This is a genomic window from Brevibacillus choshinensis (genome assembly GCF_016811915.1).
GTDB classification, from domain to species: domain Bacteria; phylum Bacillota; class Bacilli; order Brevibacillales; family Brevibacillaceae; genus Brevibacillus; species Brevibacillus choshinensis_A.
On record NZ_CP069127.1, the window covers coordinates 4707501 to 4765171 of the forward strand.

Sequence of the window (57671 nt, forward strand, 5' to 3'; positions counted from 1 at the left end):
CGCGTTGCCAATGAAGATTGGCTACACAGCGAGGGTGTGCAGTCATCAAACACAATCGAGATCAGCACGTTGGAGACGATGCTGAATTGTGTTCGCGCAGGAATTGGCCACGCGCTTCTGACGAAATCTGCAGTTGCTGTAGATGATGACAGGGTGCGTGCACATCCGGTTCCTGAACGGTACCGTTTTTTGACAACGAGGCTGGTTTCCCGGAAAGAGCAGTTCCACAACAAAGCGTTCACTGCCTTCGCAGACTGTGTCAGAGCAGCTGGAATTTGATCAAACATTGAATACCCAGATCATGCTAGGAATGAATTTTTAATATAGTTCTAGACTGATCCCGAATCATTGAAACAGCGGCGACCTAAGACCTCAAAAAAAGTCTTAGACTCGCCGCTGTTTATTACCCTAACGAACTCGGTTCGTTCAAAAAATTAACATCATGCTTCTTAATAGACAGTCTTGAATGAAACACAACGTTTGTTTTGTTAAACATCGTCACACACACTTGGATTCAGAATTGGTATATTTAGGATAACCCCCTATTTTTAAAGGAGCATTTCCTGTGAAGCGAGATTTGTTGTTATTACTCGTTTATCTGGTACCGTTTGTTTACTTTGAGCTTCTTTGGGAATCTAGTGGTTATTCTTTTGAGTTGCTTCTTTTAATCGTCCTTTTTGCTATCCTTGCCTTCCTTCACAACTCCGTTTTCTTTTTATTGATTGGCCAGCTATGTGAATGAACACGCAGTTTGGCCCCAAGTCATTTGATAAATGTTTCTGCTTCAAATTCCGTATGGTAACACTTGTATGTCAAATCCATGAATGGTGATGATTCATGACTCTGAGAAAATGGCATGTAGCTATTACGAGCCTCTTCATTTTGCTGGGAGTTTTTATTTTTGCTCATCGTCCCCACATGTTCTATCCCAATTTGCCCTTCAGCTCTGTTCCTAAAGAAACTGTGGTTTCCCTATTAAAAGAAAAACCATCCGATACCATCATACAATTGGCTTTTGAGGACGGATATGTGTGGTATGGTGCGAATGCAGACCACGGCCTAGAGATTGAAAAACTCAAATCGGATATGGATGCAAATGGTTGGAAGTTTATGAAACAAGATGGCTCAGGCTACTTCTTTACAAAAGGAAGCGAAAAGATCGTTATTACCTCAAGCATGTGGTCCAGTGAGGTTGTTTTATTCAAAGCCCCTGTCATTGTCCATCCGTTAAAACGATCAGATTCGCATTAACGGCGTTCATTTTACATGCTTTCCACACTTAGATGACGGTATCTTTAAGACTTTACAACAAACACTGGCGTTCTTATCGCCTTGCCTCCGCTTTCAAATCTTCGAGCACTTCCTTCGCTGCCCGCTCACCCGTCTCGACCGCTCCGTTCAGATAACCCTGGAAATCGAGCGAGGTGTGCTCACCGGCAAAATAGCAATTGCCTTCCCGCTCTCTTTCTATTCCGCAAAACTTCGTATATTGCCCCACCCGGTAGTAGGAATAGGAACCCTTCGTCCATCTGTAACCCGGCCAAAAATCGAGGGTTACCTTACCGTTCCATTTCTCCGAGATCCCCGGTAATACCGGTTCTACTTGGGATAAAAAGCGCTTTGCCAGTTCCCGATTGCTCCCTTCATCAAAGGCTGCTCCATAGTTCCCGCCGGTGTAATTGACCAGGATACCCGAATCACCCGGCTGAGCCCGCGTTACATCCCACGTTTGCTGGTATCCAGTCTCAGAGAAGGTCTCTCCGTTGCAGCCAAACGACTCCCAGTGCCGTTCCGTAAATTGGAGATGGAGCTTGGAGTTTGTCCCCATGCCGTACTCCTCGATCGCGGTTTCCTTCAGGGAACGGAACCCCGCCCTTCGGAAATCAACCGAGGAACGAAGAATCGAGAAGGGAATCGTGATGACTACCTTGTCAGCAGACACCTCTTTGCTGCCGGAATCGCTGTCAAAAGTCAGGGTATAGGTGCCGTCACTCTTCCGCTTGATGGCCACCAGCTCGTGATTGGTGAGAATCTGATCGCCCAGCTTTCTTTTAAGCTTGGACGGAATCTGATCGTTGCCGCCCCTTACGTGGAATTTCTCGTTGGATGGACCAAACATGCGAAAATTTCCCTGCCCTCGATATCCGAGCAGATACAGCAGATTCAGGGCACTCTGATCGCTTGCTTCTCCACCGTACATGGTTGTGTAGGCCACGTCCAGCAGCTTGCCCAATTTGGAATCCATGCCGCCCCGCACGGTTTCCTCGATCCAGTCGATGATCGACATGCTATCAAGCTCCCTGCCCCGATCTGTATAGCTATGGTAAAGCGTCGGGAAGCCGGCAGCAGTCACATCCCAGTGAATCTTTTGCCAGATCCGCTTGATGTCATTAGTTGCTTCCTCATATGTGTACGCTTCACCATCAAAGTAGTAGAAAACTTCTGATCCGTTCTTCTCTGCCCGGTGCAGGTTGTCCAGCTTGAGGCCTAGTTCCTGGGCGAGTTGCTTGATCTGTATATGGCTGTTGTCGATCAGTTCTCCGCCATGCTCCGCGATCTGATCGTCTGCGAAGTCTCCTCGGCGTGTCCAGCAGCGCCCGCCGACGCGATCCGAAGCTTCGTACACATCCGCGATAATACCCGCCTGCTTCAACCGGTAAGCACAGGTAAGTCCGGCCAGCCCTGCTCCAACAACGACTACCTTGGTAGAAGCTTCAGCACGGGCAAGATTTCCGCCCCAATCCCACAAGATTGTAGGAACAGCTACCGCAGCGGCAATCGTGGCCGTATGTTTCAAAAACTCCCTTCGGCTGATGGCCTTCTCCGCCCGCTCTTCAATCACCTGTTTGACAGGTATATTTCGTTCGTGCGCCTCCTGTGCAACAGATGCAGCCTCTTGCAAATCGCAAATCAGCGGTGTTTTGGACATACTTACCTCCTTGGTTTCGTAAAGAGTAAAAACTCCTATCCGCCTCGCCTCGCTCACCGTTTGATCGCATGCATCGTTCTCCATGTACGAGCCCTCATGTTTCGGCGGATGTCCTTATCTTTACTAGAGGGTTCTTCGCATTCCATTTATTACCTTTTGTTGAAATGCACAAATCTCGATAAATCGATCTAAATATTCTGTATTCTCCAAAATATCAGCAGCCGTATATCAGCTTCGTAAAGTAAGCGAAGTATTTGGCCTACTATTGGCCATCCTTTGTGCGAGTGCCCAGCTAAGGATTTAACTTTTTTCTCCCAGCATGTGCCCATAAATGAAAAAAGCGGCGGTCGAAGACATAAAGTCTTAGACTTGCCGCTAAACGAACGTGTGCAATATTATTTGTTCGCATCAAAATGATAGATTAATTGTACAACGCCCGAGGAGAACGTTCTGGTTGTAGCCATTTTTAAATTCAACCTCTGTTTTATATCCACAAACAGCGGTTTCCCTTCTCCCAAAACAACGGGGTGAACAGATAATCTAAATTCGTCAACAAGCCCTAAATTGATAAAAGTTGTAATCAGACTTGCTCCACCATATAGCCAGATGTCTTTACCAGGCTTATTCTTTATTTTATTTACTTCTTCGAGAATACGATCATTTATGAATACGGCTTTATGATCAGTCCCCTTTTGCGTCCTGGAAAACACATATTTCTCTTTACTATGAACCAAATCCCAAAATTCTTTTTCAGAATCGGTAGGTTCGATATCCGGAGTATATTGTCCCCATAAATCATAGCTCTTTCTTCCATAGAAAATGGCATCAATTTGATTTAAAAAATGATGAAACTCCATCTCAGAGTCCATAATGCACCAATCAACTTCACCATTTTTCCCTTCAATAAAACCATCTAAAGTAACCGCTAAATCTAAAATAACTCTTCGTTTCATGATTTATTACTCCTTTCGGTAATCTCCCCCCATTGTAGACCTCAAATACGTCACCTTATGTCATATTAATCAAAGAGAGGATATCTTTTTTACAATGCTGTTCGTCAAAGCGATTCCCGACTTCCCACATATGAATCCCCATTTACGGCCACAAAGGCAAGGGAAGCATGCAGCCATTTCTGAAAGCTGCCCCAACTGATGCGGCTTTTTTGTTTGAAGGATACAAATTCTTGTCGTAACTCAATGTGTGGGCTGCGCTATTTGGGCTGCTCTTTTTTACATTGCTGTTTCCACTTTGTCACATCTTCGGACCCCTTCCTGTCTTGTTTAATAACAAATCCGTACCCCTGCTTCATTCGCGCTGTTCGTAGATTCGGCTCAATGGGGGATGCACGGGAATTTCGCCATGTACTTCGCGACGGCTGTCTTCTCGGAAAAAATCGGACTCGCGCAGCGGCACACCCCGTCATCTCGCTAGGCTTGTCCTTGAACTCGATGTTGATTATGAGGGAAATGACGAAAACGAAAGAAAAGATCAGCGGAGACAGCGTTTGAAATGAAGTAAACCATGCTCTTTGTCTTAAGAGTAAAGGGACTCGAAATTCGCCGCATGTAAAAAGGGAGAGCATTTCCTCTCCCTCAAAGCCATGGGGTTCTATTCCTTTTAAAAAGTCCTAATCCTTGCAATTCACGATACGTTTTAAAAAGATCTTTAGCGATTTGCACATTATTTATCACTGTGCCCAAATCTATGTCGGTTATGCTTGGAATCATCTGAAGCAATGAGGGTCTCCTCACCCTGTTTCTTCTCATCGTTTTCATCCATTCCTGATGATACTGATCCAATGCTGCCGGCTCTCTTTTCAGTTGACGTCTGGTGATGTTGTTCTGTTTGAGCCATTGCATGAATTCTGGCGTGAGACGATCCTGACTCGCGATAGGCTGCTGTCTTCTCAAGGGCGTTCCTCCTTTCCCTGTTCATCCAAAGGAGCAGAAGGAACCAAGTTCCTCCTAAAACGCAGATACTGAATACCATATGTTATTCGGATTACATTTGCTTGTACTCTTGCCTATCGACGCAAACCCTTGAACAGAAAACCGTGCGAAAGATTTGGCTATCCGATAACCGAAGAACTACTATTTTAGACCGGAACCCTAATGGTACAAGGGAAATACTAAAGTTTGAGACTGCTCCATTGAACTATCGAACCTGTCGTATTATGAGACCCATATTCGGACATAGAGACTAACATACATTGTTCTAGCCTCCTATCCTAGCAGAAATCGGATTCGTTCACTTCTTTGTGGTTGTCTAATTTTTACAACTTTTTCAAAGCAATTACCCTGTAACGGGTAAGAGGATTTCAACCTCAATTTTTCTTAGACAATACTTTTAGCCCATTTGTGGTTCCGATGATCACAGTGTCGGCCATGGATATAAAAAGACCGGTATCAACAACACCGGGTAAAAGCTTAATTGTTCGATCAAGTTTAGCTGGATTTTCAATATATCCAAAAGAACAGTCCAAAATATAGTTACCATTGTCAGAAACGTATGGGCAACCATTCACCCTACGTAATGTCGGGACGCAGTTTAACCCCTCTATCCGTTTGGCTGTAACTTCCCATGCAAAGGGAACGACTTCAATAGGTAACGGGAATTTTCCGATTTTCTCGACAGACTTAGATTCATTTGCCACTATAATGAGACGATTAGAAGCAGCTGCGACTAACTTCTCGCGTACGAGTGCTCCCCCTCCACCTTTAATCAGATCCAATGATGAATTAAACTCATCAGCACCATCAATTGTCAAATCTACTTCTGTCGATTGTGCAAAAGTTTCTAGTGGAATACCTAATTCATTAGCTAAATCACTTGTTTGTTGGGAGGTAGGGATGGCACGAATTTGTAATTCTTTCTGTTTTACTAATTCCCCCAATTTACGTATGGTCCAATACACTGTAGATCCGGTGCCTAGCCCAATTGTCATTCCGTCTCTAACATATTCCACCGCTTTCTCGCCTGCTAGTTTTTTTACATTCATATGAGTCCTCCACCAAAAAATTATCGTTAGAGTCAAACAATGTAAAGGAAAACCACAGTAACGACTGTGGTTTTCCAACAATGCATAGAGATCATTTTTTATTGCATTCCTTTTTTGACCCATTCAGCCACCGTAACCACACGCTTGGCTTGATGTTTAACGGCCTTTTGATAAGCTTCCTTATCTCCAACAATTTGATTGTTTTGATCGACAGATACACTTGTACCATACGGATTCCCTCCGGCAGCAAACAAGGAAGCATCCGTATATCCCGGAGCAACCACGATTGCCCCCCAGTGATACATGGAGGTGTATAAGTTAAGGATCGTCGCTTCTTGACCACCGTGAGCGTTTTGAGCAGAAGTCATTGCACTTACCACTTTATTAACCGTTTTTCCATGGAACCAGATTCCACCTGTTGTATCTAAAAATTGTTTCATTTGAGCGGCCATGTTTCCGAACCGTGTAGGCGTACTGAAAATAATGGCATCAGCCTCAACGATGTCATCCGGTGTAATAACCGGAATATCTTTAGTGGCTTCCACATGGGCTTTCCAAGCGGGATTTCTATCAATCACTTCTTGCGTTGCCAATTCTTGAACCTTAAAGATTTTCACTTCCGCGCCGGCTTCCTTTGCCCCTTCCGCACCCCATTGAGCTAATTGATAGTTAGTTCCGGTGGAGCTGTAATACACAATAGCAAGTTTGACACTCATGCAAAAAACCTCCTTAAATGGTTCGTTATATCACACACTCTACGTTATCCATTTCGTTCAAGTGGTAAACCTGAATCGACATAAACAATAAATCAGTCCTCTTGGCAAGTTAGTCTAATTCTCTTATTTGAAACAGCGGTAGCCATTGGACCAGAAAATGTCCTAGACTTCCGCTGTTATTGAACGATCGAACCCCATAATACGTGCTCTAATTTCAGCAAATCAAAGCGCATATTATGGAAGTTCATGATAATTATTATGCTTGCTACTTAAACTAACGCACTCCGAAAGTAGAACATGGTAATCTACGTACCCTCACATAATACCTATTCCATATACTTCTTATAGTTTTGTTTTAATAAACCTTTAAAATCTAGTTCAGCAATTAGAACACTTACTAATAAGAGTACTGCCCCTAAATAACCTCTAGATGTGAGAGTTTCACCCGTGAAAAAGTAAGCAAATACGGAGGAAAAAACAGGTTCCAATGTAAAAATAAGACCTGCATGGGTTGGGCTGGTATGTTGCTGGGCAATGATTTGAACAATGAATGCGATTCCTGTACAAAATATACTTAGTGCCAAGATTGCAAACCATGACTCATAATTGTCGGGAAGCCTTGGTTTTTCCATAAAAATAGAGAAAATAATACTAAACAGTCCAACAAAGCCAAGTTGTAAAACTCCAAGGGAAATGGAATTTACATGCTTAGCCACTGCTCCTGTAACCATGATATGCATGGCATAGAATAAAGCACAAAGAATACAAAACAGATCACCAAAACCTATCTTAAATTGGTTATGCAAAGTTAATAGACCTATTCCTACTATTGATAAAGCAATCCCGAAAACAACTTTTTTTTCAGGCGTTTGTTTTAAGAATATAGAAGATAATAATGGTATAAATATGACTGTGAGACTAAATAAAAAACCTGCATTCGAGACGGATGTATACTTCGTACCGAAAGTCGCAAACACATAAACAATAAACAAAATAAACGATAATATAAAAGCATATTTTACTGTTTTAAAATCAGTCTTAATTAAGTGCTTGTAAAATACTATTCCCGATAAAAGAAATGCAAGAGTGAAACGTAATGAAATTAAATTATATTCTTGCAGATGGTCGAGACCAATTTTTGTAAGTAAAATCGATCTTCCCCAAAAAAATGTAATCATTAGCAGCATTAAATCAGCTCTAAGTTGTAAACTCATCTATATTCCCTCGTTATATCTTGAGCTAAATGTCTGGTTTGGTTCAAACTTATATCTCAAAATAGCATCATTTTAATTTAGATATATTCGATATACTTCTTCAATAATCCTGCCCTTTAACTGATTAAAGACCATAGCGTTCTTAAAAGGGTGGGCTCGACATCCCTCAGAGCAAGTCAAATAAAGCCTCCAGACATTCGAGATCTGGAGGCTAACTTATTTGAATCTTTGTCTCAAGTCCTTACTCCAAATAAGTGATCGCCGCCAGAATCATCCCTGCAATCACCTTCTCCCCTTGCTCCACTTCGACCCCATTCGCATATCCCGTAACGGGTGAAAGAATGTCCACCGTCCTGCCGCTGCCGACGAGCGTAAAAATGACTTCCCCTTCCTCGACTCTGTCCCCTGCCTGGAACCGGATTCGTTCAATCGTGCCAGCAAAGGGCGATATGACATCATACTTTAAACCCAATCTGCTCACCCCGACTTATTTTCTCTTGGATTTCCTGATACTTTCGGCTGATGGTGGACTGGCTCACGCCCAGCATCTTGGCGGCCAAGGAAGTCGTCTTGTACTCATCCATCGCCATTTTGATGAGCTGCTCCTCCATTGCTCTGGTCGCTTCCTTCAGTGGCATTATTTTGGTCAAGCGCTGCTTCAGAAACTGCTTCTTCCCTTTTTTCAGCAGGGGCGTAATGTGGTGTGCCTCGATCAAATCTTCATCCGCGGTGACGACCAACCTCTCGATGATGTTTTGCAGCTCACGGACATTGCCTGGCCAGGAATACGATTCCAGCAGGTCGAGAGCATCCTGGGAAAGCTGTGTGGTTCGTTCATACTTTTCATTGAAGGTCTGCAGAAAGTGAAGTCCGATCAGCGGAATATCCTCAGGGCGATCCCGCAGCGGAGGAATCACGACCGGTATGACGTTGAGGCGATAGAAGAGGTCCTCTCGAAACGTGCCGTCCTCCACCATTTTTTCCAGGTTTTTGTTGGTAGCGGCGATGATCTGCACATCCACCTCCACGACCTCTGATCCGCCTATCGGGATGATTTCGCGCTCCTGCAGTACCCGAAGGAGCTTTACCTGGAGATTGAGCGGCATCTCGCCGATCTCGTCCAAAAAGAGGACACCCTTGTGCGCCATCCGAAAATAGCCGGGCTTTCCGTTTGAGTTGGCCCCTGTGAAGGCTCCTTTTTCATAGCCGAACAATTCGCTTTCCAAAAGAGTTTCGGGAATGGCTCCGCAGTTTACTTTTACAAACGGCTTGCTGCTGCGCGGCCCCAGCTCGTAGATCGTCCGGGCGAATACCTCCTTGCCCACACCCGATTCTCCTGTCAATAAGACGGTCGACGACGTGTTTGCGATTTTCTGGATGTATTTCATCACCTTTTCGATTTTGTCGCTGGCATAAATGAGCTGGCGGTTTTTTCCGTACTGCTTTTGGTCGCGCAAATGCTCCAGTTCCTTTTTGTACTTCTCGGACATCTTTTTGGCGTGCAGCAGCTCTTCCTTCAGCTGGACGGTCTCGGTTATGTCGCGCAGGGCGATGACGATCCGCTCCAGCTTTCCCTTCTCATCAAAGATCGGGTTGCCGACAGCCAGAACGTTTTTTCCCGATTGGCTTTCCTGCGTCACCGATACTTTCCGTTTTCGTTCGATGACCATTTTCACGATGGCGGAGAAAAATGTCCCTTCGTGCTCCAGCTCCATCAGATTCAGGCCGATCAGCTGCTCCTTGTCGATTTCCCAAAAGTCCTTGATCAGGTTGCCGCTGTAGCGCAGCAAGACGCCGTTTTCATCCAGAACCAGGATCTCGTCGTAAATGGAAGAAAGGATTCCCTGGAGATCCGTGTTGAGATTTTTGACATACTCCATCTCCATCGCCATCTTTTCAATGAAAGGCAAGTCCTGCAGCACGATGATGGCTCCCGTCACGTTGCCGTGCTGATTCCGGATCGGGCCGAAATCGGCAAGCACCCCGATGCGGTCATTGACGATGATGTGATTCAGGATGGTTTCTCCGTTTTCCACTACTTTGAGGAAAATATCCGGATCGAGCACTTCTCCCACGCGCTGCTGCCGAAGCTCCTCCGGTGTGAGGCGCACCATCCGCAGCACCTCTGAGCTGAAGTTCTCGATCCGACCGTGCACGTCTGCGATGACGATGCCCATCGGGATGGAATTGAGCAGCGAGCGAATCCAGTCTGTGTGGGCGGATTGGCTGGTCAACAGGTAGTACAGGATGTCCTCCCGGTGCAAATACCCTTCCGTCCCACCGTCCCGATTCTGGATGACGACGACTTCTTCCCCGAACACTTTGAACAAATCCAGCATGTCTGCTTCCTCTTGGAAAAACGCCACGTTGGTGTGGAACGGAAGCTGGCCCACCTGCCGCTTCATCCATTCCGGATCCTCCAAGGAAGGCATGATATCGGTATTTCGTATATAAGCAACAATGTTTCCCTCTTGCTCGGAATCTGTGATAAACACATAGCGCTCGTTGAATCTTGACATGATGTTCCACAAGTCATTGGCGGAAGATTCAAACGATACGGTGCATGCTTTTCTGACAAACCATTTCGAAGCCATAGGTCCTCCCGAAGTTGCTTAAATTGTCTCTACTATTATACGCGGGCTCCAATGGGTGGGAAAGCGGAAAAGAAGACCGGGTGGACAGTCTTCTTCTCCTTTCAATCAGCTTATATCTTGACTTGCGGCAGTACGTTTTTGAACGTTTCGATCACTTTGTCCGCTTCCTCGTACGTAATCGTGAGCGGCGGTTCGATCCGAATCGTTTTGGCGTTGATCAGTGTGCCAGCTACGAGCACACCGTTGTCAAACAGCCCTTTCGATACCTCATAGCCGATCTCATCGTTATGGAACTCGATGCCGATCAAGAGACCTTTTCCGCGCACCTCCTGCACTTTGTCGGAGTGGGCAGCCGCCGCCTCGCGCAGCCCTTTGAGCAGATAATCTCCCATTTCCACGCAGCGATCCAGCAGGTTTTCCTCGATCAATACATTGAAGGTCGCGATCGCTGCGGCGCACGCAAGCGGGTTTCCGCCAAAGGTTGTCGTCTGGACGAACGGATTTGGGAAGAAGCTTTTGAACACTTCCTCGGTAGCCACGACCGCACCAGCAGGCATGATGCCCCCGCCGAATGCTTTCGCCAGGCAGAGAATGTCCGGAACGACATCATAGTGCTCGCAGCAGAACATTTTCCCTGTTCGGCCCATACCGGTCTGCACTTCGTCGAGGATCAGCAGGGCGCCATATTGGTCGCACAGCTCGCGAACCTGCTTCAAGTAGTTTTCCGGCGGCAGATTCACGCCGCCCTCTCCTTGGATCGGCTCCAAAATCACTCCGGCGATCTCTTCGCCGACGAGAGCGCACGCTTCAAATGTCTTGCGCATCATCTCGATGTCTCCGAAATGCACATGACGGAAGCCGGGAATCATCGGGAGGAACGGTTTGCGGAATACACCTTTTGCCGTAGCGGACAATGCCCCCAGACTCTTCCCGTGAAATGCTTTGGTCGTCGCGATAAAGGTCGTACGTCCAGTGTGCATTTTCGCGAGCTTGATTGCGGCTTCCACTGTCTCGGTTCCGCTGTTGGCAAAGTAGGCGTACTTCAGGTTGCCGGGTGTAACATCCGCCAAGATTTTGGCCAGCATGGCGCGCAGCGGGTCGAGCAAATCCTGGCTGTGCAGCGGCTGACGATTGAGCTGGTTGATGACCGCCTCCACCACTTTCGGATGCCGATGGCCCACGTTGTAGATCCCGAACCCACCGAGGCAGTCGATGTAGACTTTGCCGTTTACGTCCATGAAGGAGTTGGGACCCGCGTCCTTCCATTCCACTGCGGCAAATTGACCATCCTTGGTCACGGATTTGCGGTAGCCGAGGAAGCCTGGATTGACGTGGTCGCGGAAATTCTCCACCGTCTGGCGAGTTACCCATGCGGCTTCGTCCTTGGTGATTTCGTCTTTGGCGATCAGGTCGAGCACCTGCTGCGTATAGGCATAAACATCTGCATATTGTTCATTCACTTTTGCATTCTCCACTGCTTTACTCATGTTGTTGTCCTCCTGATTTCTTTTCGTCATTAGTTCTCAAACCATCCGGTGGGCTGGACGGCCATATTGATATTGATTTGCTTCACTTCGGTGTATTCGTCAAAGCCGAACGTACCGAGACCGCGGCCGATTCCGCTTTGCTTGTAACCGCCCCAAGGCGCTTCGTTGTACGTTGGGTGGTAGCAGTTGATCCAGGTAATGCCTGCGCGCAGCTTCTTGATCACGCGCATGGCCTTGGCGCCATCCTGCGTAAATACACCGCCAGCCAGGCCGTACACCGTATCGTTGGCAATGCGAATGGCATCCGCTTCATCCTTGAATCGCTGGATCGCCAGCACCGGCCCGAAAATTTCCTCCTGGACGATCCTCATGGAAGGCGTCGTGTCGGTGAAAATGGTCGGCTCGACGAAGTAGCCGCTTGCGAGATTGCCCTCCGTGATGCGGTTTCCTCCGCACAAGAGGCGCGCTCCCTCTGATTTGCCCAGTTCGATGTAATGCAGCACCTTTTCCATGTGGGCTTCGCTGACCAGCGGCCCCATCTCTGTGGATGGATCGTCGCCGGCACCGACGCGGATTTTTTTCGCGCGCTCCACCAGCCGCTCCACGAAGCGGTCATGGATGCTGTCTTCCAGCAAGAGGCGGGAACCTGCGGAGCAAACCTGTCCCTGATTGGCGAAAATACCAAACAGCGCATAATCCACCGCGGTTTCAAAATCGGCATCCGCGAAGACGATATTCGGCGATTTGCCTCCCAGCTCCAAGGATATTTTCTTGATGTTGCCTGTAGCGGCTCTCATGATGCTTCGTCCTGTTGCGGTGCCTCCGGTAAACGAGATTTTATCCACGAGGTGGCTTTCTGCCAGCTCGTTGCCCACGGTAGCGCCAGCTCCCAGCACCATGTTGGCAACGCCTTTGGGAATGCCTACTTCCTCGATGATCTCAAACAGCTTGATGGCGGTGACCGGTGTTACTTCGGACGGCTTGAAGACAATCGTATTGCCGGCAGCGAGTGCAGGGGCGATCTTCCATACCCCCATCAGCAGCGGGTAGTTCCACGGTACGATCAAGGCACACACCCCGACCGGTTCGCGCACGACCATCGCTTGGACAGGATCGGCGACATGGTACGTCTGGCCATCCGGCTTGGTAACCATTCCTGCATAGTACCGGAAGCAGGCTGCTGCATCCGCTACGTCGAAAGCTGTTTCCCGAAGCGGTTTGCCATTATCGAGAGTCTCCAGTCGTCCGATTTCGTCTGCCCGCTGCTCCAGCTTGTCAGCGATGGCAAACAGGTAACGCGCTCGCTCTGCTGCAGGCAAATCGGACCATACGCCACTATCGAATGCTTCCCGAGCTACCGAAATGGCATGACGGGCATCCGCCACGTCTCCTTCCGCAGCCAGTGCGATTCCTTCTCCATTAGCGGGATTCACAATCTCACGAGTCTTTTTGCTTTGTGCATCGACCCATTCCCCGTTGATGTACATCTTCAGGTTCATCATGCAATGAATCCTCTCCCTTCTGCTGTTCCGTTCTCAGCAATCTATATGAGCAAATCTCGTGCCAACGTGAAAAAGCTCTGATACCTGCTCTTTTGCTTGGATTTTGCAAGGGTGCATTATGCAAAAAATCATAGATTATGCAGAAATGAATAAATCATAGTGGGTTGAATGTGGCTGCAGTGGGAGAAGCCCATTTCCATTCTCCGCTCCGGGCTGAACCCACCGAACCCAAGGGTGCTTAGACTGTCCGCTCCGCAACGCCCCCCGGGGAAGCGCTAAACGGCGCGCAGCTTGCTTGTAAAAACCATGGATTGGCATGATAGAAATTGATTGCAAGCTTCAACTGCTAGATACCTAAATCAAAACAAATATAGCTCTCCTGCTAAGCGAAGAGACGCTAAGCAAGAGAGCTATCTACTATTCTGTCAGGCTCAATTTTTCATTTTTACTGCTTACCCGCAGCCACTTTCGAAAACTAGGCTTTCATCTTCAACGCCACCAACGCGGCAAAATCATGGATCAGCGTCGCGGCGAGCAAGGATGTGATTTGCGTCGGATCGTACGGAGGGAGCACCTCCACGAGATCGAAGCCGATGTAGTTCAGATCCGTGAGCGAGCGGACCAGCTGCAGTGCTTCGTGGCTGGTGAAGCCTCCGACCTCCAATGTTCCTGTACCGGGAGCGAAGGCGGGATCGACAAAATCAATGTCAAAAGTCAAAAAGCAAGGCGTGTCGCCGATCGCCGCTTTGATCTGACCCACGACGTCATCGAATCCCCGGCTGCGCAGTTCACTGGTCGTGATCACGTTGTACCCGAGCTCGTAGCTGGCTTCCAGATCGCCGGGATGGTTCAGAGTGCCGCGGATGCCGACCTGGAACACTTTGTCCGGCAATAGCAAGTCTTCTTCATAAGCCCGGATAAACGGAGATCCATGCCAGTACTTCTCATCGTAATAGGTATCCCACGTGTCCGTGTGGGAATCGAACTGGATCAAAGCGACCTTGCCATATATTTTCTTGGCCGCTCGCAGGGCAGCCAGCGTAATCGAATGGTCCCCTCCCAACCCGATGGGAACGATGCCCTTTTTCATCAAATCGAGCATGGCCGCTTCCATCAGCTCATAGCTGCGGTGAATATTGTGCGGAATGACGGGAACATCGCCGATATCGATCGCTTGGGTATCTTCAAACGGATAGACCTTGTGCGTCGGATGATAAGGGAATAGCGTCATGGATGCCTGGCGAATCGCTTGGGGTGCAAAACGGGCACCTACGCGAAACGAAGCGGCCGTATCAAATGGCTGGCCCAGAATCGCCACCTTGGCATCTTCTCTATGAGAGGGCAGGCGCATGAACGTGCCTGTCGTGCAAAATTCTGGCTTCACATCGGGTGTCAGTGGATATTGCATGGGTGGGTTTCCTCCGGTTTCCTTTTTAATTGCGGTTGAACACCACCAATTTCATCTCGGTCATTTCTTCAACCGCGTATTTGAGCCCTTCCCGCCCTGTTCCGCTTTCCTTCACACCGCCGTAGGGCATGTGATCGACGCGGAACGTCGGGATATCATTGATCATGACGCCGCCTACATGCAGCTTTTCCGCTGCCATGAGCGCCGTGTGAATATTTTCCGTGTAGATTCCCGCCTGCAGTCCGTAGCGCGAGTCATTGACCAGCGCAATGCCTTCCTCGACTGATGCGATCTTGTTGATCAGTACGATCGGCGCGAAAACCTCCTGGCAGGATACCTTGAGGGCAGGATCTGCCTCGAGCAATACGGTCGGCAGCAGTGCATGGCCCTCCGCTTTGCCTCCGGTAATGACCCGCGCTCCCCTCTGCTTCGCTTCTTCAATCCAGGCCAGGGTGCGATCCACATCCGCCGGGGAGATCAGGGCAGACACATCCGTTTTCGGATCGAGCGGATCGCCCACTACCAGACGATTTGTCGCCCCCATGAATGCTTTTGCAAATTCCTCATACAGATCCTCGTGCACATATACGCGCTGGAGGGAAATGCAGACCTGCCCCTGGAAGGCAAAAGCGCCTTGCACACAGCGGGCGATGATTTTGGAGATATCGACTCCCTTGTCGATGATGACAGCGGCGTTGGAGCCCAGTTCCAGCGTGACCCGCTTCAGCCCTGCCTTGTTGCGGATGCCGATTCCTACTCCAGGGCTTCCCGTAAAGGTCACCATCTGTACGCGTTCATCCGTGACGATCAGGTCACCGACGACGCGGCCGCTTCCCGTCACGACGTTCAGTGCTCCTGCTGGCAGTCCTGCCTCCTGCAGCAGCTCCGCCAAAAAATACGCAGAGAGAGGCGTCTGGGCAGCCGGCTTCAAGACGACGGTATTGCCGGACGCGATAGCCGGACCTACCTTGTGTGCGACCAGATTCATCGGGAAGTTGAACGGCGTGATGGCCCCGATGACGCCGAGAGGTTCCCGAACGGTGTACGCCACGCGATTTTCCCCTCCTGGCGCTGCGTCGAGCGGCAGCGTCTCCCCGTGAATCCGCTTTGCCTCTTCGGCTGCGAACTTGTAGGTTTGGATCGTCCGGGCCACTTCTCCCTTTGCCGTTGTAATCGGCTTCGCTGCCTCCAGCGCGATGATACGCGCAGCTTCTTCGGCACGCGCTTCCATCAGCGACGCGAGCTTTTCCAAAATCGCCGCACGCGCATGCGCCGGGAGCGATCTCATCTTGTCTCTCGCCTGATAGGCTGCTTCGATCGCCGCGTCCACTTCCTCTTTTGTTGCCGCCGGGATTTGCGCGATGGCTTCCCCGCTGTAAGGAGAGGTCAGTGTCACGTACTCAGTTGCTTCCACCCATTCACCGTTGATAAACAAACTCTTTTTATTCATCATGATCACCTTGTTTTTTTGAATGTAGGATTCTCGTCCCAAGCTCAACCTTTGCAAAAAGAGTGCCTCACGCCGAATGGGCGCTGCATCGGCACCAGGATCATGGAGAGCAGGACGGCGATTAAAAACAGCTTGTTTTGCATGCTCCCTTGCCCCTTCCTATTGGCAGGCATTCCCGCCCCTGTTTATTCATTATTGCAAAAGTTATGCCAATATTAAATGCAGAAGTTATTCGGAAACAAGGGACGTATTTATTATGCATTTTTTCATTGTTTATTCATTTTTGCATAATCAGCCCACTAGAAAACTTGGCTTGGCCAATCTTTGGGCGTAGCTTAGTTGCACTTGTACTGGATAAGAATCTAATTCATTCTTATCTGTAAAAGAACAGGAGCAGCCAATGTGGCAGCCCCTGTTTCTCTTCCTTTTCCGGTTACGCCAATTCTGCGAAGACTTCTTCGATAATGTCCAACGCTTCTGCCAGCTGTGCATCGGTGATGACGAGCGGCGAGAGGATGCGAATCACGTTTTTGAAAATGCCGGCGCTGAGTGTGACCACGCCGCGGCGATTGCACTCTGCCACAATCTTGGCGGTCAGCTCGTCAGCGGGTGCCTTGCTTTCCCGATCCAGCACGAGCTCGACCGCGACCATCGCTCCCAATCCGCGTACATCGCCGATGACCGCATGTTTTTGTTGCATCGCCTGAAACCGGGAGATGACAGTCTCACCGATCTGGTTTGCCTTTTGCAGCAGGTTTTCCTCTTCCATCATTTCAATCACTTTCAATGCAGCCACGCATCCGAGGGGGCTACCTCCGTACGTTCCCCCGATCTGGCCTGGCTCAGGGGCATCCATGACCTCAGCGCGTCCCGTCACGGCACTGATTGGCAGCCCGGCCGCGATCGATTTGGACATGGTCATCAGATCAGGTACCACGTCAAAATGCTCCATGGCAAACAACTTGCCCGTACGTCCAAAGCCTGTCTGAATCTCGTCTGCGATGAACAGGATGCCATGCTTTTCGCAAATGGCTTTTACGCCCTGTACGAACGTTTTGGAAGGGACGACGAATCCACCCTCGCCTTGCACTGGTTCCATGATGATCGCCGCCACCTCTTCCGCTGCGACTTCTACGAGGAAGAACTCCTCCAGCTTCTTCAGGAGCTCCTGATCGAGCACCTCTGGCGTCATCCCTTGCGGAGCACGGTAGTAGTACGGATACTGCATTTTGTACACATCTGGAGCAAATGGGCCAAAGCCGTATTTGTACGGCTTCACCTTGCTGGTCAGCGACATCCCGAGGAGTGTGCGCCCATGGAATCCGCGCTCAAAGGAAATGACCGCCTTGCGTCCCGTGTATTTGCGGGCGATCTTGATCGCATTTTCGACCGCCTCTGCCCCGCTGTTCAGGAAAAAGGTCTTCTTGGCGTGCGTACCCGGCGTGATTTGATTCAGCTTTTCTGCCAGTTCCACGTACGGCTCATACATCATGACGTGGAAGCAAGGGTGGATGTATTTGTCCAGCTGTTCTTTCAGCGCCTCTACCACTTTCGGTGGGCAATGCCCTGCATTCAGCGTGCCGATGGCCCCTGCGAAATCGATGAACGTATTTCCGTCCACGTCCGTCAAGAGCGCTCCTTCACCCTTCACAGCAAACGTGGGTACGGTCGTAAACGGACCGCGGGGGACATGCTGCTCTTTTTTGTCCAGCAAGCCCTTTGCTTTTGGCCCAGGGATTGGTGTTTGGATGTTTACATAGCTTCTGGTCGTGCTGCTCACTTGAATCTCCTCCTCATCCTTCGTTCCGCTTCTTCCTATCTGCAAAAAGCATGCCACCTCAGAGCCGTCAATTCACCCAGCCCCGCACGCGCGACGCCTCAGCGAGCCGCTTCACTGCCACCAGATAGACTGCCTTGCGCATGTCTACCTGATAGTGGACCATGGTATCGTACGCCTTTCGGAAGCTTGCCTCCATTTTTTCCCGCAGCAATTTGTCCACGGTCTCCTCATCCCAGTAAAAGCCCTGATTGTTCTGCACCCATTCAAAGTACGAGACTATGACCCCTCCCGAGTTGGCCAGGATGTCGGGAACCACGGTGATGTCCCGCTTCTGCAGGATGGCCTCTGCCTCGGCTGTGGTCGGTCCGTTTGCGGCCTCGATCACGATTTTGCACTGCAGCCGTTCGGCATTTTCAGCGGTGATGACGCCACCGAGAGCGGCGGGAATCAGGATGTCGCAAGGCTGCTCGAGCAATTCCCGGTTGGTGATTGTCTTCTCGAACAGATGGGAAACCGTGCCGAACGAATCGCGGCGCTCCATCATGTGCGGGATGTCCAAGCCGTTCTCGTCGAAGATCGCTCCGTTTGCGTCGCCGATTCCCACGATCTTGGCTCCTTGGGCGTGCAGGAAATGGGCCAGATAGCTGCCCACATTGCCGAAGCCTTGTATGATCACACGCGCTTGCCCGACTTCGATTCCCTTCATGCGGCTGATCAGATTGAAGATATGGTAAAGCCCTTTGGATGTGGCTGTCTCTCTTCCGACCGACCCTCCCAGCGCAAGCGGTTTGCCCGTGATGAAGCCCGGCGATTCAAACTCGCGGATCTCGCTGTATTCATCCATCATCCAGGCCATGATTTGCGGATTGGTGAATACATCGGGAGCGGGAATATCCTTGGTTGGCCCCACAATCTGGCTGACCGCCCGCACGTATCCCCGGCTCAAGCGCTCCAATTCATTCATGCTCATTTGACGCGGATCGCAAATGACGCCGCCTTTTCCTCCTCCGTAGGGGAGCTCGGCGATTCCGCACTTGAGACTCATCCAGCCAGCCAGCGCTTTCACTTCGTCTGCTGTCACCTCCGGATGGAACCGGATGCCTCCCTTGGTCGGGCCCACCGCATCGTTGTGCTGCGCACGGAAGCCTGTGAACACCTCCGTTTTCCCATTGTCCATCCGAACGGGTATCCGCACGGTGAAAAAGCGAAGCGGCTCCGCGAGCAGCTCATAGACCGACTCTGAGTAATGCAGCAGCTCGCATGCTTCCCGCAAATGCAGCTGAAACTCCTTCAGCGGATGATTTTCTTCTGTCTGTATGATTTCTTTGGCTTGCACCGACATGTTAACACCTCATGATTCATTATTTTGATGCCTCGCCTTAGCCCTCATAGCAAGTCATATGCCAAACCGTTCGCTCTGGCCGATTCTTTCGTCCGGATGACGGCTGCTTATTCATTGCTGGGTAAGCTATGCTTTTTTGCATAAAGACTGGTCCCTATGTGCGCTACTCTACTGTCTCGAAAACTCGCAGACAGTGTTCGGGAACGTTTGGCACATCTTTTGCTAGACGAGGAGGCTGCAGCATATTTCAGCAAAGGAGGCTTGTACCCCATGATGGTCTGCTTTACACTTATTGAAACTCGCAGCCGTGCAGCTGGAGGAATGGCTCGATTGCGACTCTACTCCCTCTATAAATGACTGAATTTTTTTTATTGAAAGTCTTCGAATACGCTTACAATCTATCATGCGAAGGGGTTTGATCATGTACAGATCCGCGGAACCAGAGAAAATGCCTACATTAAAAAGAAGCTTGAAGCTGTGGCACGTCATCGTGCTCGGCTTGGGATATTTGACGCCTCTCACCGTTTTTGATACGTATGGGATCGTCACGCAGGAAACGAGCGGCCATGTTCCGACCGCTTATTTGCTCGCACTCGCTGCCATGCTGTTTACGGCTGCCAGCTACGGAAGCATGGTCAAGGAATTTCCGGTAGCGGGCTCCGCCTACTCCTACGCCCGCCAAACGCTCAACCCTCACTTTGGTTTTCTCGTCGGCTGGGTGTCGCTCCTGGATTACGTCTTTTTGCCCATCATCAATGTGCTGCTGGGGACAATCTACCTTTCCGCCGCCTTTCCAAACGTCCCTTCCTGGATCCTCGGCCTGCTGCTCGCCGCGGTCACCACAGGCGTCAATCTGCGCGGCATCAAATCGACGGCCAATTTCAATACGCTGCTCGTCATTTTTCAAGTATTGGTTGTCGGGATCTTCACGGTGTTGGCCATTCAGCATCTGACCGGGACAACCCCAAGCGGCAACGCCTTTCCGGTCACACCGTTTTACGGAGAAGGAATGACTTTCCCTACGCTCATGGCAGGCGCTGCGATTCTGTGTTTCTCGTTTCTGGGCTTTGATGCCGTCACGACCTACACGGAAGAAGCGATAAATCCGATGAAGACCATTCCCCGTGGCATTTTTCTCGTCGCCCTGATCGGCGGCGTCATCTTCATCATTGCTTCTTATTTCACCCAACTGGCTTTTCCGTCCGTTGCGCAGTTCCAAAATCAGGACTCCCCTTCACCGGAGATGTCCATGATCCTTGGCGGGGACTTGTTCCATTCCATATTCGTCGCTGGAAGCATCACGGCCGCGCTCGCTTCGGGGATTGCCTCCCACGCGAGTGCATCCCGCTTGCTGTTCGCCATGGGACGGGAAAACGTGCTGCCCAAAAAGCTGTTCGGCAATCTGCATCCCGTCAAAGGCATTCCCGTCGGCAATGTCCTCTTCATCGGGGCCGTCTCTTTGTCTTCCCTCTTTCTGGATCTGGAGACAGCGCTCGCGTTCATTAATTTTGGCGCGTTGACCGCATTTACTGCCGTCAATCTGTCGGTCTTTGCCCATTACTACATCCGCAAAAAACAGCGTTCGGCCAAAGACACCTTCAAATATTTGATTTCTCCGTTGATTGGGGCCAGCTTCGTCGCCTTCCTCTGGATAAATCTCGACAGCCACGCCCTGACACTCGGGATTGTCTGGACCTTGATCGGCATCGGCTATTTGCTGTTCACCACCAAAGCATTCCGCAAAAGCCCTCCGGTGATCGACTTTGAGGAATCCATCTGATCCATAGGTAAAAAGAGCACTCAACAGCCTGCCTCGGGCCATCGAGTGCTCTTTTTGATTCCAGTGCTATGCAAAAACCGTTCGTTTATTCATTTTTGCATACGCCGGGACGTCTCCCTAGCGAAGAAACTGCCGGTTCCGCGTGCACGAGCAGCTGGCATCGTTTTTGCAACCATTCTCCGATAAGATCGGGATCACAAAATCTATCACGCTGAGGTGACGACCATGTCTTTTGACTATCTGTACGATCAATCGGAGACCATGCTTTCCCGCTATGTGGCGTTTACGACAGACCACAACCGCTATGACCTGGGCCTGTTCTACTCCCAACACTTTGACGGAAAGAGCTTTGTCCTTTCTTTGCAAAATATGCAGTCCGTTCTGATCTCCTCCGATGACATCGCCTTTGACCATGGCTGGATCGACAAGCTGGCCGTCCGAGCGGAAGACGTGGAGGTCGTATCCAGCTTCCTGAAAAAGACGCTCTCTTCCCTATTTAACAACCACGATCTGGATTGAGTGAAAGGAGCTGGATTGATGAAAGTCACATTCGATATCGTGAGCAACTGTCACGGGGTGGTGGAAAGCCTGCTGCTGGAGGAAGGCTCGTATGTCTGCGAGCGCGAGGCTCTCTGTCTGGTGAAGACGAGCGGAGGGAGACTGGTGGAGGTGCCCGCCACGTTCAGCGGATATCTCTGCGGCTATCATGTGAGGATAGGAGATCGGGTCGGGCGGGAAATATGCGTTGCTTCGCTGTCCGAGGATGCCCGGGAGCTCTGTGCCAGCAGCGATTGAAAAGGAGCACCTTTCCGCGACCGAAGTAAAAAGAGGGACGCCTGCGCCGTGCACGGGTCCCTCTTCTTTGTTATCGCAAGTTTTTCTTACTTGATTTCATAGTTCAGCCAAACTGCTTTTTGAGCTCCACATTTGTCGTATAAAGACTGTGCAGCTGCATTATCATGAGCCGTTTCCCAGATCATGTGGGAATAATCATTTTCCCTGATGTGATTGATGCAGGTCTGCAGAAGTCCTTCCCCAATTTTTTGCCCTCTTTCATCTGGGGATACGTATAAATCATAGAGAATCGCCATTCGTTTGGCTTCCAAGGTATTGAACGTAAAGTAGAGAGTGGAAAATCCAACGAGCTGATTCGGTTCTTTTACTGCCACAATCTGGATTCCTTCATAGGGATGCTGGAGCAAGCGCTCAACAATTTTTCTGAGATCCTCTTCACTAGGGCGGGGACATTTGTAGAAGTCGACGATGTACCGATACAGCAATTCAAGAAGCTGTGTGACATCCTCTGCAGCAGCTGGCCGAATATGGATCGCTCCCATTTTGATATCGCCTCCAAATTTTATGGAAATCATCATTTGGAGTTGCAATTCCGGTTCCAGAACATAACAGTCACCAAGAATTCAGGCCTTACAAGATAATGGCCATTGTGAAACCGGGTTCCCCCATAGGTTTCGCAATGGCCATTCGTCACAGTTCAATCACCGGGATCCCGTTCGTCGCGGGTTCAGCTCGACTGGCTTCCCCTTGGAACGAACGAGGGTGTAATATTCATAGCAGCCGATGACGCCAAAATCCCCTTCGATGACCCCAGGATAGGCGCGATTCACCGAATAGACCTGGCTTTGGTGCGCCCGCAATGCTTCTCCCTTTTGCAGTCGGAATCTCGTGATGTCCACCTTTCCAGTAATCGGTACAGCCGGGTTCGGGCCTTTGTCTGGGCAGTGATCGTAATAATGGGGGATGGACACGTAATACAGATCCGGATAATCGTCCGTGGACATTTCGAGCTCTGCCAGCTCTACCGCACGGGTCGTCGCTTTGCAGGTTACAATGTGATCGGGATGTCCCGTCACTCCATCCGGCGGAAAGGTCACGACAACGTCAGGCTGCCAATCCGTGATCGCCTCGCGGATCCTTCCCACCAGCTCATCAAAATCAGCCTCCGCCAGGGATCCGTCCGGGTAGCGAAACAAATCCAGTCGGGAAATTCCCAAGACCTCGGCAGCTTTACCCAGCTCCTGCTCCCGGTGACGAGCCAGCTTTTCACGGCAATCGATTGAATACGGGCCAGTGCGTCCGCCGCAACCCGACGTCACGCAGATCAGGCACGTCATCTGATTCGCCTCTTTGCACTTCGCCAGTGTGCCGCCGCAAGCAAATGATTCATCGTCAGGGTGGGGAAACACTACCATCACTTTTTTCATAAGGCACCTCTTTTACTGTCCGGATTGGCTGTCCAGATACGCCAACCCTTTTGCAATGACACCGTAGATGGGATCGTTCTGCGCATTTTCGATAACGACGTGGGAGGCGTAGCCGTTCACTCGCTCGACCACGATTTTTCTCACCCGATCGTCATTTTGCAGAACGCCTCCCTGCAAAATCATATGGAAAGGCTTGTTTTTCATTTGCAAGCGTTCGATCACGGCACGGGCGGCCAGGGCCAGCTCCTCTCCCGCCGTCTCCAGGATCTGCAGCGCAACAAGGTCTCCCTGGTCTGCTGCCTGACTGACGAGCACAGACAGCTCGCCAACTTTGTCCACCGAATAGTGAGGGCTGTACGTCCAATTAAACAGTTCGTCCACTCTGGCCAGATCGATGAAAGGAAGGAGCCTCTCTTTCAGAACGGTAGGCTCTCCTCTCCCATCCTCGGCTTTGAGTACGGCTGTGATCGCCTTTTTTCCAATCCAGTAGCCGCTGCCTTCGTCACCTACCCGATGGCCCCAGCCGCCTGAGCGCGCCGTTTCCCCGGCTTCATTCACCCCGAACGCAATGGACCCCGTACCTGCGATGACCAGTATTCCTGGCTTGCCTCCGGTGGCACCGAGCAAGGCTGCAAAACCGTCGTTCTCGATAATTAAATGACGGACGCGAATGTGTAACTGTTGCAGGACGCCATGAACCATTTTGGTGATGACCTCGCGATCGTGCTCCGTATCCAGGCCAGCGATGCCAAAAACCGCACACTCCACTTCCCATTGGGTGACCTTTGTCCCCTCATGACCGAGGAGCAGCGTCAGATTGTTTCGCGTCAGGGCATCCTCCAGCGACTGGGATATGGCTTGCATCAGCTCACGGGAAGCAGCTTCCTCCCCGATCCCTTGATAGTTGCAAGAGCCAGAGCGTCCTGTGCCGACTTCCTGTCTGGAACGGTCCACCAGCACGGCCAAGCACTTGGTGCCTCCTCCGTCCACTGCGAGGAGAGGAATCCGCACAGCTGCCATTACCCCACACTCCAATCAGCTATTCTCTGATCCAGCTCTTTCCACATTTGCGCACGGCCCTGCTTCTCCTGTTCGAGCCATTTCGCATCTGACTGCAAGGAAGTGGTGCGCACTTCGATCATTCGTTTGATCTCCTCGGCATTGGGGCCGCCCGGCAGCTTGCGGATCTTGACGAAATGAACCGGGTCCAGCGCGAGACTCAGCTCTTCTGCTGTCATCACCAAGTCTTTTCCGATCACTTCTCGAGCTGCGCGATTCACGAGGTCCAGACTGATCTGGTCTGCCCGCAGCCCCTCTGCCATCGCTTCCTTTACTACCCGGCTCACAATATGATGCGAGTTTCTAAATGACAGACGATCCGTCCGAACAATCGTATCCGCAAGCTCTGTGACCGTCGCAAAGCTTCCTTTGGCTCGCTCCAGCAGCCCTTCCTTGTTTACCTCCATCGTGCCGATGACGCAGGCCATCAGACGATACATCTGCTCGAGCACGGACAGGCTCTTCCACACGTACGGCTGCATGTCATCCTCGGTGTCCACGATGTCGCCGAATGGCGTGTTATGCATCATGGTCAGTACGGCAGCAGCATTGCCCGCGCTGCTCGACAATAGGGAGCGCATGTGCTCAAAGGAAACCGGATTGCGCTTTTGCGGCATGATCGAGCTGATTTGGACATACGGACTTGCAACCTTCAGCACGGCGAATTCCTGCGTGCACCACTGGAGCATATCCTGCACGGTCCGTCCCAGATTGATGGCTGCGAGCTGCACCGCTGTAGCTGCCTCACCCAAATAGTCCGCCCCGCATACCGCATCGTAGGAATTTTCCACCAGTTCATCAAACCCTAGCAATTCTTTCATTCTATCGCGGCTGATGGCAAAGCCGGACGTCGTCAATGCCGCTGCCCCCATCGGACTGCGATTGCATGTGCGATAGGCATTCAGGAGGCGCTGGATGTCACGGCTGAGCAAATCGACTACTGCCATGATGTAATGAGCCATCGTCGTCGGCTGCGCCTGCTGCGTATGGGTGTAACCAATCATGACGGTCTCCGCGTGTTCTTGTGCAAAAAGGAGCAAATGCTCTTTCAGATAGAGCGCAGAACCCAGCGTCACCAGCAGCTTGTCACGCAGCACCATGCGGTAAATGGCGATTCCCATGTCATTGCGGCTGCGTGCGAGGTGCAGATTGCCTGCCACATCTGGGGCCAATTCCAGCAGACGGCTCTCTACCTGAAAGAACAAATCTTCAAACTGCCCGGTATAGGCGGAGCGGCGCAGCTCTTCCATCTCAATGCCTACGAGGGAGCGAGCGATTGCCTTCGCCTCGTCTTCCGTGAGTAGCTCCTGTTCGCGCAGCATGATCAAATGAGCCTTGTTGATGGCCATCATCGGCCCTAGGAGATGATTTTTTGCCTCGTTAAAAGCAGGCTCGAGGACTGCCTCCACATAGGTCTTTCCCGGGAAACGTTCTCCCTCCTGCTGAAAAATGCGTTCTCTGAAATCCATCGTCTTGCATCTCCTTTTCTGCCCATTCATTTGCGACTCTCTACGTATGAAGTCCACGAAGGGAAAGAGGCGGCAACTCCACTGCCCCTCTCCCCCGTGGTGAAATGTCTTACTGGTGGAGACTCACCATGTTGACAAACATCCGGATCGCTCCAGGAACCAAAGCTGGGATTTCGCGGTACCAGACGAGCGAGCTGTAGGTGTAGGTTCCTTTGCCATACTTGGCAGAAAGGAACGTGCCGGTAAACTCTTTTTCGCCAGCGTCGCCATTGGAAATCAGCTCGGTGTACTCATCCCCCCACTGGGCAGGGTTGTAAGCCGAGCGGTCCTGGATCCAGTTGTTCCAGTCTTGCTCCGTAATCTTGTTTGGCGTGTTGAAAATCGGATGATCCGGCGCCAGCATCGTCACTTTGGAATTTTCATCGGTTACCCGCCACTGAATCAGCGGTTCCCCGATTTTGATCGGATACGGTGCGAGCTCAGGCTTCCACTTGTCTTCCGGCTTGTGGTACTGGACGACCAGATTTCCGCCGTTCTCTACATACTTCATCAATCGTGCGTTGCTCGGAATCAGCTCTGGACGGAATCCGTATGCGCGGATGCCCAGAACAATGGTGTCGTATTGGCTCAGATCGCCCGACTCAATTTCCTTCGCCGTCAGATTGGTCACTTGCACACCCAGCTGCTGCAAGTATTGATCGATGTTGTCAAAACCGCTGGATACATAGCCGACCTTGAGTCCTTCAGGAACTTTTAGGTCAAACGCCTGAATGGACAGCTCTGCCGGCTGGACGAAATACGTCGTGCCGATGTGTGCATAACGGATGACCTGCGCCCCATCTCTGCTTTCTTTTCCTCCGCCGGTTGCAACAGCTGTTACCTTGTACGAATCCGGCTTGACGGAAGATGCAGCCTTTACAGTGAACGCCACGGATTTGGTTTCCCCTTTTGCAGCGAAATCAAGCGGCGCCGCCTTTGGCTCTACCGTCCATCCCTTTGGCACTTCGAGGGCAATATTCGCCTGGGCTGCACCAGGGTTGTAGTTTTTCACGGTTACCTTGACAGGGATAGGGTCCTCTGGCTTCAAGGTATTCAATACGGTCGCATTTGGACTGAGCGTCATCGCAAATGCGGGCAGCACGGCGACGGCATCGGTCGGCACGGCGTGACTGGAAGCTGTCGAGCCCGAGAAGCTGTAGGACACATCTGCCGTTAAAGCTGGTGCCGCATACGGCTGGAACAGAGCGGCATCAGCTGGTACCGTCACGCTGTACGTCGTCTTTACCGTCTGATTGTATCCGAGCTGGTTAAAGCTGGTCGTCCCCTCTGGGGTTGCCTTCCAGCCCTTTGGCACATTCAGCTTCAGGTTCACATTGCCCAGCTTGACCTGACCGCCGTTGTAAGCCGTCACCGTCACTTTTGTCGTTTGTCCGGCGACCAGCTCGCCCGTCTCCGGCTTCACTTTGGTCACGAGCGACAACGCTTCGGCACTGGCTTTGTTCAGCTGAGCGGCTTTGACGTCCAGCCGGTGAAGCAAATCGGTCTTGGTGTCCGCGGACAGCTTGGATGCCTGCACATCCGCTGTCGCCCTCCGGACGTCCGCGATCATGTCGTGCACTTCTTTGGCCACATTGCCAAAGTGCGGATAGGCAGCGATGACCTCATCGGCATCTTTTTGCAGCTTTTGCAAATCGCCGGCGATTTTGCCTCCACCGGATTGACCCGCTACTTCTTTGGCCAAATCGGTAAACGTATAAGCGATTCCATCGAAAAAGTCCGTTTCCTTGCTTTTGCCCGATGCGACAGACTGGTCGAGCTTGTAATAACTGTAGCTCGGCCCTTCATCGTAATGGCGCCCCATCCCCTGGCTCTTGTGCATGAACCGGGATTCTTCGCCGAGCTGCACGTACGATGCGCCGTAGATTTCATCGTAGGAGCCGACCGGGACGCTCACTGTATAATCATTTTCTTTTGCCGGCAGATACAGCTTCTTCACCTGCCATGGCGTGATGCCTTCCTTCAATTGTTCGGGGAAGACTGTCGGGTCTGCGGCGTCTTTGTATGCGCGCACCGTGATGACATTGATAGCCCGATGATGGCCATGTGTAGACGGCTCATTCAGAAATGCGGGAATCACCACATCTGGCCGCAGCGTGCGGATTTTGCGGATCAGCCGTTCATACGCGACGTCTTCTCCCCATTTTTCCAGAGTCTCGTCCGGACTTTTGGAAAAACCGAAGTCGAAGATCGGGTCGTTGATTTTCTCGCTGAGATTCTCCAGATGGATGTTCGTGATTTTGGAAGCTTCCTGCAGTTCGCGCGTGCGGATGATGCCGAGCGCGTTGCCCAGCTCGCTGCCGATCTCGTTTTGGCCACCTTCGCCCCGATTGGCAATGATACTGGACGTGTCCACACCTTTTCCCAGAGACAAATAGGCGAGCGTCGCACTGTGCTCGTCATCCGGATGGGCGCCGGTGTTCATGGCACTGGCGATCGTGGTCAGCGGTTTGATCGCTTTCCAGAGATCGACAATCCCCCGGTCGGCATGGGCTGTCTGGGGCGCAAGCGGCAATACCAGACTGCCTACGAGCGCCGCCGCTGTCGTGAGAGTGTACAGCTTGGCAAGTTTCCCCTTTCTCAATGAACCTTCCTCCATTCCCTACTCAGATTGATGTCTATATCAATCACGGCATCCCCTGCTAGTATTTCCTGCTGCCGCCATGGATTGACCCACGGAAGAAGTGCGCGTTGCAGGCGATGGCTCCGCCCCCGGGCGAACCATCGTCTCTGCATGTGGCTACACGGCCGTACCTGCCTTGTCGCCGCCCAGCTTTCTGGAAATGAAGAGCACCACAATGATGACGATAATCTGAAGCACACCGTACGCGCACGCTGTTCCAAACTCGAAATTGTACATGCGCTGGAAGACGGCTACGGACAGCGGAGTCGTACTCGGTGTAAAGATGAGGATGGAAGCGACAAATTCACCGATACACTGGACAAATGCCAGGAGCGTCCCTGCGAGAATCCCCCCCAGCGCCATCGGGAAGACCACCCTCCGGAAGCTGTACCACCAGGAAGCGCCCAGATTGCGTGCTGCCTCTTCTACAGATGGGTCCATTTGCATCAGGGTCGCAGAAGTGGAGCGGAACACCAGCGGCAGATGCCGGACAAAATAAGCCAGCGGGATGATCCAGAAAGTCCCGATCAGTACCTGTCCAAAGCTGAAGGCCGTAGGTTCGCTGAAAGCGGCAATCAGGTTGACGGCAACGACCGTTCCCGGCAAGGCCCAAGGCAGCATGATCAGCACGTCCAGCAGTGTTTTACCGCGGAATTTGAGCCGGACCATGGAATAGGCCGCCGCCACCCCGAACAGGACGATACCGATACAAGCGATCGCAGATAGCTGCAAGCTGTTCATGATCGGACGCCAGGTTTTGCTGTCTGTAAACAAGTCCAGATAATGATCAAGCGTGTACGCAGGAGGCAATATTTGCACCGTCCAGGTACCGTCGACAGAGAAAGAAATCAGTACCAGCACGAGAATTGGCAGCATCAGAATGATCGTGCCGATAAAAGACAGCACCATCGCGATGTACCGGACCGCTTTGCTCTTGATCTCCGTACGGTGCACGCTAACCCCTTTGCTCAGGTTCTGGTAGTTGCGCACGCCCTGATACCAACGCATGATCAAAAGAAAGAGAACCGAGACAATCGACAGGATTGTGGACTGCGTCGCGGCCATGTCCAAATCCCCATTGGTTCTGGAAAGGTAAATCTGCATGGTCATCGTCCGGTCGATTCCGAAGATGAGCGGTGCCGTGTAGGATGCCATCGACACCATGAAGACGAGCAAGGATGACGCGACCATCGCCGGTGTCAGCATCGGCAAAATCACGCGTCTCCAGATGGTAAAGCGGTTTGCCCCAAGACTGGCGGCTGCTTCTTCCAAAGAAGGATCGAGCCCTTTAATCGCTGCGGTTGCGGTCATGAAAAAGTAGGTGTACATCGTAAACGTGTGTACGACTACGACACCCCAAAAGCCCTTTAACGAAAATGGAACCTGTGCAAGACCCAGCAGTTCCTTGATCGCCCGTGGAAAAATTCCGCTCTCCCCGTACAGAAAGGTAAAGGAAAGCACGCCAATGAGCGGAGGCAGCGCCATCGGGACGAGTGCGAGGACAGAAAGGATTTTTCTGCCCGGGAATTCGTAGCGCTCCAGCAGAAACGCCATGGTCACGCCAACGATCCCGCAGGAAATCACGCTCAGGATCGAGATGTAAATGCTGGTCCACAGCGCCTCCAGATTGGCTGTATGCTCCAGGCTGAAAAAGCGCGTGTAGTTTTTCCAGGTGATGACATCGTCGATTTTGATGCTCGCAATGAATGTTTCAAACAGCGGATAGATCACATAGGCAAGCAAAATCAAAAAGAGTGGCGAAACGAGCACGTAGACAAAGGAAGGTGAAGCCATGATGGATCTGCGTCTGGTCGCTGCCGGCGCTTGCTGCAATTCTGCTTTCACTCGACTCTCCCTCCTTATCCAGCAAAATAGATGCTCTCTTTCGGTATGTGCAGCCCGATCGTATCTCCACGCTGCTTGACTTGTCTTCCCAGATTGATGGACATGCTGCGCAGCTGCTCATCGCCTACCTGGGTGACGTAATTGACGCATGCTCCCGTGAATTCAGCCAGAACGACAGAACCTGTGACGGTGTTCACTCCTTCAGCCGCAGGGCTTTCCTGCACGGATTCCGGACGAATGGAGAGCGTCACTTTTTCTCCCGCCGCCAGCTTGGCCTGCGGAGATGCGTTCTGCTTGTGGCCGCGCAGGACCTGTCCGGATGAGATCCTCACTTGTACCTCGTCCCCTTCGATGCCGACTACGGTGGCATCCCAGAGATTCGTCTCCCCGATGAAAGAGGCGACAAAGCGGTTAACAGGGCGGTGATAGATTTCGTGCGGCGTGCCGATCTGCTGCACCTCACCGCTCTGCATCACCATGATCCGATCGGACATGGACATCGCTTCCGCCTGATCGTGCGTGACGTAAATGGTCGTGATCCCCAGCTCCAGCTGAAGTCTCTTAATCTCAAAACGGGTCTCTTCCCGAAGCTTTGCATCCAGATTGGACAGCGGCTCATCCAACAGCAGAATCTGCGGCTCGATGACCAGCGCCCTAGCCAATGCAACCCGCTGCTGCTGCCCGCCGGATAGCTGATCGATCCTGCGATCGCCGTACCCTTCCAGCCGCACCAGCTTCATCATCCGCTCCACGCGCTCCTTGGTTTCCGCTTTGGAGACGCTGCGCACCTGCAGGCCAAAGGCGATATTCTCAAAGACGGTCATGTGCGGGAACAAGGCGTAGTTTTGAAAAACCATCCCGGTGTTTCGTTTATGGGGAGGCACGGAAGTAACCTCCTGATTGCCGAAGCGAATCTGCCCAGCTGACGGATAATAAAAGCCCGCGATCATCCGCAGAGTCGTCGTTTTCCCGCAGCCGCTGGGGCCGAGGAAGGTGAAGAACTCGCCCGACTCGATATGGATGTGAACATCTTCCACTCCTTTTGCTGTGCCAAAGCGTTTGTGAACGTGCTCCAGTGTTACGCTGCTCATCCGATTTTGTGTCCTCCTTCGTGGCAAGTCGTGGCAAGCGAGCTAGAAGTGACTAGACGGAAAGGAACACTCCTTCCCGTCTAGCAGGGTCATTACTTCTTGCCTTTGCCCTTGATGTTTTCATCCCAATGCTGCATCCATTCCTTTTCCTTCGCGGCCATTACACCCCAGTCGAGATCCAGTGGCTTCAGCTCCAGATTTTTCATGAAATCAGGCAGATCTTCCTTGCTGATATCGGTGCGAGATGGGAATTGGAAGCGCTCCTTCGCCAATTGGGAGGCGATTTCCGGGCTCATCAAGAATTCCATGAAGTTTTTCGCTGCATCGAGGTTTTTCGCGCCTTTCACCAGTGCGACACCGTCTACGAGGATCGGTGCGCCGCTCTTCGGATAGACGAAGTCATACGGATGGTTGTTCTTTTTGCTTTGCAAAAGAATGTCTTGCAGGTTCCAAAGGGAGATCACGCCTTCCTGACGGTCCATCTTGAGGTAGAGGTTGGTCGGGTCTTGCGTGTATTCCTTTGTGTTGGCATCCAGCTTCATCAGCCAGTCATAGCCTTTTTCAGGAGTATCCGCGCCTTGGCGGTAAATCATGGCCGAATAAATGGTGCGCATCGTTCCGGAAGGCAGAACGTTGCGGATGACGATTTTGTCTTTGTACTTCGGATCGATCAATTCGTCCCAATCTTGCGGCACTTCTTCCGGTTTCAGGGCTTGCGAGTTGTACATGATGACCTCTGGCAGCAGCATCTCACCGTACCAGCGATCTTGCGAGTCTTTGTACAGATCGGGAACCTTGTCAGCAAACGTCGGCTTGTACGGTTCCAGGAGACCTTCGTCAGCAGCGGTGCTCAGAGCGGATTGAGTACCGCCCCACCAGAAATCAGCTTGCGGGTTGGCTTTTTCCGCACGCACGCGCTCCAGGATTTGCTGGGCGCCCATTTCCAGTGTTTCCACTTCGATATTCGGGTATTTTTCCTTGAATTTCGGCAGCACGACCTCAAAGATGTTTTTGTCGCGGCCGGTGTAAATGATCAGCTTTTGCGGGTCGCCTGAAGCAGCTGGCGTGGCCGCAGGCTGCGAAGACGGCTGGGCAGAGCCTTGGCCGCCAGCATTATTGTTATCTGCGGGCTTTGCTTCCTGGCCTCCGCCGGAGCATGCCGCTACCGTCAGTGCCAAGGAGCCGGCGAACATCCCTTGCATCCATTTTTTCAACTTGCTGTTTGCCTTTCTCAAAATTACTCCCCCTCTTTTTTTTCACTCTTTGTCCAGCAGTCTTGTGGACGGAAACGCTTCCAGAACGCTGTGTACAGCGCCAATCAGCCCCGCCTGTTCACCGAGGCTCGCCTTTTCGAGACGAGGAACCTCTGGCACCCATTCGGTCAGCCAATCGTGAATTCGCTTCACCCCTTCTTCGTCGACATGGACCATCTCCCCACTCAGGATCAATAGCTCAGGGTTCAGTACGCTGATGATGTTTGCCATTCCGTACGCCCAGTGCCTGTAAACGTCCACGAGCAATTGCTGTGCCTCGGCGTCCTGCGGCGCGCGGCGGATGAGCTCTATAATGACACTCGACCCCTCCTGAAGGTCTGAGAGTAATCCCTTTGCTTGCTGCATAATCCCTGGGACAGAATAATGGGTCTCAAAGACTCCTGCTGCTCGCTTAATGCGATTATGTACCGGCCCGATCATCATGAAGCCGATTTCACCAGCCGCTTCTCTGCACCCCCGGTAAAATTGACCGTCCAGAATGATGCCGGAGCCTATGCCTGTTCCTACGTACATATAGACGACATTGCTATGTCCGACGCCCACTCCACGTACGTATTCGCCCAAAGTCATCATATTCACGTCGTTGTCGATGATGACGGGCAACCCCAGGCGCGCCTCAATCGTTTGCTGAATCGGCGAACCCATCCACCCCGTGCTCGGCGAAAAACTGACCGTCCCGCTGTTGCGCTGGGTCACGCCCTGTACGCCTACCCCCATGCCCAGCAGCCTGTCGCGGGCAATGCCGCTTTTCTCCAGCAGTCTTTCCAGACCCGCTGCCAGATCCTCGATGACGGTCTCGCCATTGTCCGGCTGTGCTAGTCGCTTGCTGAAGCGAGCCAGAAACTCCCCCCTCAGGTCAGCGATCGCCATTTCCAGAGTCGAGCCATCAAAGATCGCACCCACGATGGCGTATGCCTGGTAATTGTACTCCAGCAGGATCGGCTTTCGTCCTCCTTTGGACTCCCCTATCCCCACTTCGTACAGCAACCCTTCCTGAATCATTTCATCGACAAGTGAAGATACGCATGGACGACTGAGCTGCGTTTGCTTGGAGATGTCGGCGCGGGAAATCTGACCATGCATGATGACCTGCTGCAGAACTTCTTCCTTGTTCAGGTTTTTTACCCGTTTGCTGCTGCCCGTTTTCTTTGGAACACGCACGCCTCGTCACTCACCACCATGCAGTTAGTTAAGTTTACTAACAAAGTTATCCAAATTATACCTGCCCATTCGCGAATAGTCAAACTATTTACACCTATCTGAATTGGGGTTTTTGGATAATCCATACAAAATCGTGCAGCTACTCCTCTATGCTGCACTTCTTCCACTCCATCACTCCGCTGTTGCGCTAACCCGTTATCTCGCGCGTTTGAATACTCATGAGGGAGCACGCAGTCGAGGAGGAATCCTATGCCAAAGCACGGATTTTCGATCATTACCTGCACCAACCGTCCACCCTTCATACACAGCATCTTTCGCCATTATAAAAATCAAATCGGAGTCTACAAAGAACTCATCATCGTCCTGAATCATAATTCTATGAGCGTAAAACGCTATCGAGCTTAAGCCAAGCGATTTCCAAACGTGCGGGTCTACCAACTTCCGCAGCTGCGCGGGTCTTTCCAGGGGGAACTCTCTGTTTTCGGAAACATGTATTCCAGCACGTCCGGTTTCCCCATCGTTCCCTCGGCGAAGACGGCGGCTTTATTGGGAGATGCAAAAAAAAAGGGAATCTGCGTTTATTCGGGAGCCAAATTGCTGTCTCAACCGCATAGATGTATCGACTACACCCGTCATTTTCGAAAATGGGTGAACGGAAGATGAGCAGACCCAATCTGCCGTCTACTCATGGCTTCCTCAGATATGAAAAAAACGGCTGCCTTCAAAGGCAACCGTTTTTCCACTGTATAGGTGCTGTGACCTTATCTTTTTCCGGATTCAGCAAGCGTCGGTTCCGCTTTTTCTTCTCCGCTTTTGCCCAGCTCGTGCTTGATGAACAAGTATCGCTCGATCTCACGCAGCAGGAGGAACAGCGATGCACGCGTCTCGAATTCTTCTCGGGAAGTCGGCAGGCCAGTCTCTTTGATCTCGTGACGCATGACCCGCAGCTGATCCAGAAAACGATACGCGGTATTTCCCGGATGCACCGAGTCACTGAGCCTCTCCAAAAAGTCGGCAATCTGGTGGCCTTGGGGCACCTGGATATCCAGCGTCGAGACGATCGGCATCATTCGCTCCAGCTGTTCAAACTGTTTGTCACGCATGACGAAATACTGGTAGTACGGATCCTCATCCCGTTTCCCCAAGCGATTGTCCACGGAGCGCGACGCGAGCTGTCTCGCCTTGCTGAGCAGCCCTGGCGTCTGAATCATCTCATGTCCGTCCCAGTCGCTCTCTCCATGCCGCAAATAATACGTAAACTCCTTGAGGATTTTGATGAAGTTCTTTTCCACCTCATCCTGCATCGCTTTCAATTCTTTATCCAGGCTCGGCATATACAGGTTGACGATCAGGGCTACTCCCATACCGATGAGCAGCAAGGCCAGCTCATTTGTAATCAGCGCTGCGTCCATCCGCTGAGACGAGTAGAGGTGGAATATGACAACCATGCTGGTGATAAACCCTTCCTGAATGCCAAAGCGTACGGCAATCGGTAAAAAAATGAGTATCGCCAGCATAATCGCAAGGGGGGAATAGCCGATCAGCGCGAATAACGCCATCCCAATCCCCAGTCCAAGCAAGCTCGCCAAGAGCCGGTTGACGACCGTGCGAAACGACTGTTTGACGGTCACTTGAATGCACAAGATCGTAATGATTCCGGCCGAAGCGGGAAACATCAGGTCAAACTGCTGGGCGAGCAAGATGGATACAGCCGTTCCGATGGCTGTTTTCAATGTTCGATAGCCGATTTTGAGTGATAGAATTCTCAGTCTTGCTCCCCTCCATGCTAATAAAGCATTTCTTAGTCCCATTCTTCCTTATACACTGTACCAAAAAGTGTTTGGGAACCAAAGTTAAGACTTTGTTACAAGAAAAAGCGGTCACCCTCATGATGAGGCAACCGCTTTACAGCTTTTTCCCGCATTTTGAGCAATATTGAAAGTCCCGCTTGACGCCTGCTCCGCAATACGGACAAAATGCCTTCGAATCAGACTCCTCTTGCTCCGCCATGCTCTGCGCGGCTTCCTCGCCAAATCGCAGGTTGAGAGGATCACTCTCCTCCCTGGAATCCGTTATATCAAACAGGGACATTCTCTGTTTGGAAGTCGCATTCTTGTAATGGTAGACGGCTTGAAAGATTCCGATCGCGACAAAGAGAATGCCGAACGCCGGAAAGATGAATCCAATCGGAAACGGAGCGTCACGCGTGATCGAGAATGCGATGACTGTCCAGAAGATCCCGAAGACCGAGACGACGATACTGCCTGCCGCTCCCATCGCGGATGGTCCTCGGCCGGGCTTGATGCTTTTCATAGTGATTCCTCCTACTCTCTTTCCTCCTCGATAGGGGCATGTGTGAGGATGTTTACGAGCTTCCCAAACGGATCCCGAACGAAGAAACGGCGAACCCCCCATGGCTCATCTGCTGGTCCGTATTCGACGGGAAATCCGGCCTGTCTCACACGTTTCAAGGCGGCCTCAACATCATCTACCTCCACGGACAAATCCGGTGTAGGCGAGTCCGAACCGCCTTGGGAGGCGAAGCTGATTTGAACGCTCATTTCTTCCCATGACCCGTAAGTAACGATCCACCCATGATCCATGACGACATCCAAACCAAGCACATCCTGATAGAAGCTTTTCGCTGCAGCGACGTTCCGGGTATCAATATTGGCAACGATGCGTTTGACCTTCATGTGGACCTCCATTATTTTTTCAGTCGTTTTCTGTCAGAAAACACTAGGAGCTTCAGGGCTTTTCCTGCTCTTTTTGCAGTTCTAAAAAGCTGAGCCATTTTCCGGTGTGAGCGTCGACGACTCCCGATTCCCCGACAAGGCGGTAAACAAGCATGATTCGGTAATACTCGGGAAAATATTTCGGCCGGTAATACGTAAGCATCCAGCGCTTATTCTCCAGCTCCGCTTTTCTTGCAACTTCTGGAGCAACAATCCCTGCCCCCAACTGGTTGACATGAAGCGGCTTGCTATTCCCATAGCTGCTCAGGTACTCAGCTTCGCCCGTCATGATATTTACGAAAACCTCCATGTAGGCATTCTCGATGGGTACACCATCATTCATCCACCCGAATTTGACTTTGTAGTATCCTCCCATTTCTATCATATGCTTTGTGTCTTTTTGATACGTCAACGGCTCCATTACATAGATTTCTCCCAGTCTATTTCCATAGAGGGTCTTTACGAGCTTTATTGCCCTTACCTCTGCCAACGCGTAGGGGATCCCCTCCGCTTTGACAGGCACGTCGTCTGAGCCCTCCGCTAAGTATTCCATGATTTCACCATTGGCCTTTAGAAGGAGCTTGATCGGGTTCTTTTTCTTAACGCTCTTGTCTAGCGAGATTACGGTAAAGCTCCAGTTGTCTAAACTCATTCCGTTACTTTCGACACGATAGACTCCTGGAAAATGGCTCATATATTTCTCTGCGAGTATTTGTGCTTCCTGTTGAGTACCTAGTCTCGTCTTCGCTACATCCTCGGTAGGAAATGTTTTTCCTAGGGTTTGTAACCGTTTTTCAGCTGGCGGTTTTCCTGTTTCGTTAATGACTGCTCCACTTAATGCATCCACGAATTGAGGGTCTGTATCCCTGTAACCATACACAAGCCGGTACTGTCCCTTATCGGTATCGAGCCTAGTAATGGGGGAAAGCTCCATATTGATGAGCGCTGGAGTGACACGTTCCAAAAAGAGTGCTTCCGCTTCTTTTTCGGAGATCACCGGTTTGACTGCTGGCAATTCGCCTTCATCCCAATCACGGTAAAACTTCTCAATTTCTCCCGATGGAGTTACGATCAGTTCAAATCCATTTTCTATGAACGGGATACCATTTTCGATTCTGGTAAATGTGAAAACATGCTTTGATGATTGATAGAGACTGGAAGAGAGGAGATGCTTAAACTCATTTGGCTCTGATAGTTTTTCTAGTTCTTTTCCATCAATCGCCCGCTGCATAAATTGTTTGGCTTTTTCCAACGCCACTTCCTCGCTTACTTGAGCATTCGTCACGCCTGAAGTGCTTCCGTAGGACAAAAGAATTCCTGTACTTGCATCAATGTAAGCAATAAATGAACTCCCCTTTTTATTGCTCCAGGCCAGCTTCCAAAGCGGTTGGTCGTGATAATCGTTATATTCACCGAGGAGTTGGGCACGTACCAATTTATGATCGTCAGAAATCTCTACCCACTTTTTGGCCGCGCGAATAGCCTCATCCTGAGTGATCGATTCGGTCTTTTTTAGCTCTGCAGCATACGTAAGGAAAGACTCCCCCCCACCGCTCTGTAGAACAAGAGTCGACCCTAAAAGAACGGCAAAGGATAATCGGATGAACTTTTTCTGGCATTTTTGTTTTCCTTTCATTCAGGTACTCCCCTCCCACTGGGACACTCCACCCATTTTACCATTAATTTGGAAAATAATAGACAAAAAAAGATCTGCCCTACGATACTCTCGCAGGCAGACCTTTTTCTCCACATCATTCTTTTACACTTCCAGCATCTTGCCGAGCGACTCGACATTCAGCACGTTCCCTACGAGGAAGTTGCCGAACTCGCCGAAGCGCGCGCTCACTTCATCAAAGCGCATTTCATATACGATGTGCTTGAATTCCAGCGGATCGTTGGCAAACAGGGTGACGCCCCACTCCCAATCGTCGAAACCGACGGAGCCGCCGATGATTTGCTTTACTTTTCCTGCATATTTGCGGCCGATCATGCCGTGGGAACGCATCATTTCCTGGCGCTCTTGCATGGTCAGCATGTACCAGTTATCTTGCAGGTCACGCTTTTTGTTCATCGGATAGAAGCAAATGTGCTCCCATTTAGGCAGAATCGGGTACAGACGGTCGCGCACATGCGGATTCGCCTTTGGATCCTCACCCGGGTTGTTGACGTAGTTGCTCAGCTCTACGACAGACACATAGGAGTACGGAGCCTCTGTGTATGTGGCAAAACGGGTCTTGTTGAACGCCGTTTTGATTTCATCCAGCTCTTGCATGGTAGGGCGCAGGAACATGAACACCAGGTCAGCCTTGTGTCCCAGGATGGAGTACACAGCGGTGCTGCCTTGGTTTTCTCCTTCATTTGCTTCCCACGTGCGGATCAGGGCGTTCAGCTCGTCCAACGCTGCTTGGCGCTCCTGTTCAGATGCCGCTCTCCATTTTTCCCAATTGATGGTGCGGAAATTATGATACGTATACCAACCTTCCAATGTAAGCAACGCTTCATTTGCGCTCACCGAAAATCAGCTCCTTTGAAATATCTGGTTATCCCGACTGCAACATTCCCAGTATAGCATAAGGAACACGCCGGTATTCGGAACAGATTGGTGAACAAGCGTTCTTTGGGTTTGGTCAGTTTCGCGTCTTCGCAGAGAGGGCAGCCGCTGCTTCCACGTCCACGATGACGGTCACATCCGGATGCTGCTGCAAGAGGGATGCCGGTACGTCCGAGGTCATTTCACCTTCCAGCATGTGCTGCACGGCCTCGGCCTTGGCTTTTCCGCTCGCGAGCAAGACAATTTTCTTGGCCGAAAGAATCGTCCGGATGCCCATGGAGATCGCCTGAGTCGGCACTTCTTCAATGGTATCAAAGTAACGGGCATTCGCCTCGATCGTGCTACTTGTCAGCTGGACGACACGTGTAGTCGTGTCCTTCGCGGAGCCGGGCTCATTAAAGCCGATGTGGCCGTTGTTCCCGATGCCGAGCACTTGAATGTCGATTCCTCCTGCGGCAGCGATCGCCTGCTCGTACCGCTTGCACTCCGCTCCGAGATCCGCGGCATCCCCATGTGGAACGTTTGTTTTTTCCCTTGGAAGGTTGATGTGATCGAACAGGTTTTCATCCATGTACGCCCGATAGCTCTGCGGATGTTGACCGGACAGCCCGACATACTCGTCCAGATTAAAGCTGGACGCCTGAGAAAAATCAACGCCCTCTTTTTGATGAATCGCAATCAGTTCCCGATACATCCCCACGGGAGTCCCGCCCGTCGCCAGCCCCAAAACCGTGTCCGGGCGTTGCTTGACTTCATCTGCGATCAATCGCGCAGCCTGCTTGCTCAGGTCGTCATAGTCTTTTGTGATGACAAGCTTCATCCTTCTATTCACTCCTGTTAATATTTTCGCTCGAGGACCGCTTTGGCAGTCCGCTCTTTGTACGTCAGCGCTTTTTCCTTGTTCTGCATCGTCAGTGCCGTGGCAATGACGTCGAGGACGTGCAGCTGTGCCATTTTCGCGGCCAGTGAGCCACCCTGCAGCGGTCCTTCCTGAGCAGCTGTCAGCAGCGTGATATCCGCTACATTGGTGATCGGCGAGCGGCGGTAATGCGTGATGCAGACGGCCGTTGCCCCTGCCTCCTTTGCCACCTTCAGCGAGTCGATCGTATCCTTCGTGCTCCCGGAAACCGACAGCCCCACTGCCACATCCCCTGGCCCCAGCGTCGCCGCTGCCATCGCCTGCAGATGGGATTCTGTGAAGGCATCCACGCGAAGGCCAATTCGCAGGCAGGTGTACTTGGCATCCTGAGCCGTCATGGCCGAGGTGCCCACGCCGTAAAAATGAATCGTGCCTGCTGTGTTCAGGAGCTCCACGCAACGCTCCAATTGCTCCATGTCAAACAGAGCGTTTGTATCTTCAATGGCTTGACGATTCGTCGCCGTGACCTTCTTCGCGATGATTCCCAATGAATCGTCCTCGCCTACCTCGCCGTGCAAGTTTTTCACTGGATTCACGAGCTCCTGTGCCAACGCCAGCTTGAATTCCTGATAGCCGCGAAACCCGATCTTTCTGCAAAAGCGCAGGACAGTGGTCTCGCCCACTTCCGCCTTTTCCGCCAGATCAATCACGGAGGCGTAGATGACACTCTCGGTCTGCGTCAGCACGATCTGCGCCACTTTTTGCTCGGACCTGGTAAAGGACGGCAGCAAGCTCTGAATCTGCAGAAGTGTATTTGTTTTGACGTTCGCAACAGAGTTGGCATCCAGTTCTTCCTCCTGTTGTTTTCCCATGTACTGTCCACCTCCAAGTAAAGAACCCTGTCTCGCGCTGTTCCATTCCATACGAAAAAAAGGCTGTAGTTTTCTACAGCCATTATACACAAAAAGGAGCGATCCGCCACATTTTAAAAATAAAGCGGATGTTTTCTCCGATATTATTATTTTCCAGTCCCCTGCCTTCAGCATGCCCTAACACGGATACAGCCAATTGCCAGCTGCACCCGCAAGCGGAAATCCAGTGCTGCAGCCATTCCTGCCTCCACCACCGCAACGGCGGCTTCTGCTGCATAACCGGGTGCACTGGCGACGACCAGATAGTTTCCTGGTACGAGATTGGAAACCGCATATCTCCCCAGATGATCCGTCTGCACGGTTGCCACAATCTCGACCGGAGGCTGGTTGTACTGCACCCGTACGAATGCGTTTGGTATACGCTGGCCAGTTGCCGCAGACCGAACCGTCCCTCGAATGCTCCCTGTCGAAGTCAGGCGCACGATGATAAAGATCGTCTGATTGGCCACCACAACAGCTTGCGTGCTCCCCATCCCGATGCCTGGAATGGAGCCCTGCACCGTATAGGTTCCTGGTGACACACCGACGAATCGGAAAGTCCCGTCTGGCTGGGCCAAAATATTTTGCAAGCGTATGCCATTCGCGTCGAACAGAGCGAGCTGAATGTTGTTACCTTGCGCCTGCGTTCCGTCTGGCAGCAGCACAATGCCGGAGATGTTTCCCGCAAGCGGCAAAAGCCCTACCGAAGCAGTTGCCGTTTGACCTCTCTGGACAGAAACCGTGCTGTAGCTGGTCCCGAAGCCTTTTGAGCTGGCAATGACGTTGTAGACGCCCTCCACAAGTCCCGTCACAAGAAATTGACCCGCATTGCCCGTGACTGTATTTGCGATAAACACGCCATTGGAAAAGATCTGAACGGCGACCGCAGCTCCTGTGATCGGAAGGCCGGTTCCTTGATTGCGTACGACACCGGCAATATTCCCTGGTAACGCAGCCATCGTGAGGGTCAGCCCGCTTACCATCTGACCCGCAGTGACGGTAACCGTCTGCATCGCAGCAGCGTAGTTTGTTTCCATCGCACTGATTGTATACGTGCCTGGCGGGAGGCTTGCAACGGAATAGTTCCCGAAATCGTCTGTGACCGCACTTCCGAAAAGGGTCCCATGCGAGTCTTTTGCCTGTACCGAGGCATTGGGGATCTCAGTCCCATTGGCCGTCTGCACACGTCCCGTGATCGTCGCCGAATTTGGCGGAAGGCCGATCGCGATCGGCGTTGTCGCTCCCGAAAAAATCGTTGCTCCTACCACCTGTGTCGCATAGCTTTGCATGCTGATTGACAGCGTGTACGTCAGCGGCTCCAGCCCTTCAATGACAAAATGCCCCAAGCCGTCCGTGATCGTCCGCGCCAGCAGATTGTTCGTGGACGGGAAGTAGATGAGGACGTCCGCTCCTACCAGCGGCGTTCCGTCAAAAGCATCCACGACCGTACCTCGCAGCGTTCCCGGGTCGGGCTCAAGCTGGACATCAACCATGGCCGTCGTCCCGGACCCGACGGAGAACGATACGTTTTTGCGTTGATAGTCTTCCTTTCGCACCAGCAAGGTATAGTCACCGGACAGAAATCCACTGATCAGGTAATTGCCCTGTGCATCCGTCTGCGTGGAGAACAGGATGGCGCTATTGTTGTCGAGCAGGCGGACAAGGCTGTTTGGCAAGGGAGTGCTGACCAACACGTCCGTGACGACGCCCGTTACACCTGCCGGCAGGGAGGGTAACGAGAAATCGAGAGTGGTGGTCTCCCCTTGGCTAACCAGCGCGGTAGATGCTTCTGCCGCATAGTCAGGCGCGTTTGCAACCAGGGTGAAGCTGCCTGCTGAAAGACCGCTGGCGACATATCTTCCTTGATCATCTGCCACGAGGATCGTCATGATTGTCCCCGAAGGGCTTCCTTGTCTGACCGTAACCGTCGCACCTGGAATGGGCTGGCCTGTGCCTTCATCCCGCACCGATCCTGTAATCACCCCTGGCAATCCAATCAGGGCAAAGCTGAGGAAAGAAGTACCTCCTGCCATTATTTCCGCTCCAGCCACGTCACCTGCGTACCCTGTTTCGCTCGTGTTCACGGTATACAAGCCGGGAGCCAGATTTCCGACCGCATAGTTTCCATTCGTATCTGTCAGTACCGATACGACGGGAGAGCGTGTACTGTCGTAAATGATGACCGTAGCACCTGCGATAGGCAGTCCAAAGTTCAAATCAATCACGGTTCCATTCAGGTTTCCGGGGTTCGGTGTCAACGCTTGCTGAAAGAGGGCTGTTTGCCCGCCCTGCAAAATAACGGACTGGGAGGCGAAGGAGAAATTAGAGGCAGATACGGTTACGTTCGTCACTCTGGGGGGCAGGTTTCCTGCCAGAAAGGTTCCCTGTGCGTCCGTCAAAACTTGGGCAAATAACAAGCCTTGCGCGTCTGTGATGAGTACCTTGCTCCCCGGAATTCCTAATCCTGTTGCTTGGTTCGTCACGAGTCCGGAAATGGCAGCGGGCAGATCCTGCAAAGTGACAGCAGCGGTCGAGACCGTATTTGCCAAGACGGTTACACCGATGCTCCCCGTGCCGTATCCAGGCGCATTTGCCAGAAGCGAATACACCCCAGGCGCTACACGGTCCATGGCAAACGTGCCGTCCTCACTGGCCAGCAGGCCTTGAAGCACCACATGATTGCTGTCGAGAAGCTTGACACTGAGGTTGCTGCCTGTGACCGGGATACCGAGACTGTTTACCAGCACACCCGCAATCCTTCCTGGAAGGGGGACGAGCGCTGTACTCGCATCGGTTGTACTGCCGCTCACCACATTGACTCCGACGGACTGGACGGCAAAACCCGGCGCACTTACCATTACCGTATAGGCACCCGGTGAGAGATTGTCGAGAGCGAAGTTGCCGAACGCATCGCTGCTGGCTGAAGCGACTACATTGCCGCTGCTGACGGACCGAACGAGCACAGAGGCACTTGCCAGAGAGATACCAGAATTGGTCGCATCCGTGACATGACCGCTGATACCGCCAGGATTAGGGGCCAATGTAAAGTAGAGCCCCGTTTCGGCTTCTCCGGGAATCAGCGTCACCCCGACTGCTCCATGAGAAAAACCCGGTGCAGTCGCCACCACCGTAAGGTTTCCCGCAGGCAGGTTGCCAATCGAATAGGTGCCCGCCTCATCAGCATATCCAAATCCTAATGTCGTTTCATTGGAATCGAGCACTCGAACGATCGCCGTGCTGATTGGCTGAAATCCCCCATCTGTAATGGTTCCCGTCACGCTTGCGGGATTGGGAGATAAGGTCAGAGACACGATTGACATCCCCGACGCTGCAACGATAGCTCCCACGGACTGTACCGAATAGCCTTCTGCCGCTGCTGTAACTACGTACGATCCAGGCGGGATGCCATTCAATAGAAAGCTCCCGTTATCAGCCGCAACCTGAGAAGCGAGGAGCACGTTGTTGATATCGAAAAACTGTACAATCGCGCCAGGAACAACAGGGGAAATCGTCCCACTGATGGCGCCGTCATCTTGAGCCAGTAAAAGCTGAACGACCGTCGCCGCATTGGCCTGAACAATCGAACCTGTCTGATTCGCCAGGTATCCGCCTGCTGAGGAGACGACGGTGTAATGCCCACCCCCCAGTCCCGAGATAAGAAAGCTCCCTTGACTGTCGGTTAGGCTGGATGCTACGAGCGACCCGGTGGAATCAAGAACATGGACCAACGCTCCCGCTATGGGAGTCATCGTCCCCTGTGCCAGTACACCGCCGTGTATCTCCCCGGGGCTAGGCGGTAGGGACATGGAAACTGTCACGCTGCCATTTGACGGCACATTTGCGCTTGCACTGTTGCTCTGATAGTTGGAAGCACTTACTGTCACTGTATACCCACCTGGCGAAAGTCCGGAGATGAGGTAATTGCCTGAAGGATCACTAAATGCCGACGCAACCACCGCTCCGGCACTGTTGCGGACACTTACCTGCACACCCGCCCCTATGATGGGAAGTCCTGTGGAAGCATCAAGGATCGTACCGAGCAACGCTCCAGGCAAATCGGCCAGCTGAGCATTCAATGTCGTAGTTGCTCCTGAATTGATCATTACTCCTGTCACATAAGATGCTTTCCCCGCAGCAGCTATCAATGCGACATACGAGCGGGCTTGGAGACCCGGCACCACGTACTGACCATTGCCATCGGTCAATACGGCTGCCACGACAGCCCCTGCCGTCGTATTTTCCCTGACAGTCACAACCGCGCCCTGAATGGGCTGGTTCGAGCTGTCCACTACCTGCCCGGCCAAAGCCCCAGCGAAAGACACGAGGACAAAATTGAGTATCGTCATCTGCATGGGAAAAACGGTAGCTCCTAAAACAGAAGCAGAGTAGGTATCCGCGCCAACCGTCACAAAATAGGAATCCGGGGCAAGGTGAGGGAATAAGAATCCGCCCGCGCTGTCCGTCAGCGCATGGGCAATGGGGACGTTCCCTTTCCATACGGTTACCGTGGCATTTGCAATCGGACTTAATCCTGCATTCGTTACGGTTCCGCTCAAGACTCCTGCGAGTGCTGTCAGCGACAGATCCGCTTGTGTCGTGCTTCCGGCGGATACTTGTATCCCTATCGTCTTACTTGCATAACCTTCAGCAGAGACTACCAGCACATAGCTCCCAGGAGGGATAGAAGCGAGTGTGTACTCCCCGTTGCTATCCGTCAAGGTGCTTCTGACAATGATGCCTTCATTGGTCACCAGCTTGACGCTGCTGTTTGCAATATCTGCTGACGTCTGTGCATCTGCAATCGTCCCGCTGACCGTCCCCGGGAGTGCAGACAGGCTAAATGAAAGGTTTTTGACATCCCCAGGCGAAAGGGACACGCCTGCAAGCTGGGAAGAGAAACCGGTGGCGCTTACACGAACCTGATAGACTCCTGCCGTTACATTATGGAGGAGATAAGCTCCTGTGCCATCGGTTACGGTTTCCGTCACAGGCAATCCCGTCTGGTTGAGCACTTCCACGAGAGCGCTTGCGATCGGTACGTTGCCTGGACCTGTCACGACACCGGAGAGCTGGGCCGGCAGTGCCTGAAGAACGACATTGTGTGTAGTCGTCTGAGCCTTGAACACATTGATCGCGGCTGAATCCGACTGATACGAATTGGCGCTAACGGTGACCGTGTAAGTACCTGGCGTGGCGCTGGGGAACAGGTACGTCCCTCCTGCTCCTGTCGTCACTTGCGAGATCGTGACTCCTGCTGTGTTGACGAGTTTGACCAACGCGCCCGCGATCGGAGCTGAGGCTTGATCCGTCACCGTACCCGTTACGTTTCCAGGGGTGCGAGAAAGCAAAATAGTCGCACTGGTAGTCTGTCCCGCAATCACTGTCGCGAACTGGATCTTCTGGTCGTATGTCGCAAGCGATGTAACCAGAGAATAAGTGCCCGGAGCGAGCCCTGTGAAGGAATAAGCCCCATCAGCGTTGGTCGTCGTCGACCCTATGAGCGCGGGACCGCTATCAAACAGTTCAACCGTCGCTCCTATCAATGGGAAGTTCGTGGATTGATCGAGAACGATGCCTGCAATACTCCCTGAGGCAGTGACGTTCACGAGCAGATTATCCTGCACGGGAGTGATTTTGCCTCCAGAAAAGCTGTCCAGACCGGAGACTGTTGCGGTGTCCAAACTCCGCGTTCCACCAGCAGCGCTCGTAAACACTCCACTTACGGTAAAGGCAAGGGTGGCCGCCATGCCCGCATTCAGATTTCCAATGGTCCAGCTGAGAACTTTGGTAAGTGGATTGTAGGCGACCGCTCCCGTACTGGTACTGTTCACCGCAAAGGCCGTAACCTGATCCAGCTCGATCAGATCGGTGACCACCACATTGTTTGCTTGGCTATTCCCCGTATTGGAGACGCCGATGCTTCCCGTCCATTGGACTACCTGCCCTGTAATGACGCTCGCAGGTCCCCCTGTTAGCTGCTTGTCGATCGCGAGACTTGCTCGCACATCACTGACGGCAACCGTCGTGGTATTGCTGAAAGCATTCGTAAACGTAAACCCTTCACTCGTTCGCAGCGAGTCCTTGTTGTAATTGTTATCGTCGGTTGAAGTGAACGGTATGAACCGGAGAGAGGACAGCGAGGTGACCGACAGCGTGGAAAAAAAGGCGGATGCAGGCATGACAAGGTCAATAAAATAGTCGGGATTCCCGCTGAAATTGGAGCTATCCCCGGTCGCTCTCACACGAGCCGTATCAAAATTGATGATCGGCAATTGCCAGTTCGGCGATCCGCTTCCATCGGTCCCCTCCGCAGGGTCGTTCCAGGAATTCACCACGACGACTGTGTTTCGGATCAAGGCTATCCGGTTGCGCAATCCCTGCACGCCAAGCATCCACTGGTACGTTCCCGCCACACCGTTCGTATTGATCAGATAGCCCCAGGCGTAGTTCTGGAATCCGGTTTTTTGTGAATTCCGGGGATCTTCGTTTACACGCATGCGAAAGTACAGAGTCGTACCATCGTACGCCAGAAAGGCGGCTGGAAACGCTGCATTCCCTACTATATCGACGCCGCCTGGAGATTCGTCGTTGGGGGCGTCACCAAAGGCGACTCCGCCAATCCCAAAGGGAATGAACTGATTGTCCGCAGGGTAGGCCATTTCATCTCACCTCTGCCATTACGGTATGTACGAACGGACGTCAAGCACTGTGCTCATTCCCATTTCGGGCTTATCAGCTTCTGTCCCACACAAAAAAAGAGGCCATCGCCCATCGTACATACGAGCGAATGCCTCTTGTCCCGTTCCTTTTCTATTACCCGAACACGCGATAGCCGAGCATGATGACAACGACGATGACGACCAGCGCCCCGATGAAAAAGCCTGTACTGCCTTCCTGCTTTCGAGCACGTCCCAGCGACATTTCCATGAGACCGAATGTAACGATCGCGAGCAATCCTTTTACGTAGTAGTAAATGTCACTCGTATGGAACTGGAACAGCAGCCAAGCACCGGAAACCAAGATGATGACCATCATCAATCTGAGCAGTATGTGCAGCACTTTGGCCACTTTTGTTTTGCCTACGCGATACAGGATGTAACCGATGATCAGGAGGACAAACGCTACCTCCCAACCTCCGACGTGCGCTTCTTTTAACGCATTATACATGTCTAAAATCAACTCCCTGCCCCTAATTTATTCCCTGTCCTCGACATTATAACAGAAGTGTCGGTAAAATGCCGACGCTCGGACACATGGCATTATTGTGACAGAAGTGTCATATTGGCTTTGGGGACTACCAAGCCGAGAAGATGAGAGGGTTTTGCTTCGCTGTCCATTCTCTGCCTGCTCCTACTTTTGTGCCGGAGCGGAAAAAGGGGAAAACGCTCCAGGTTAGTAGGGACACTTGCTCTGGGGTCATCCCTGTCCGGCTCCGACTCCAAAAGCGGAACCCGCGTCCAAAGCAGCTGCTTCAGGGAGTCATTTCTTAGGTGGACGCTAAAGGCTGGTTCCGCTTTTTCCGCTCCACCTGGGCAGCGTCCCTAATACCTTCGCTTTTTTCCCCTTTTTCCTGGACAGCTGTTTTTCTTCGTCGCGCTTTTACTTCTAATAACAAATGGCTGCACCAAAGGCGCAGCCATTGTCATTTCTTGAGCTATTACCGCAGTAAAAAGCCATCCTTCAACGGATCTGTTGGGTCCACTACAAACTGGTGCAGACCTGTGATGAACGCCTTTCCCTCGATTGTCGGAATGACCGCTGCGTATTCGCCTACCTGCGTCGTTCCAACTACTTTCCCGACGAACTGGCTGTTCACGATCCCCTCATGAACAAACGCTTCTCCAGCGGCCAACTGTCCTCTAGCGAACAAGGCTGCCACTCGCGCTGCCGTTCCTGTCCCGCATGGAGAGCGGTCCACCTGTTTGTCTGCGAAAATCGTGACGTTGCGCAGATGCGAGTCCGCCTTTTTCGGTTCATCTGAAATGATCACGCCATAAACCCCGGTCAGTTCTGGCTCCAGCGGGTGGACCACCTGCATGCGGGATTCGATCTGCTCCTTGATGCGCGCGCCCCACTCCTGCAGCTCGGCCAGCTGTTCGATCTCGACCTGTACCCCGAGATCCTTTGCCTGCACGATTGCATAGAATGCGCCTCCGAAAGCAATGTCGACGTGGAAGCTGCGCCCCTCCCATTCAATGGGAACATCTTGGGCATACACAAAAGAAGCGACATTTTCAAAGGAAACGGACTTCACCTGCTCGCCCTCGACCTGAGCTCGCGCGACAATTCGTCCGGCCGGGCTGTCGATGACGATATCCTGCTGAACTGCTTCTGCTTTTAAAAGCCCTGTCTCATAGGCCGCTGTCACCACAGCAATGATTCCGTGCCCGCACATGCTGCTGTACCCTTCATTATGCATGAATAGCACGCCAAATGCGGCATCCGGGCTCACGGGAGCAGTCATCACACAGCCGTACATCCCATGGTGCCCCCTAGGCTCATACATGAGAACTCGTCGGATGTAGTCCAGCTCTTCGCGAAAATATCTTCTTTTTTCGAGGATCGTCCCGCCCTTGATCGGAGGAATGCCGCCCGTAATGATGCGCAGCGGCTCTCCCCCTGTGTGGGCGTCGATCGTCGTAAACAATTGATTGACGTTCATGGCATCCTCCCCGGCTCCCTTATCTGTCCCTTACCACGCGTATTTGATCGCGCACGTTTTGACTTCGCTGTAGAAGTCGAGCGCCGCCTGTCCCTGCTCACGGGTATGGGAGCTGGACAGCTTCATCCCGCCAAACGGTGACTGGTATTCCACTCCTGCCGTCTCCTGGTTGACTCTGACCATCCCTGCCTGCGCCTCATCCAGAAAGCGATGGGCACTCGCAAGATCACGAGTGAACAGCGAGGCACTTAATCCGTATACGGTCTGATTGCACAGCTCCACGGCCTCTGAAAAGTCCTCTGCTGCCAGCATGACTGCGAGGGGTCCGAATACTTCCTCCTGCACCAGAGCGTGCGAGGCATTTACTCCCTCCACGATCATCGGGCGAATGAAGTAGCCTTGCTCCGCTCCTGCAAGAGAAGGGCTTTGCGCCACCAGCGCCGCTTGCTTCGTGGCCATCCCCACGTACTTGCTCACCTTTTCATACTGTTCTGCCGAAGCGACTGGTCCCAAGTACGCGGCTGGATCGAGCGCTTCTCCTACGATGCAGGAGGAGATGGCGCTTTGCAGACGCTCCGCCAGCTGCTGATAGATCGCCTTTTCGACAATAATCCGACTGGTAGCCGTGCATTTTTGCCCAGCGGATTTAAAGGCTCCACTCAACAGGATCGGGACCGCCTTGTCGAGGTCGGCATCGGCTAACACCACCGCTGCGTTTTTCCCGCCCATTTCCGTCTGGTATTTGATATTGCGACCCGCGCAGGCAATCGCGATCTGTCTTCCCGTAGCGGACGAACCCGTAAAGCTGACCGCATCCACTGCGGCTTCTTCCGTGAGTGCCGTGCCGACTTCTCGACCGCGCCCGATGACCAGGTTCAATACCCCTGCAGGCAGCTTCGTTTCCGTAAAAAGCTCTGCCAGTCTGGTCGCCGTCAGCGAACCATTTTCAGCTGGCTTCCAGATGACCGTATTGCCGCAGATCAAGGCAGGAGCGATCTTCCAGATCGGGATCGCCACCGGAAAATTCCAGGGAGTGATGACGGCTACGACACCGAGCGGCACGCGGCGCGTGTACTGCAGGACATTCGTATCCGCGGAAGGGATGACGCTGCCATTTGAGCGCATGCCTTCTCCCGCATAGTATCGCAGCAGGCTGACACCTCGGCCTACCTCGCCTCGCATTTCACCGATTTGCTTGCCCATCTCCCGGCTTGCCAATCGAGCCAGCTCATCTGCATGGGCCTCGAGGACCGAAGCCATTTGATACAGGATCTCTCCCCGGGCTGCACCTGTCAGCTGTGACCATTTCTTCTGTGCCTCACGAGCAGCCTGTTCTGCGGCGAAGACATGGGAGCGATCGGAAAAATGCACCACACCTACCTCTTCTGTCAGACGCGAAGGATTCACTACCGTCGCTTCGTCCCCAGCCGGCGTAATCCACTCGCCGCCAATCCAGTTTTTGCTCTGCATAGGTGCCCCTCCTTATTTCCCAGCTGCTGTGCCTACTGCGTAATCAAACGCCTTTTTGATGCCGGCATAGTAGTCTTGCGGCAACGGGAGGCGCGGCGGGCGAGTAGGTCCTACCGGGAATCCGGCCAGCTCCATCATGTATTTGATCGACTGCACCAGCTGCGGGCTTGCATCGTAGTGGAACAGCGGCAGAAGGCGGCGATAGAGCGCTTGCGCTTCTTCCAGCTTGCCTGCACGAGCCAGGCGGAAAATTTCCACGCCTTCTTTCGGCAAAGCATTCGGTACGCCCGCGATCCAGCCTGTCGCTCCGATCAGCGCCCCCTCCATGACCAGATCATCTACTCCGACCATGACCTCCAGATCCGTCAGCGCCAGGATATCCTGCATGCGGCGTACGTCTCCGGAGAATTCCTTCACGGCGACCACATTTTCGAGCTTGGACAGCTCAGCCAAGATGTCCGGCGTCAGGTCGATTTTGTAGTCATGCGGATTGTTGTAGGCAATGATCGGCAAGCCTACCGTATTTAGAGCTTCATAATGGGCAAACACCTCGGGCAACAGCGGCTTGTAATTGATCGGCGGCAAAGCCATCACACCCGCTGCACCAGCGTCCTTGGAAAACTGCACCCACTCCACTGCTTGACGAGTCGATGGGGCTGCAGAGCCGACGACGACGGGCACACGTCCTTTTGCTGCGGCGATGACCGTGTTGATCACCTTTGCCCGCTCTTCCCCTGTCATGGTGGCGTACTCGCCGAGTGATCCAGACGGCACGAGACCGTCTACGCCCTCTTGAATCAGCCATTCGCACAGCTCGGTGAGTCGCTTGTAATCGACCTCATAATCGCTGGTAAACGGGGTCACGATCGCTACATACACTCCTGCAAATCTTGTCATCGTACATTCTCCTCTCCATCATTCAAGAATTTAATGATCCGTCGACGGCGGGATGAGCAAAAAGCCTGTCGCCAGCTCGTCTTCCGGGTTGTAAAAGATCGTATGCTTACCCATCAGCCAGGCGGAGCCGGCAATCTGCGTCACGACAGCAGGCAGCCCGCCTTCTTCTGTCACCTCGAGCACTTTGCCCGTAAACAGGGAGCCGACGATGCTTTCATGGACAAACGGTTCTCCGATGCCGATTTCTCCTTTGGCAAACAAGGTAGCCAGTTTGGCAGACGTACCTGTTCCGCAGGGAGAGCGGTCGATGCCTCCAGGCGGCACGACTACCGTATTTTTCACGTCTGCTTCCGGGTGGCAGGGCTCTGTGTAGAACTCCACATGTGTCAGACCGCGAATAAACGGTTTATCCGGGTGGATCACCTCGTGAACCGCGTTGATGGCTTTGCGAATACGAACGGCGGTATCCACGATCTCGGACGCATTCGAGGGGGTCAGGGCCAAACCAAGCTTTTCCGCATCCGTGATCGCGTAAAAATTGCCGCCATACGCAATATCGCATGTGATCTGCCCCAAGCCCTCGACCTCGACCGTCACATCCGTTTTGTACAGAAAGGCGGGAATATTGCGGAAAGACACTTCACGCGCCTTGCCTTCCTCTACCTGTATTTCTACCTCTACCAATCCGGCTGGGGTATCGAGCTTGACCTTGGTAATGGGCTCCGTCACGGGAATCATGCCCGTCTCGACGAGCGCCGTGCACAGCCCGATCGTATCGTGCCCGCACATCGGCAGGTAGCCGCCAGTCTCAATGTAGATGACGCCTACGTCCGCCTCGGGATGACAGGGTTCGACGATCAAGGCACCGGACATCACGTCGTGTCCTCGCGGCTCATACATCAAGAGAGTCCGAATCCAGTCGTATTCTTTTTTCATGTGGAGCATTTTTTCTGCCATCGTTTGGCCTTCCAGCTTGGGCAGGCCGCTGATCACCGTTCGCGTAGGATTTCCACCGGTATGCGTATCGACGGTGGAAAACACCCTGCTCGCTTTCATCGATGCAACACTCCTTTGTTCGAAAATCGGTCATGGCGCAAAGGATCGAGCGGAATGATCGTGTCACTCTCCCCTTGCAGCATTTCCGAGATGACCTTCCCTGTGACAGCTGCCAGACTGATGCCATCTCCTTCGTGTCCAGCCGCGATAAAATAGCCGGGGACCTCCTCGACTCGCGAAATGATCGGCAGGTGATCCTCCGTCCACGGCCGCAGCCCGCAGTAGGTACGGATGATCGCAAAATCGGCAATCTTCGGGTAAAAGCGCAGAGCACGTCTCGCCATGCAGCGCACGACATTCAGATCGACCTTGGTGTCAAAGCCTACGAATTGACGGCTCGAACCGATCAGGAAGTTCTGGCTCTCGGTGGGTTCAAACACCAGCGCTACCCCGTACTTTTCCGTCTCCTCGTCCACCTGTCTCTGGCCGCCGAATTTGGAAATCAAATACCCGAACTCCATCACCTTTCGCACACCCACAGGCATCTGTCGGGAAGCGACGATCAGATGGCCCTTCCGCGGGTGAATGGGAACATCCAATCCCACCATTTTGCCTACGACCGGTGCCCATACTCCGGCTGCATTGACGACTTGCTTGGCAGTGAGGCCCCCTCCACTCGTCTCCAGATGAAAGGTCCCCGTCGCTGCATCACGCCGCAGTGCCCTGACTTCTGTACGCTGCATAATCCGCGCTCCGTGCTTTTTCGCCCCTTCGAACAGGGCAAAGGTGAGCATGTACGGATTGACGGTAGAGTCCGTGGCGCATTCGAGCCCGCCCAGCAGATCGTCTGCAAAGTAAGGAGACTCTTGCTTGATATCGGCACGGTCCAGCATGCGAAATGGCAGACCCGCTTCCTTTTGGCGTCTCACCCACTCTTGCGCTGCCTCCATTTCGGCATCCGACTCACAGACAAGGATGCTCCCCGGCGCCCGATACTCGAACGAATGATCCAGCTCCCGGCTGAGCTCGTCGACCAGCATTTGGGATTTCAGCGACATCTGGCTGTCGAATCCAGGATCTTTATCGATGGCCAGGATGTTGCCGTCACAGCGGGAGGATGTCCCGGAAGCCAGCTCTCCCCGCTCCAGTACCAGGACGTCGAGGCCAGACTTGGCTGCGTAATAAGCAATGGCTCCTCCGATGATGCCTCCTCCGATGACTGCGATTTCCGCGTGGGTTTGGGTGCGTACACTCATGGACGATTTCTCCTTTTGAACACTTGGTTGCGCCTGCACAGGACCTGATTTCCTTTACGTTGCCTATATCTGTCTTTCCAGCCTTCTATAATTGCAAAGGCTGTGCCAATCCGGTTTTCGCTTCTTTTTCGAGCAATCTGTCTAAATTCTTTTACAACTAACTTTGGAAATGTATAATAATTAAGAAAGTGTTTACTATTTTATACACTCTGAAAAAGGGATGATCGGGTTGAAACATAAGCTCCCTGCAGTACCTTCACTTATGAAGTCGCATCCGTTGATACGCAGCGCAGAAGACTTGAAAAACATAGATGTATCCGTAGACGGGCCCATTTTTGCCAAGAAGGCAAAAGACTGGTATGTCGCCCATTCCACCCGCCTGATTGCCCACCCGTGCAGCGATGTCTCTCTTTTTCCTTGGGAAAAGACGGTCGCGTTGCCCTATGATTCTCCCCTTTCCGATGCCGTCACGGCTCTGACTGCATGCGATTCAGTGCTCGTCGTAGATGGAGCGTCTCACCCCATCGGCTATTTGGAGCGCAGTGCGGTACTTCCGTCTATCTTTGCTACCTACGAGGTCCTGGAAGCGTACTTTGAGACGATGATCAAGACGATGGACGCCTCCATTTCCGTCATCGATGAAGAAACGAAGATCATGGTGTGGACAGAGGGAGCGGAACGGATCTTTTCCCTGAAAAGCAAGGATGTGCTCGGACACCCGATCACGGAGTACTTCCCGCTCGACATGCTGGAGACCCTCAAGTCTCTCCATCACGGGCAATCCCTGTACCGCCACCAGCATCAGCCGCGGGAAGATCTGGTCGTGCTGATCAACACCAATCCGATCTACCTGCATGACAAAATCATCGGCGCAGTTGCAGCCGAGACAGATATCACGAGCCAGGTCCGGCTCAATCAGGAATTGCTCAACGCCAACAAAAAAGTAAACCATCTGCAGCAGGAAATGGCCAAGATGAGCCCTGCCGCCGACCCCTTCCAGCCCATCAAGGGAAGCAGTCTGGCAATCCGGCAAATCAAATCCATGATTCAGAAGCTCAGCGCCACCCAAGCCACGGTCCTGATTTTAGGCGAGAGCGGTGTCGGCAAAGAGCTGTTTGCCAAAGCAGTCCATGATGTGCGCGAAGGCGCCAATGCTCCGTTTGTCGCGATCAACTGCGGGGCCATCTCCCCGACCCTGTTTGAGAGCGAGCTTTTCGGCTATGAAAAAGGGGCATTCTCCGGTGCGGATCAGAAAGGAAAGAAAGGGATGATCGAGCTGGCACGGGGAGGCACGCTGTTTCTCGACGAGGTCGGAGAAATGCCGCTCGATATGCAGGTCAAGCTGCTGCGGGTGCTTCAGGAGAAAAAATACTATCCGGTTGGAGGCACCAAGCAGATCGAGGCAGACTTTCGGATTGTGGCCGCCACCAACAAAAACCTCGAGGAGCTGGTCAAGGAAGGGAAGTTTCGGGAGGATCTGTTCTATCGCCTGAATGTCGTCACGCTGAAAATCCCGCCTCTGCGCGAGCGCATCGAGGATACGATCGAGCTGGCGCACTTTTTCCTCTATGAGTTTTCCCTGCGCTACAACCGCCCGATCCACGCCATTTCCCAGAACGTGATGCAAAACCTCCTGCATTACGACTGGCCTGGCAACATACGCGAGCTGCGAAATGCGATCGAGCGTCTGGTAGTCTTTGCAACGGACGGCACCATCAAGGAAGAGGATTTGCCGTATTCGCTGCAAAGCCAGCCGAACCCTGCCCCCATCGAATTGCCTGACGATCTGATCTCGCTGCAGGAAGAGCTGGAGGCGCACGAGCGTCGCGTCATCGCACGGGCGATCGAGCTGGAAAACGGCAACAAGCAGGCGGCAGCCAAGCGTCTCGGCATTTCGCGCGCCACTCTTTACAACAAATTGAACAAATGAGTGCTGATGGATGGACGGATTCGATCCACGAAAACAGCGGCTGATCCAGGGAGAGAAAATAAGGCCCCAGATTAGCCGCTGTTTTACTGCTTTTGTCTCTTCGCTAAATAGCAACGGGCAGGGTTAATCCCTGCGGGCTCAGCATGAAGTGCCAAGTCACATTCTTCCGAGGAACGCCAAGCCCCAGGTTTTGGCCCCATACTTTCGACTCGAACAACCTTGCCGGCTTTTTCTGTATGGCTGATTATGTTGTCTGAGTACGCTGGGAATGGACGGCCGCAAGAGATTTGGGCCCGTTTTCATTGACGCCTCATGGGCGGCTGCCTATGCGCGATGATGGGCGAACACATAGGATAGATCGTGCACGCGTGACAGGGAGAGATCTTTTGCATCTGTACTCCCTTAAAACAATTTGGAGGCGCTATATGGCAGATATGTTTGTGGTAAGGTCATTGGAAGAAGTCCGCTTTTGGTCCCGTATCATGAAGGAGCATTCCCTCTTTTTAAAATTAGGATTTAACTGTGATGACACCATTTTAATTAACGAAGCAGACCGCTTTTACAGCATTTTTGAAGATATTGAGAACCGTGCTCTCGCCTTCTCTCCAGATACCGATCCCCAAAGGATTCATGAATTTAATCAAATCGTATTTACCGCCGTTTGCCATATTTGGGCATTTAAGCGTAAAGTGCTCGGGCTCATCATTCATTGCAAAATCCTTGGCAACAATTTTCCCTTGCTAGTGGACCATGTCAGCAGAGAAGCGGCCTACTTTATGAAAAGACTGGAACAATTGAATACAGGTACCCTCGACTCGCTGCCAGACGCTGTCATCAACGAAAATGTCTTCTTCCTCAGAATCATGGCAGATCATGCCAAATTCATTAATCACTTGCTCGATCCATCTGAGAGAAAGCTGGTTGAACAAGCGAGGGATTTCAGCCATGACTTTGATCAGCTCCTCTTTCAAGCCATTGATCTTGACTCCATGCGGCCACAATCCCAAACGCAGCCTCTCTTGGATCAGTTTGTAGACCAAAACCGTGTCTCCGTGCGTCAATTGCGAGACTTCAAAAAGACGGCTCGTGATCTCATTGAACAATGCAGAATCAAAAGCATCATTCCTCCCTTGCTGGCCGATCATGTTTTCAGAGAAGCCTCCCATTTTCTAGAAATTTTGGATTCCTTCGAATTGGCACTAACCTCTGCCAAGTAGCAATTGTCCATCAAGAGGCGATATCGAAAGGAGCTTTCCCATATGAATGAGCAGCACAGCCATTACCTGCGTTTTATGAGCATCTGCAATCAGCCGGGTCATGTTCATGACTATGACACCCAAACATTCGTTTCCGATCGCCACCGGCATCGCATGAGTGGAAGAACCTCGCTCCCGGAAGGATCG

The 57671-nt window shown here is 52.3% G+C and carries 46 protein-coding genes (2 of these 46 cut by a window edge); 9 read left to right on the forward strand and 37 right to left on the reverse strand.

Features of this window, described 5'->3' with window-relative positions:
* Nucleotides 1-279 carry the end of a LysR family transcriptional regulator gene (locus JNE38_RS23585; protein WP_203353542.1) on the forward strand. It extends 585 nt beyond the left edge of the window, so the window shows 279 of its 864 coding nt (coding positions 586-864); its start codon lies off the left edge, out of view; its stop codon occupies nt 277-279.
* Nucleotides 280-837: 558 nt separating this feature from the next.
* Complete coding sequence (locus tag JNE38_RS23590; RefSeq protein ID WP_203353543.1) at nt 838-1251, forward strand: hypothetical protein; 414 nt, start codon at nt 838-840, stop codon at nt 1249-1251.
* Between the two features lie 73 nt (nt 1252-1324).
* Here JNE38_RS23590 and JNE38_RS23595 read toward each other — a convergent pair whose 3' ends face one another.
* From JNE38_RS23595 to JNE38_RS23660, 14 genes are all read right to left on the reverse strand, one after another.
* On the reverse strand, nt 1325-2929 hold the full coding sequence (locus JNE38_RS23595; protein WP_203353544.1) for a flavin monoamine oxidase family protein: 1605 nt from the start codon (nt 2927-2929) through the stop codon (nt 1325-1327).
* Nucleotides 2930-3324: 395 nt separating this feature from the next.
* Nucleotides 3325-3882, reverse strand: a complete 558-nt coding sequence (locus tag JNE38_RS23600; RefSeq protein ID WP_203353545.1) for a dihydrofolate reductase family protein — start codon at nt 3880-3882, stop codon at nt 3325-3327.
* A gap of 639 nt (nt 3883-4521) precedes the next feature.
* Entirely contained in the window at nt 4522-4839 is a 318-nt protein-coding gene (locus JNE38_RS23605) for a hypothetical protein (protein WP_238933436.1), read from the reverse strand.
* A gap of 413 nt (nt 4840-5252) precedes the next feature.
* Nucleotides 5253-5927: a ribose-5-phosphate isomerase RpiA gene (gene rpiA / locus JNE38_RS23610; protein ID WP_203353546.1), complete on the reverse strand. Its 675-nt coding sequence runs from the start codon at nt 5925-5927 to the stop codon at nt 5253-5255.
* Nucleotides 5928-6025: 98 nt separating this feature from the next.
* A complete protein-coding gene (gene wrbA, locus JNE38_RS23615) occupies nt 6026-6643 on the reverse strand; it encodes an NAD(P)H:quinone oxidoreductase (protein ID WP_203353547.1) in 618 nt (205 codons plus the stop codon).
* Nucleotides 6644-6969: 326 nt separating this feature from the next.
* A complete protein-coding gene (locus JNE38_RS23620; protein WP_203353548.1) occupies nt 6970-7857 on the reverse strand; it encodes a DMT family transporter in 888 nt (295 codons plus the stop codon).
* Nucleotides 7858-8098: 241 nt separating this feature from the next.
* Nucleotides 8099-8329 carry a biotin/lipoyl-binding protein gene (locus tag JNE38_RS23625; RefSeq protein WP_203353549.1) on the reverse strand — a complete coding sequence of 77 codons (231 nt, stop codon included), beginning with the start codon at nt 8327-8329 and terminating at the stop codon, nt 8099-8101.
* Complete coding sequence (locus tag JNE38_RS23630; RefSeq protein WP_203353550.1) at nt 8313-10451, reverse strand: sigma 54-interacting transcriptional regulator; 2139 nt, start codon at nt 10449-10451, stop codon at nt 8313-8315. The genes JNE38_RS23625 and JNE38_RS23630 overlap by 17 nt, the downstream gene beginning before the upstream one ends.
* Before the next feature lie 110 nt (nt 10452-10561).
* A complete protein-coding gene (locus JNE38_RS23635) occupies nt 10562-11938 on the reverse strand; it encodes a putrescine aminotransferase (protein ID WP_203353551.1) in 1377 nt (458 codons plus the stop codon).
* 29 nt (nt 11939-11967) lie between these two features.
* Nucleotides 11968-13440 carry an aldehyde dehydrogenase family protein gene (locus JNE38_RS23640; protein ID WP_203353552.1) on the reverse strand — a complete coding sequence of 491 codons (1473 nt, stop codon included), beginning with the start codon at nt 13438-13440 and terminating at the stop codon, nt 11968-11970.
* Between the two features lie 475 nt (nt 13441-13915).
* Nucleotides 13916-14848: an agmatinase gene (gene speB, locus JNE38_RS23645; RefSeq protein ID WP_203353553.1), complete on the reverse strand. Its 933-nt coding sequence runs from the start codon at nt 14846-14848 to the stop codon at nt 13916-13918.
* Nucleotides 14849-14873: 25 nt separating this feature from the next.
* Nucleotides 14874-16301, reverse strand: coding sequence for an aldehyde dehydrogenase family protein (locus tag JNE38_RS23650; RefSeq protein ID WP_203357718.1), 1428 nt, complete (start codon nt 16299-16301; stop codon nt 14874-14876).
* A 430-nt stretch (nt 16302-16731) separates the two neighbouring features.
* The gene (gene gabT / locus JNE38_RS23655) at nt 16732-18078 is read right to left on the reverse strand and encodes a 4-aminobutyrate--2-oxoglutarate transaminase (RefSeq protein WP_203353554.1); all 1347 of its coding nucleotides are present in this window, start codon (nt 18076-18078) and stop codon (nt 16732-16734) included.
* A gap of 67 nt (nt 18079-18145) precedes the next feature.
* Nucleotides 18146-19420, reverse strand: coding sequence for a Glu/Leu/Phe/Val family dehydrogenase (locus JNE38_RS23660; RefSeq protein ID WP_203353555.1), 1275 nt, complete (start codon nt 19418-19420; stop codon nt 18146-18148).
* A gap of 421 nt (nt 19421-19841) precedes the next feature.
* Between JNE38_RS23660 and JNE38_RS23665 the strand changes: the two genes are divergently transcribed.
* The 3 genes from JNE38_RS23665 to JNE38_RS23675 all read left to right on the forward strand — a co-directional run bounded on the left by JNE38_RS23665 (nt 19842) and on the right by JNE38_RS23675 (nt 21995).
* On the forward strand, nt 19842-21200 hold the full coding sequence (locus tag JNE38_RS23665) for an APC family permease (protein ID WP_203353556.1): 1359 nt from the start codon (nt 19842-19844) through the stop codon (nt 21198-21200).
* A gap of 225 nt (nt 21201-21425) precedes the next feature.
* Nucleotides 21426-21719, forward strand: a complete 294-nt coding sequence (locus tag JNE38_RS23670; RefSeq protein WP_203353557.1) for an SAV0927 family protein — start codon at nt 21426-21428, stop codon at nt 21717-21719.
* Between the two features lie 18 nt (nt 21720-21737).
* A complete protein-coding gene (locus JNE38_RS23675; protein WP_203353558.1) occupies nt 21738-21995 on the forward strand; it encodes a biotin/lipoyl attachment domain-containing protein in 258 nt (85 codons plus the stop codon).
* 86 nt (nt 21996-22081) lie between these two features.
* Here the strand turns inward: JNE38_RS23675 and JNE38_RS23680 are convergent, their stop codons facing one another.
* From JNE38_RS23680 to JNE38_RS23720, 9 genes are all read right to left on the reverse strand, one after another.
* Nucleotides 22082-22537 carry a GNAT family N-acetyltransferase gene (locus JNE38_RS23680; protein WP_203353559.1) on the reverse strand — a complete coding sequence of 152 codons (456 nt, stop codon included), beginning with the start codon at nt 22535-22537 and terminating at the stop codon, nt 22082-22084.
* A gap of 159 nt (nt 22538-22696) precedes the next feature.
* On the reverse strand, nt 22697-23422 hold the full coding sequence (locus JNE38_RS23685; protein WP_203353560.1) for a PIG-L deacetylase family protein: 726 nt from the start codon (nt 23420-23422) through the stop codon (nt 22697-22699).
* Between the two features lie 12 nt (nt 23423-23434).
* Nucleotides 23435-24442 (reverse strand): N-acetylglucosamine kinase, encoded by a 1008-nt coding sequence (locus JNE38_RS23690; protein WP_203353561.1) that lies wholly within the window; start codon nt 24440-24442, stop codon nt 23435-23437.
* The gene (gene argH, locus JNE38_RS23695; protein ID WP_203353562.1) at nt 24442-25950 is read right to left on the reverse strand and encodes an argininosuccinate lyase; all 1509 of its coding nucleotides are present in this window, start codon (nt 25948-25950) and stop codon (nt 24442-24444) included. Before argH ends, JNE38_RS23690 begins: the two co-directional genes overlap by 1 nt.
* Before the next feature lie 109 nt (nt 25951-26059).
* The gene (locus tag JNE38_RS23700) at nt 26060-28591 is read right to left on the reverse strand and encodes an NEW3 domain-containing protein (RefSeq protein WP_203353563.1); all 2532 of its coding nucleotides are present in this window, start codon (nt 28589-28591) and stop codon (nt 26060-26062) included.
* Between the two features lie 156 nt (nt 28592-28747).
* Nucleotides 28748-30475 (reverse strand): ABC transporter permease, encoded by a 1728-nt coding sequence (locus JNE38_RS23705; RefSeq protein ID WP_203353564.1) that lies wholly within the window; start codon nt 30473-30475, stop codon nt 28748-28750.
* Nucleotides 30476-30489: 14 nt separating this feature from the next.
* Nucleotides 30490-31566 carry an ABC transporter ATP-binding protein gene (locus tag JNE38_RS23710; protein WP_203353565.1) on the reverse strand — a complete coding sequence of 359 codons (1077 nt, stop codon included), beginning with the start codon at nt 31564-31566 and terminating at the stop codon, nt 30490-30492.
* Nucleotides 31567-31658: 92 nt separating this feature from the next.
* Nucleotides 31659-32801 (reverse strand): extracellular solute-binding protein, encoded by a 1143-nt coding sequence (locus JNE38_RS23715; protein WP_203353566.1) that lies wholly within the window; start codon nt 32799-32801, stop codon nt 31659-31661.
* 21 nt (nt 32802-32822) lie between these two features.
* Nucleotides 32823-34001, reverse strand: coding sequence for an ROK family protein (locus tag JNE38_RS23720; protein WP_203353567.1), 1179 nt, complete (start codon nt 33999-34001; stop codon nt 32823-32825).
* 249 nt (nt 34002-34250) lie between these two features.
* Here JNE38_RS23720 and JNE38_RS23725 point away from each other — a divergent pair, with 249 nt between their 5' ends.
* Entirely contained in the window at nt 34251-34406 is a 156-nt protein-coding gene (locus JNE38_RS23725; RefSeq protein WP_203353568.1) for a hypothetical protein, read from the forward strand.
* A 356-nt stretch (nt 34407-34762) separates the two neighbouring features.
* Here the strand turns inward: JNE38_RS23725 and JNE38_RS23730 are convergent, their stop codons facing one another.
* The 14 genes from JNE38_RS23730 to JNE38_RS23795 form a co-directional block, all read right to left on the reverse strand.
* On the reverse strand, nt 34763-35812 hold the full coding sequence (locus tag JNE38_RS23730) for an aromatic acid exporter family protein (protein WP_203353569.1): 1050 nt from the start codon (nt 35810-35812) through the stop codon (nt 34763-34765).
* 94 nt (nt 35813-35906) lie between these two features.
* Nucleotides 35907-36314, reverse strand: coding sequence for a zinc ribbon domain-containing protein (locus tag JNE38_RS23735; RefSeq protein ID WP_203353570.1), 408 nt, complete (start codon nt 36312-36314; stop codon nt 35907-35909).
* 11 nt (nt 36315-36325) lie between these two features.
* Nucleotides 36326-36697, reverse strand: coding sequence for a VOC family protein (locus JNE38_RS23740; protein ID WP_203353571.1), 372 nt, complete (start codon nt 36695-36697; stop codon nt 36326-36328).
* Nucleotides 36698-36749: 52 nt separating this feature from the next.
* Entirely contained in the window at nt 36750-38372 is a 1623-nt protein-coding gene (locus JNE38_RS23745; protein WP_203353572.1) for a YcdB/YcdC domain-containing protein, read from the reverse strand.
* Nucleotides 38373-38495: 123 nt separating this feature from the next.
* Nucleotides 38496-39248 (reverse strand): hydrogen peroxide-dependent heme synthase, encoded by a 753-nt coding sequence (gene hemQ / locus JNE38_RS23750; RefSeq protein ID WP_203353573.1) that lies wholly within the window; start codon nt 39246-39248, stop codon nt 38496-38498.
* Nucleotides 39249-39363: 115 nt separating this feature from the next.
* Nucleotides 39364-40107, reverse strand: coding sequence for a glucosamine-6-phosphate deaminase (gene nagB, locus JNE38_RS23755; RefSeq protein WP_203353574.1), 744 nt, complete (start codon nt 40105-40107; stop codon nt 39364-39366).
* Between the two features lie 17 nt (nt 40108-40124).
* Nucleotides 40125-41018 carry a MurR/RpiR family transcriptional regulator gene (locus tag JNE38_RS23760; protein WP_203353575.1) on the reverse strand — a complete coding sequence of 298 codons (894 nt, stop codon included), beginning with the start codon at nt 41016-41018 and terminating at the stop codon, nt 40125-40127.
* A 167-nt stretch (nt 41019-41185) separates the two neighbouring features.
* Complete coding sequence (locus JNE38_RS23765; protein ID WP_203353576.1) at nt 41186-47716, reverse strand: carboxypeptidase regulatory-like domain-containing protein; 6531 nt, start codon at nt 47714-47716, stop codon at nt 41186-41188.
* 154 nt (nt 47717-47870) lie between these two features.
* Nucleotides 47871-48224, reverse strand: a complete 354-nt coding sequence (locus tag JNE38_RS23770) for a YisL family protein (RefSeq protein ID WP_203353577.1) — start codon at nt 48222-48224, stop codon at nt 47871-47873.
* A gap of 490 nt (nt 48225-48714) precedes the next feature.
* A complete protein-coding gene (locus JNE38_RS23775) occupies nt 48715-49719 on the reverse strand; it encodes a proline racemase family protein (RefSeq protein WP_203353578.1) in 1005 nt (334 codons plus the stop codon).
* A 30-nt stretch (nt 49720-49749) separates the two neighbouring features.
* Nucleotides 49750-51189: an aldehyde dehydrogenase family protein gene (locus JNE38_RS23780; protein ID WP_203353579.1), complete on the reverse strand. Its 1440-nt coding sequence runs from the start codon at nt 51187-51189 to the stop codon at nt 49750-49752.
* 12 nt (nt 51190-51201) lie between these two features.
* Nucleotides 51202-52086 (reverse strand): dihydrodipicolinate synthase family protein, encoded by an 885-nt coding sequence (locus JNE38_RS23785; RefSeq protein ID WP_203353580.1) that lies wholly within the window; start codon nt 52084-52086, stop codon nt 51202-51204.
* A gap of 30 nt (nt 52087-52116) precedes the next feature.
* Nucleotides 52117-53142 (reverse strand): 4-hydroxyproline epimerase, encoded by a 1026-nt coding sequence (locus JNE38_RS23790; RefSeq protein ID WP_203353581.1) that lies wholly within the window; start codon nt 53140-53142, stop codon nt 52117-52119.
* Nucleotides 53139-54338 (reverse strand): NAD(P)/FAD-dependent oxidoreductase, encoded by a 1200-nt coding sequence (locus tag JNE38_RS23795; protein ID WP_203353582.1) that lies wholly within the window; start codon nt 54336-54338, stop codon nt 53139-53141. Before JNE38_RS23795 ends, JNE38_RS23790 begins: the two co-directional genes overlap by 4 nt.
* A 220-nt stretch (nt 54339-54558) precedes the next feature.
* Between JNE38_RS23795 and JNE38_RS23800 the strand changes: the two genes are divergently transcribed.
* The 3 genes from JNE38_RS23800 to JNE38_RS23810 form a co-directional block, all read left to right on the forward strand.
* Nucleotides 54559-56268 (forward strand): sigma-54 interaction domain-containing protein, encoded by a 1710-nt coding sequence (locus JNE38_RS23800; RefSeq protein ID WP_428993673.1) that lies wholly within the window; start codon nt 54559-54561, stop codon nt 56266-56268.
* A gap of 425 nt (nt 56269-56693) precedes the next feature.
* Complete coding sequence (locus JNE38_RS23805; protein WP_203353584.1) at nt 56694-57485, forward strand: DUF2935 domain-containing protein; 792 nt, start codon at nt 56694-56696, stop codon at nt 57483-57485.
* A gap of 42 nt (nt 57486-57527) precedes the next feature.
* Nucleotides 57528-57671 carry the beginning of a YmaF family protein gene (locus JNE38_RS23810; protein ID WP_203353585.1) on the forward strand. The gene runs 192 nt beyond the window's last position, so 144 of the gene's 336 nt are visible here — the first part of the coding sequence; it begins with the start codon at nt 57528-57530; its stop codon lies off the right edge, out of view.

What these genes read in the sequence shown, in the direction of transcription:
- JNE38_RS23690 (WP_203353561.1), bottom strand. Translation starts at nt 24,442, where the DNA reads ATGGCAGCTGTGCGGATTCCTCTCCTCGCAGTGGACGGAGGAGGCACC.
- JNE38_RS23665 (WP_203353556.1), top strand. Translation starts at nt 19,842, where the DNA reads ATGTACAGATCCGCGGAACCAGAGAAAATGCCTACATTAAAAAGAAGC.
- rpiA (WP_203353546.1), bottom strand. Translation starts at nt 5,927, where the DNA reads ATGAATGTAAAAAAACTAGCAGGCGAGAAAGCGGTGGAATATGTTAGA.
- JNE38_RS23745 (WP_203353572.1), bottom strand. Translation starts at nt 38,372, where the DNA reads ATGAAAGGAAAACAAAAATGCCAGAAAAAGTTCATCCGATTATCCTTT.
- nagB (WP_203353574.1), bottom strand. Translation starts at nt 40,107, where the DNA reads ATGAAGCTTGTCATCACAAAAGACTATGACGACCTGAGCAAGCAGGCT.
- speB (WP_203353553.1), bottom strand. Translation starts at nt 14,848, where the DNA reads ATGCAATATCCACTGACACCCGATGTGAAGCCAGAATTTTGCACGACA.
- argH (WP_203353562.1), bottom strand. Translation starts at nt 25,950, where the DNA reads ATGGATTTCAGAGAACGCATTTTTCAGCAGGAGGGAGAACGTTTCCCG.
- JNE38_RS23730 (WP_203353569.1), bottom strand. Translation starts at nt 35,812, where the DNA reads ATGGGACTAAGAAATGCTTTATTAGCATGGAGGGGAGCAAGACTGAGA.
- JNE38_RS23600 (WP_203353545.1), bottom strand. Translation starts at nt 3,882, where the DNA reads ATGAAACGAAGAGTTATTTTAGATTTAGCGGTTACTTTAGATGGTTTT.
- JNE38_RS23800 (WP_428993673.1), top strand. Translation starts at nt 54,559, where the DNA reads ATGATCGGGTTGAAACATAAGCTCCCTGCAGTACCTTCACTTATGAAG.
- JNE38_RS23680 (WP_203353559.1), bottom strand. Translation starts at nt 22,537, where the DNA reads ATGGGAGCGATCCATATTCGGCCAGCTGCTGCAGAGGATGTCACACAG.
- JNE38_RS23760 (WP_203353575.1), bottom strand. Translation starts at nt 41,018, where the DNA reads ATGGGAAAACAACAGGAGGAAGAACTGGATGCCAACTCTGTTGCGAAC.
- JNE38_RS23765 (WP_203353576.1), bottom strand. Translation starts at nt 47,716, where the DNA reads ATGGCCTACCCTGCGGACAATCAGTTCATTCCCTTTGGGATTGGCGGA.
- JNE38_RS23640 (WP_203353552.1), bottom strand. Translation starts at nt 13,440, where the DNA reads ATGATGAACCTGAAGATGTACATCAACGGGGAATGGGTCGATGCACAA.
- JNE38_RS23785 (WP_203353580.1), bottom strand. Translation starts at nt 52,086, where the DNA reads ATGACAAGATTTGCAGGAGTGTATGTAGCGATCGTGACCCCGTTTACC.
- JNE38_RS23595 (WP_203353544.1), bottom strand. Translation starts at nt 2,929, where the DNA reads ATGTCCAAAACACCGCTGATTTGCGATTTGCAAGAGGCTGCATCTGTT.
- JNE38_RS23790 (WP_203353581.1), bottom strand. Translation starts at nt 53,142, where the DNA reads ATGAAAGCGAGCAGGGTGTTTTCCACCGTCGATACGCATACCGGTGGA.
- JNE38_RS23795 (WP_203353582.1), bottom strand. Translation starts at nt 54,338, where the DNA reads ATGAGTGTACGCACCCAAACCCACGCGGAAATCGCAGTCATCGGAGGA.
- JNE38_RS23660 (WP_203353555.1), bottom strand. Translation starts at nt 19,420, where the DNA reads ATGTCGGTGCAAGCCAAAGAAATCATACAGACAGAAGAAAATCATCCG.
- JNE38_RS23775 (WP_203353578.1), bottom strand. Translation starts at nt 49,719, where the DNA reads ATGAACGTCAATCAATTGTTTACGACGATCGACGCCCACACAGGGGGA.
- wrbA (WP_203353547.1), bottom strand. Translation starts at nt 6,643, where the DNA reads ATGAGTGTCAAACTTGCTATTGTGTATTACAGCTCCACCGGAACTAAC.
- JNE38_RS23740 (WP_203353571.1), bottom strand. Translation starts at nt 36,697, where the DNA reads ATGAAGGTCAAACGCATCGTTGCCAATATTGATACCCGGAACGTCGCT.
- JNE38_RS23675 (WP_203353558.1), top strand. Translation starts at nt 21,738, where the DNA reads ATGAAAGTCACATTCGATATCGTGAGCAACTGTCACGGGGTGGTGGAA.
- JNE38_RS23630 (WP_203353550.1), bottom strand. Translation starts at nt 10,451, where the DNA reads ATGGCTTCGAAATGGTTTGTCAGAAAAGCATGCACCGTATCGTTTGAA.
- JNE38_RS23725 (WP_203353568.1), top strand. Translation starts at nt 34,251, where the DNA reads ATGCCAAAGCACGGATTTTCGATCATTACCTGCACCAACCGTCCACCC.
- JNE38_RS23805 (WP_203353584.1), top strand. Translation starts at nt 56,694, where the DNA reads ATGGCAGATATGTTTGTGGTAAGGTCATTGGAAGAAGTCCGCTTTTGG.
- JNE38_RS23685 (WP_203353560.1), bottom strand. Translation starts at nt 23,422, where the DNA reads ATGAAAAAAGTGATGGTAGTGTTTCCCCACCCTGACGATGAATCATTT.
- JNE38_RS23590 (WP_203353543.1), top strand. Translation starts at nt 838, where the DNA reads ATGACTCTGAGAAAATGGCATGTAGCTATTACGAGCCTCTTCATTTTG.
- JNE38_RS23770 (WP_203353577.1), bottom strand. Translation starts at nt 48,224, where the DNA reads ATGTATAATGCGTTAAAAGAAGCGCACGTCGGAGGTTGGGAGGTAGCG.
- JNE38_RS23620 (WP_203353548.1), bottom strand. Translation starts at nt 7,857, where the DNA reads ATGAGTTTACAACTTAGAGCTGATTTAATGCTGCTAATGATTACATTT.
- JNE38_RS23650 (WP_203357718.1), bottom strand. Translation starts at nt 16,301, where the DNA reads ATGATGAATAAAAAGAGTTTGTTTATCAACGGTGAATGGGTGGAAGCA.
- JNE38_RS23735 (WP_203353570.1), bottom strand. Translation starts at nt 36,314, where the DNA reads ATGAAAAGCATCAAGCCCGGCCGAGGACCATCCGCGATGGGAGCGGCA.
- JNE38_RS23780 (WP_203353579.1), bottom strand. Translation starts at nt 51,189, where the DNA reads ATGCAGAGCAAAAACTGGATTGGCGGCGAGTGGATTACGCCGGCTGGG.
- JNE38_RS23670 (WP_203353557.1), top strand. Translation starts at nt 21,426, where the DNA reads ATGTCTTTTGACTATCTGTACGATCAATCGGAGACCATGCTTTCCCGC.
- JNE38_RS23710 (WP_203353565.1), bottom strand. Translation starts at nt 31,566, where the DNA reads ATGAGCAGCGTAACACTGGAGCACGTTCACAAACGCTTTGGCACAGCA.
- JNE38_RS23635 (WP_203353551.1), bottom strand. Translation starts at nt 11,938, where the DNA reads ATGAGTAAAGCAGTGGAGAATGCAAAAGTGAATGAACAATATGCAGAT.